This is a genomic window from Pseudomonas sp. RW409, from assembly GCF_003184125.1.
In the GTDB taxonomy this organism is placed as follows: domain Bacteria; phylum Pseudomonadota; class Gammaproteobacteria; order Pseudomonadales; family Pseudomonadaceae; genus Aquipseudomonas; species Aquipseudomonas chlororaphis_I.
Window position 1 is genome coordinate 268,162 of record NZ_QHHP01000002.1, and the last position, 57,671, is coordinate 325,832.

Genomic DNA, 57,671 nt, shown 5'->3' on the forward strand with positions numbered 1-57,671 from the left:
TGCCCTGGTTGCCCGGGCGCCAGACCACCTGATCGCCGGTCACCAGCGCCGGCAGGTTGGCGCGCAAGTGGCAGCGGAACACCTGGCCGGCCAGTTCGCCCTCGCGCGCCTCGACCTCGACCTGCACCCCGAAGTGGGCGATCACCAGGCCGGTCTGTTCGGGGCCGAGGTCGCCGCCTTCCAGTGCTTCCACGGCAGAGGATTCACGTTTGGCGGCGCGGGCGGCGCGTTCGCCTTGAATCTTTTCGATGCGCCAGTTTTGGCGACGATTGAGCTGGCGTTTGGCCATTGGTGTTCCGTGTCGAGAATGCGGCGGTTAGATAAAACGGCCGCGAGTTTAGCACGCCAGCAGGTCCCTCTAGGCTAAACTGCGCAGCTACGCCGAGGAGCCCACACATGCAAAACCCGCAGAATCTGATCTGGATCGACCTGGAAATGACCGGTCTGAACCCTGATACCGACGTCATCATCGAGATGGCGACCATCGTCACCGATAGCAATCTCAATACCTTGGCTGAAGGTCCGGTCATCGCCATCCACCAGAGCGATGAAATTCTCGCCGGCATGGATGAGTGGAACACCCGCCAGCACGGCGGCTCTGGGCTGACCCAGCGCGTGCGTGAAAGCCGCATCAGCATGGCTGAAGCGGAAGCGCAGACCATCGCCTTCCTGGAGCAGTGGGTGCCCAAGGGCAAGTCGCCGATCTGTGGCAACAGCATCTGCCAGGACCGGCGTTTCCTGTATCGCCATATGAAGGCGCTGGAAAGCTACTTCCATTACCGCAACCTTGACGTTTCCACCCTCAAGGAACTGGCGGCCCGCTGGGCGCCGGACGTGCGCGACAGCTTCAAGAAAGGCAGCACCCACCTGGCGCTGGACGACATCCGCGAGTCGATCGCCGAGCTGCAGCATTACCGCAAGCACTTCATCAAGCTCTGATGATTCGATGGCGCCGGTTCTGATGTCATCGCGGGCAAGCCTCGCTCCTACAGGTTTGCATAAGGCTTGCCCGCGTTCGCTCGCCGGGGTCCCCAGCAATTCCAGCCGGCGCCCCCTTTTGGTGCCAGCAGCAACTGAGTAGACTGCGCGCCTTCCTGTAAGGACCGCCATCATGCTGCTGATGCTTTACCTGATTGCCATTACCGCCGAAGCCATGACTGGCGCCTTGTCCGCCGGCCGTCGCGGCATGGACTGGTTCGGGGTGGTGTTGATCGCTTGCGTCACGGCCCTGGGCGGCGGTTCGGTGCGTGACGTGCTGCTGGGGCATTACCCGCTGACCTGGGTCAAACACCCGGAATACCTGGTGCTGACCTCGGTCGCGGCCCTGGTGACCATCTTTATCGCGCCCTTGATGCGCCACCTGCGCTCGCTGTTTCTGGTGCTCGACGCCGTGGGGCTGGTGGCGTTCACCCTGATCGGTTGCATGACCGCGCTGGAAATGGGCCACGGCATGGTGGTGGCATCGGTCAGCGGGGTGATTACCGGGGTATTCGGCGGCATCCTGCGCGACATCTTCTGCAACGATATTCCGCTGATCTTCCGTCGCGAGCTGTATGCCAGCGTCTCGTTCGCCGCGGCCTGGTGCTACATGCTCTGCATCTACCTGCAATTGCCCGGCGAGCAGTCGATCCTCATCACCCTGTTCGGCGGTTTCCTACTGCGCCTGCTGGCGATCCGTTTTCACTGGGAAATGCCCAAGTTCGTCTACAACGATGAGCAGTGACGGCTGGCGTGTTGCTTCAGCGCCCATTCCACGTGTTCGCGCACCAGCTCTGACGGGTAGTCCCGACGGGCCTTGAGGGCTTCCAGCACCGGAATGCTCGACGGCGCGTTGCCCAGCCCTACCGCCAGGTTGCGCAGCCAGCGTTCGTAGCCGGCGCGGCGTAGCGGCGAGCCTTCGGTGCTGCTGAGGAACTTGTCCTCGTCCCACATGAACAGCTCGGCCAGCTCGGCATTGTCGAGGTTGTGGCGTGGCTTGAAGTCGCCTTCGCCGGAAGGGCGGGCGAAGCGGTTCCACGGGCAGACGATCTGGCAGTCGTCGCAGCCGAACACCCGATTGCCGATCAGCGGGCGCAGGTCTTCGGGAATGGCGTTTTTAAGTTCGATGGTCAGGTACGAAATGCAGCGCCGGGCGTCCAGTACATAAGGGCCGACGAAGGCCTTGGTCGGGCAGATGTCCAGGCACGCGGTGCAGCGGCCGCAGTGCTCGGTGGCGTGGGGCTCGTCCACCGGCAATGGCAGGTCGACGAACAGTTCGCTGAGGAAGAAGTAGCTGCCGGCCTTGCGGTTGAGTACCAGGGTGTTCTTGCCGATCCAGCCGAGCCCGGCCTGTTCGGCGATGGCTTTTTCCAGCACCGGGGCGCTGTCGACGAAGGCGCGATAGCCGAACGGGCCGATTTCCTTCTGGATGCGCTCGGCCAGTTGCTGCACGCGCTTGCGGATCAGCTTGTGATAGTCGCGGCCCAGGGCGTAGCGCGAGACGTAGGCTTTTTCCGGTTGGGCCAGGCGCTGCGCCATCTGGGTGTCGCCGGGCAGGTAATCCATGCGCAGGGACACCACGCGCAGGGTGCCGGGCACCAGTTCGTCCGGGTGGGAGCGTTTGCTGCCGTGGGCGCCCATGTAGTCCATTTCGCCGTGGTAGCCCGCCTCGAGCCAGCGCTCCAGGTGCTGTTCATGCTCGGCCAGGTCCAGGCCGCTGATGCCGACTTGCTGAAAGCCCAGCTCGCGGCCCCAATCCTTGATCGATTGGGCGAGGGCGGGCAGATCGGTGGTAATGGCAGGCATGAGGCGAGAGAAACCGGGGCTGAGGTGCGTATAATTCTGCCAGACATCGGAGCCCGAAGACGCATGCCGCAGACAAAACACCCTTTACCCGACATTCAGCTGCTGACGCCCGGCACATTGCCGCGGCTGGCTGCCCGTGCGCCAAGCGCCCATAAAGGCCAGTTCGGGCACCTGTTGCTGATCGGTGGCGATCGCGGTTTTGGCGGTGCGGCGCTGCTCTGCGCCGAGAGCGCCTTGCGCGGCGGTGCCGGGATGGTGTCTCTGGCGACGCGCAGCGAGCACGTTGCGGCCGCTCTGGCGCGGGTTCCGGAGGTCATGGCCCTGGGCACAGACTCGGCCAACCAGTTGATGGGCTTGCTGGAGCAGGCCTCGATCATCGTGGCGGGCCCTGGTCTGGGGCAGGCGGCCTGGGGGCGCAGCCTTTTATCTGCCGCCGCCAATGCGCCACGGCCCCAGGTCTGGGACGCCGATGCGCTCAATCTGCTGGCCAAAGGCGGTTTGACCTTGCCGTCGGGCAGCGTGATCACCCCGCATCCGGGGGAAGCCGCGCGGCTGCTGGGGATTTCCACTGCGCAGGTGCAGGCGGATCGTCCGGCCGCCGCTCAAGCGCTGAGCAAAAAATACACAGCTGTGGCCATCCTGAAGGGCGCCGGAAGTCTGGTCGCCAGCCCTGATGGCCGCTTGGGTCGCTGCGACCGCGGGCATCCGGCCATGGCCACGGCGGGGCTGGGGGATGTGTTGGCTGGCCTGGTCGGGGCGCTGCTGGCCCAGGGGGTGCCGGCGTTCGATAGCGCTTGCCTGGCGGTCTGGCTACATGCCGTCGCGGGCGAGCATCAAGGTAAATTGGGCCGGGGGCTGGCGGCCAGCGATCTGATTCCGGTCATTCGTCAGTTGCTGGAGGAGCAATCACCGTGTCTGAAATAACCCTGTATCTGGCAGACGAAGACGCCATGATCGCCTTTGGCGCGCGCCTGGCGCAGGTCACTCAAGGGGTGGGTGTGATCTTTCTGGAAGGCGATCTGGGGGCGGGGAAAACCACGCTGTCCCGGGGCCTCATCCGTGGCCTGGGACATGCCGGTGCAGTGAAAAGCCCGACCTTTACCCTGGTTGAGCCCTACGAGATCGGCGATGTGCGGGCCTTTCACTTCGATCTTTATCGCCTGGTCGATCCTGAGGAGCTGGAGTTTCTCGGCATCCGCGATTACCTGGAGGGTGATGCACTGTGTCTGATCGAGTGGCCCCAGCGTGGTGCGGGCTTTTTGCCAAAGCCGGACCTGACCATTACCATTAGCCCGCATAACAGCGGGCGTTCCCTGCATTTGTTGTCGCAAGGCTCGCGTGGCGAGGCCTGGTGTGCCGCTTTGGCGTTGGAATTCAAATAATTGATGGGGTTAGGTATGCGCATTCGCGCGTTGGTTGCTGTCGTAGGACTGTTGCTTACGGCATTGGCCGTCGACGCTCTGGCCGCTACACAGGTCCGCAGCGTTCGCCTGTGGCGGGCACCGGATAACACTCGACTGGTATTTGACCTGTCCGGTCCGGTCCAGCACAGCGTCTTCACCCTGACGGCCCCTGATCGTCTGGTGATCGATATCAACGGTGCGACCCTCGGCGGGCCGCTGAATGTCTCCACGGCGAATACGCCGATTACCGCCATGCGTTCGGCCCAGCGCACCCCCACCGACTTGCGGGTGGTCGTCGACCTGAAAAAGGCCGTCACCCCCAAGAGTTTTACCCTGACGCCCAATGCCCAATACGGCAATCGCCTGGTGGTCGACTTGTTCGATAACCCGGCGGACGCCGCGCCGACGCCGCCACCGGCACCGAATGTCGCGACCGTGCCGGCAGTCCCGGTAACGCCGACCAAGCCTGAGATCAAGCTGCCACCGGCCCCGGCCGGCAAACGCGATATCGTCGTGGTCATCGATGCCGGTCACGGTGGCGAGGACCCGGGTGCCTCCGGCTCTCGCGGCCAGCATGAGAAAGACGTGGTACTGGCCATCGCCCGCGAGCTGCAGCGCCAGATCAATGGCCTCAAGGGCTTCCGCGCCGAGCTGACCCGTACCGGCGACTACTTCATTCCGTTGCGCGGTCGTACCGAGATCGCCCGCAAGAAAGGCGCCGACCTGTTCGTCTCGATCCACGCCGACGCGGCACCGTCCCGCGCGGCCTTCGGGGCCTCGGTATTCGCGCTCTCCGACCGCGGCGCCACGTCCGAGACAGCCCGTTGGCTGGCGGACAGTGAAAACCGTTCCGACCTGATCGGCGGGGCCGGCAACGTCAGCCTCGATGACAAGGACCGGATGCTTGCTGGCGTATTGCTGGACCTGTCCATGACGGCCTCGCTGACTTCCAGCCTGAACGTCGGCCAGAAAGTGCTCAGCAACATCGGCCGGGTCACCCCGCTGCACAAGCAGCGCGTCGAGCAGGCCGGGTTCATGGTGCTCAAGTCTCCGGACATTCCGTCGATCCTGGTGGAAACCGGCTTTATCTCCAACGCCAACGAAGCCTCCAAGCTGGCCACCGTCAGCCACCAGCAAGCACTGGCGCGTTCCATCAGCAGCGGCGTGCGGCAGTTCTTCCAGCAGAACCCGCCGCCGGGCACCTACATCGCCTGGCTGCGTGATTCCGGGAAGATTGCCCAGGGGCCGCGCGACCACCGCGTGAGCCCGGGCGAAACCCTGGCGATGATCGCCGTGCGTTATCAGGTTTCCGCCGCCACCCTGCGCAGCGCCAACAACCTGAGCAGCGATGAGCTGAAAATCGGTCAGACCCTCACCATCCCGGGTACAGAACTGGCGGCCAAGGAATGAATGACGCAGTCATCAGCAGCGCCCGCATCGAGCTGCTCAGCCCGCGACTGGCGAACCAGATTGCCGCCGGTGAGGTGGTCGAGCGTCCGGCATCGGTGATCAAGGAGTTGCTGGAGAACAGCCTGGACTCCGGCGCCAAGCGCATCGATGTGGACGTCGAGCAGGCGGGCGTCAAACTGCTGCGGGTGCGCGACGACGGCAGCGGCATCTCCGCGGATGATCTGCCGCTGGCCCTGGCGCGCCACGCCACCAGCAAGATCCGCAACCTCGAGGATCTGGAACAGGTCATGAGCCTGGGCTTTCGGGGTGAGGCGCTGGCATCCATCAGCTCGGTCGCCCGCTTGACCCTGACTTCCCGCACCCGCGAGGCCGATCAGGCCTGGCAGGTGGAAACCGAAGGCCGCGACATGGCGCCGCGCGTGCAGCCGGCGGCCCACCCGGTCGGTACCTCGGTGGAAGTCCGCGACTTGTTCTTCAACACCCCGGCTCGGCGCAAGTTTCTCAAAGCCGAGAAAACCGAGTTCGATCACCTGCAGGAAGTGATCAAGCGCCTGGCGCTGGCGCGTTTCGATGTCGCGTTTCACCTGCGTCACAACGGTAAAAGCGTCCTCAGCCTGCATGAAGCCAACGATGACGTGGCGCGCGCGCGGCGGGTGGCAGCGGTGTGCGGTTCGGGCTTTCTCGAGCAGGCGCTGCCGATCGAGGTTGAGCGTAACGGCCTGCATCTGTGGGGCTGGGTAGGCTTGCCGACTTTTTCCCGCAGCCAGGCGGATCTGCAGTATTTCTACGTCAATGGTCGCGCGGTGCGCGACAAGCTGGTGGCCCATGCGGTGCGCCAGGCTTACCGCGATGTACTGTTCAACGGTCGGCACCCGACCTTTGTGCTGTTCTTCGAAGTCGACCCGGCGGTGGTCGACGTCAACGTGCACCCGACCAAACACGAAGTGCGCTTCCGTGACGGGCGCATGGTCCACGACTTCCTGTACGGCACCCTGCACCGCGCCCTCGGCGATGTCCGGCCGGAAGACCATCTGGCGGCGCCGGCAGCGGTCGCCGGCATCGTGCGGCCGAGCGGGATCGAGGCTGGCGAGTTCGGCCCCCAGGGTGAAATGCGCCTGGCGGCGAACATGACGCTGGAACAGCCGCAGGCCCAACCGGCCTTCAATCCGCCAGGGGCCGGTTCGGGCGCGGGTTATCAGTACCAGTACACGCCGCGTCCGCAGCCAATGCTGCCGGCGGCCGAGGCGCAAAGCGCCTATCGCGAGTTCTTTGCGCCCTTGCCTGAGTCCGGGGCGACGGCCTTGCCGGATGCTCAGGGCGATATCCCGCCGCTGGGCTATGCGCTGGCGCAGCTCAAAGGCATCTATATCCTCGCGGAAAACGCCCAGGGCCTGGTGCTGGTGGACATGCACGCGGCCCACGAGCGGATCATGTATGAGCGCCTGAAGGTGGCGATGGCCAGCGAAGGCCTGAGCGGCCAGCCGCTGCTGGTGCCGGAGTCGATCGCGGTCAGCCAGCGCGAAGCCGACTGTGCCGAGGAGCACGTCAGCTGGTTCCAGCGCCTGGGATTCGAGTTGCAGCGCCTGGGCCCTGAGTCGCTGGCGATCCGGCAGATTCCGGCCCTGCTCAAGCAGGCGGAAGCCAACCGCCTGGTGCATGACGTCCTGGCCGACCTGATGGAGTACGGCACCAGCGACCGTATCCAGGCGCACCTCAACGAGTTGCTGGGCACCATGGCCTGCCACGGGGCGATCCGGGCCAATCGCCGCCTGGCCCTGCCGGAAATGAACGGCTTGTTGCGCGACATGGAAAACACCGAGCGCAGCGGTCAATGCAACCATGGCCGACCGACCTGGACCCAGTTGGGCCTGGACGATCTGGACAAACTCTTCTTGCGCGGTCGTTGATGAGCCAGCTTCCCCCAGCGATCTTCCTGATGGGCCCGACTGCCGCTGGCAAGACTGACCTGGCCATCGAACTCACCAAGGTTTTGCCTTGCGAGCTGATCAGCGTCGATTCGGCGCTGGTCTACCGTGGCATGGACATAGGCACCGCCAAGCCGTCCAAGGAAATCCTGGCCGAATTTCCGCACCGCCTGATCGACATTCTCGACCCTGCCGAGAGTTATTCGGCGGCGGATTTCCGTACCGATGCGCTGGCGGCCATGGCCGATATCACCGCGCGCGGCAAGATTCCGCTGCTGGTGGGCGGCACGATGCTCTATTACAAGGCTTTGCTCGAAGGCTTGGCGGACATGCCGCCGGCCGACCCACAGGTCCGCGCCGAGCTGGAAGAAGAAGCGGCACGCCTTGGCTGGCAGGCCCTGCACGACCAATTGGCGGCCATCGACCCCGAGTCGGCGGCGCGGATTCACCCCAATGATCCCCAGCGCCTGACCCGGGCGCTGGAAGTCTATCGGGTCAGTGGCCTGAGCATGACCGCCCACAGACTGCGACAATCTGCGCAAAGTACTGAAGCAGCCGCTTCGGGACGGGGACAATTGCCCTATACTGTCGCGAACTTGGCCATTGCCCCGGCAAACCGTCAGGTACTGCATGAGCGCATTGCACAAAGATTCACAATTATGTTGGAACAGGGATTCGTCGACGAGGTCGTAGCTCTGCGTTCTAGAAGTGACCTGCATGCCGGGTTGCCGTCTATACGTGCTGTAGGCTACCGACAGGTCTGGGATCATCTGGATGGCAAGCTGACATTCGCCGAGATGCAGGAACGCGGCATCATTGCCACGCGCCAATTGGCGAAGCGCCAGTTCACCTGGTTGCGTAGCTGGGCTGATTTACACTGGCTGGACAGCCTTGATTGCGACAATCTGCCACGCGCCTTGAAATACCTGGGAACGGTCTCCATATTGAGCTGAGTCCTTGCAATTGCCGTCTATCCTTGGGGGTGGGGCGGTTTTAGCCATCTGTTTTCTGATTTTTTATTATTGATCCTTAAAGGAGTGCGGCACATGTCAAAAGGGCATTCGCTACAAGACCCTTACTTGAATACTTTACGTAAAGAGAAAGTTGGGGTTTCCATCTATCTGGTCAACGGGATCAAACTGCAAGGTACGATCGAGTCTTTCGACCAGTTCGTCATCCTGCTGAAGAACACCGTCAGCCAAATGGTTTACAAGCACGCTATCTCGACAGTGGTACCGGTTCGTCCAATTCGCCTGCCTAGCGCATCCGAATCCGAACAGGGTGACGCTGAGCCAGGTAACGCCTGATAGGAGTCTCCTTTGTTCTTTGAGCGCCACGGTGGTGGTGAGCGTGCAATTCTCGTTCACTTGGATGGTCAGGACCCTGAGGCGCGCGAAGATCCGCAGGAGTTTCAGGAGTTGGCAATATCGGCCGGCGCCGAGACCGTCGCGTTTGTTAACGTGCCGCGTCATCGGCCAACCGCCAAGTACCTGGTTGGCAGCGGCAAGGTCGAAGAATTACGCGACCTGGTCAAAGCCGAACAGGTCGACCTGGTGATTTTCAATCACATCCTCACACCCAGTCAGGAACGTAACCTCGAACGTGCTTTCGAGTGTCGCGTGATTGACCGCACGGGTCTGATTCTCGATATTTTCGCCCAACGTGCCCGCACTCACGAAGGCAAGCTCCAGGTAGAACTGGCCCAGCTTGAATATATGAGTACGCGTCTGGTTCGTGGCTGGACTCACCTTGAGCGGCAGAAAGGCGGTATCGGTCTGCGTGGTCCGGGTGAAACCCAGCTCGAGACCGACCGGCGTCTTCTGCGGGTTCGCCTGCGGCAGATCAAGGCCCGGCTGGAGAAGGTCCGCAGCCAGCGCGAACAGGCCCGTCGTGGGCGCAAGCGTGCCGATATTCCTTCGGTATCGTTGGTGGGCTACACCAACGCCGGCAAATCCACCTTGTTCAACTCCGTGACCGAGTCCGATGTATTCGCGGCCAACCAGCTGTTCGCCACCCTCGATCCGACCTTGCGCCGGCTCGAGCTGGACGATCTGGGTCCGGTCGTGCTGGCCGACACTGTGGGGTTCATTCGTCACCTGCCGCACAAACTGGTCGAGGCGTTTCGGGCTACGCTCGAAGAGTCGAGCAACTCCGACCTGCTGTTGCATGTGATCGATGCCCATGAGCCCGAGCGCATGGCCCAGATCGAGCAGGTCATGGTGGTGCTCGGCGAGATCGGAGCCCAGGACTTGCCGATACTGGAGGTCTATAACAAACTCGATTTGCTCGAGGGGGTAGATCCGCAGATCCAGCGCGATGCCGACGGCAAGCCGCAGCGGGTCTGGTTGTCGGCTCGTGAGGGGCAGGGGCTGGACTTGCTCAAGCAGGCCATTGCCGAGCTGCTGGGCGAGGATTTGTTTGTAGGCACCTTGCGCTTGCCGCAGCGTTTTGCTCGACTGCGAGCGCAGTTCTTCGAGTTGGGCGCAGTGCAGAAAGAAGATCACGACGAGGAAGGTGTCAGCCTGCTGGCTGTCCGCTTGCCGCGAGTCGAGCTGAATCGACTGGTAAGCCGCGAAGGCATGCAACCGCTGGAGTTCATCGAGCAACACACTTTGCAATAAAAGCCTGAGAAAGCGGTTGTGCCGCTGTAGCAGGCATTCTGTAGCATTGGTCGGCGCGCCGTGGGTGCGTCTTTGCTTTATCAGATGGAGAGCGCTATGGCTTGGAATGAGCCGGGTGGCAACTCGAATAATCAGGATCCTTGGGGTGGTAAGCGCCGCAACAATGGCGACCGCAAGGGGCCACCGGATCTCGACGAGGCCTTCCGCAAGCTGCAGGAAAGCCTGAATGGGTTGTTCGGTGGTGGTAAGAAACGTGGTGACGACGGTGGCAGTTCCGGTAAGGGCGGCGGTCTCGGCCTGCTCGGTATCGGTCTGGTCGTGCTGGCGGCCGTGTGGCTGTACAGCGCGGTGTATGTCGTGGACGAGCAGGAGCAGGCCGTGGTGCTGCGCTTCGGCAAGTACTACGAGACCGTCGGCCCGGGCCTGAACATCTACTTCCCGCCGATCGATCGCAAGTACATGGAAAACGTCACGCGTGAGCGTGCCTATACCAAGCAGGGTCAAATGCTGACTGAAGACGAAAACATCGTCGAAGTGCCGCTGACCGTGCAGTACAAGATCAGCAACCTGCAGGACTTCGTGCTGAACGTCGATCAGCCGGAAATCAGCCTGCAGCACGCCACCGACAGTGCACTGCGCCACGTAGTGGGTTCCACCGCGATGGACCAGGTGCTGACCGAAGGCCGTGAATTGATGGCCAGCGAGATCAAGGAGCGTCTGCAACGTTTCCTCGACACCTATCGCACCGGTATCACCGTTACCCAGGTGAACGTACAGAGCGCAGCGGCACCGCGTGAAGTACAGGAAGCCTTCGATGACGTGATCCGCGCCCGTGAAGACGAGCAGCGTTCGCGCAACCAGGCTGAAACCTATGCCAACGGCGTCGTGCCGGAAGCCCGTGGTCAGGCCCAGCGCATCATCGAGGATGCCAACGGTTATCGCGATGAAGTGGTCTCCCGCGCCAAGGGTGAGGCCGATCGCTTCACCAAGCTGGTGGCCGAGTACCGCAAGGCGCCTGAAGTTACCCGTGAGCGTCTGTACCTGGACACCATGCAGGAAGTCTTTAGCAATACCAGCAAGGTTCTCGTGACCGGCAACAAGAACGGCCAGAGCAATCTGCTGTACCTGCCGCTGGACAAAATGGTCGAGAGTGGCCGCAGCACCAGTGCTCCGGTGACTGGCGCAGCAGCCAGCAGCAACGAAGCGAATGCGCGTGCGGCAGCTGACCTGCAGCAACAGCAAGCGCGTACCAGGGAGAGTCGCTGATGAGCAATAAATCGCTGATCGCCCTTATTGTCGGCGTCGTCGTGGCGATCGCTGCCTGGAACTGCTTCTACATCGTCGCTCAGACTGAGCGCGCGGTGTTGCTGCAGTTCGGTCGTGTGGTCCAGGCTGACGTTCAGCCGGGTCTGCATGTGAAAGTGCCCTATGTGAACCAGGTGCGTAAGTTCGACGCCCGCCTGATGACCCTGGATGCACCGACCCAGCGTTTCCTGACGCTGGAAAAGAAAGCCGTGATGGTCGATGCCTATGCCAAATGGCGCGTGAAGGATGCGGAGCGTTTCTACACCGCGACTTCCGGCCTCAAGCAGATCGCCGACGAGCGTCTTTCCCGTCGTCTGGAGTCGGGCCTGCGTGACCAGTTCGGTAAGCGCACCCTGCACGAAGTGGTGTCCGGTGAACGTGATGCGCTGATGGCGGATATCACGGCTTCGCTCAACAAGATGGCCGAGAAAGAGCTGGGCATCGAAGTGGTCGATGTCCGGGTCAAGACCATCGACTTGCCGAAGGAAGTGAACCGCAGCGTCTTCGAGCGCATGAGCACCGAGCGTGAGCGTGAAGCTCGCGAGCACCGCGCCAAGGGTAACGAGCTGGCGGAAGGTATTCGTGCCGACGCCGATCGTCAGCGCCGCGTACTGCTGGCCGAAGCCTATCGTGAGTCGGAAGAGATTCGCGGTGACGGCGACGCCAAGGCCGCAGCCATCTACTCCAAGGCCTACGGTCAGGACCAGGAGTTCTACGGTTTCTACCGTAGCCTGCGTGCCTATCGTGAAAGCTTCGCGAACAAATCCGACGTCATGGTCCTGGATCCAAGCAGCGACTTTTTCCGTTACCTGGAAAAGGCCAAGCCTTGATGCGACGTTGACCTGAATCGCCCCGCCCGGCGGCTAAAGTGTCTGGCGGGGTGATCCTTTGGGAAAACGAGTGTATGATGCGGCAGCCGGGAAATTCCCGGCTTTTTTGCGTCTGCACGTTTGATTGTGGTTGTTGGTGCAAGACGGCGAGTTGAACGACTCGACAGGTTTTTTCGAGGAAAGTGAGTGGCGAAGCCGGTTTCAGGCTTTTCGCCCCGTCGCCCATGCGCGTGGTTTGCGCATGAGCCGATCATTTTCTGCTTCACTCAAGGCCCGCCCATAGGCTGGCCGCCTGGATCACAGGGGAATGGCGTAATGGCAACGGTAGACCGCTGGCTGCTGCCAGATGGCATCGAAGAAGTACTGCCACCTGAGGCGGCGCGCATTGAAGTTGCGCGTCGTCAGGTGTTGGATCTGTTCCAGAGCTGGGGTTACGAGTTCGTCGTGACCCCTCATATCGAGTACCTGGAATCCTTGCTGACCGGCGCGGGCCAGGACCTCGACCTGCGTACCTTCAAGGTCATCGACCCGCAATCGGGTCGGCAGATGGGTTTCCGCGCCGACATTACGCCGCAGGTGGCCCGCATCGATGCGCATACCCTGCGTCGCGAAGGCCCGAGCCGCCTGTGCTATGCCGGTAGCGTGCTGCATGCGCAGCCGCGTGCCTTGTCGTCCTCGCGCAGCCCGATCCAGCTGGGCGCCGAGTTGTACGGCGATGCGAGTCCGAGCAGCGACGTGGAAGTCATCAGCCTGATGCTGGCGATGCTGCAACTGGCCGATGTGCCGGATGTGCACATGGACCTGGGGCATGTCGGTATCTACCGTGGCCTGGCCCGTGCGGCCGGCCTCTCCGGCGAAGTGGAACAGCAACTGTTCGATGCCCTGCAACGCAAGGCCATCGACGAGGTCATTACCTTGACCGAAGGCCTGCCGGCCGATCTGTCCGGCATGCTGCGAGCGCTGGTCGATCTGTGCGGCGGCCGTGAAGTGCTGGCTGCGGCCCGCGAGCGCCTGGCCAATGCACCGGCGCCGGTGCTGGCGGCCCTGGACGACCTGCTGGCGATTGCCGAGCGTCTTTCCGTGCGTTTCCCTGAATTACCGCTGTACTTCGACCTGGGCGAGCTGCGCGGTTACCACTACCACACCGGTGTGGTGTTCGCGGTGTTCGTGCCGGGCGTTGGCCAGTCCATTGCCCAGGGCGGTCGTTACGACGACATCGGCGCCGACTTCGGTCGTGCCCGCCCGGCAACCGGCTTCTCTACCGATTTGAAAACCCTGGTGACCCTGGGGCGTGCTGAGATCGAGCTACCGTCTGGCGGTATCTGGATGCCGGACAGTACGGATGCAGCCCTCTGGCAGCAGGTTTGCCAGTTGCGCAGTGAGGGTCAGCGCGTGGTTCAGGCCTTGCCTGGACAACCATTGGCCGCCGCCCGTGAAGCGGACTGCGACCGGCAATTGATTCAGCAGAACGGGCTTTGGCAAGTATTGCCGCTGGCTTCTTGAGTTTTCCCGCCGGCCGTTGCCGGCACCAAGTTTGCGCGAATGAGGACAAGTGTTATGGGTAAGAATGTCGTAGTCCTGGGCACCCAGTGGGGTGATGAGGGCAAAGGCAAGATCGTTGATCTGCTGACCGAACATGCTGCCGCCGTAGTGCGCTACCAAGGTGGCCACAACGCTGGCCACACCCTGGTGATCGATGGCGAAAAAACCGTCTTGCACCTGATCCCTTCGGGTGTGCTGCGCGAAGGCGTTCAGTGCCTGATCGGCAACGGTGTGGTGGTTGCGCCGGACGCCTTGCTGCGTGAGATCGTCAAGCTGGAAGAGAAAGGCGTACCGGTGCGCGAGCGCCTGCGTATCAGCCCATCCTGCCCGTTGATCCTGTCCTACCACGTAGCGCTGGACCAGGCGCGTGAAAAAGCCCGTGGCGAGCAGAAGATCGGTACCACCGGTCGCGGCATCGGCCCTGCTTACGAAGACAAGGTCGCTCGTCGCGGCCTGCGTATCGGCGACCTGTTCCACCGCGAGCGTTTCGCCGCGAAGCTGGGCGAGTTGCTGGACTACCACAACTTCGTACTGGTCAATTACTACAAAGAGCCGGCCATCGACTTCCAGAAGACGCTCGACGAGTGCATGGAATACGCCGAACTGCTCAAGCCGATGATGCTGGACGTGACCGCCGAGCTGCACCAACTGCGTCGCGCGGGCAAGGACATCATGTTCGAAGGCGCCCAGGGCTCGCTGCTGGACATCGACCACGGTACCTATCCGTACGTCACCAGCTCCAACACCACTGCCGGCGGCATCGCCACTGGCTCGGGTGTGGGCCCGATGTACCTGGACTACATCCTCGGTATCACCAAGGCTTACACCACTCGCGTGGGTTCGGGTCCGTTCCCGACCGAACTGTTCGACGACGTCGGCGCTTTCCTGGCCAAGCGTGGCCATGAGTTCGGTGCAACCACCGGCCGTGCCCGCCGTTGCGGCTGGTTCGACGCCGTCATCCTGCGTCGCGCCATCGACGTCAACAGCATCTCGGGCCTGTGCCTGACCAAGCTGGACGTGCTGGACGGCCTGGAAACCATCAACATCTGCGTGGGCTACAAGAACCAGGATGGTGCAGTCATCGACGCGCCAACCGACGCCGACAGCTACATCGGCCTGGAGCCGGTGTACGAGCAGATGCCAGGCTGGAGCGAGTCGACCCTGGGTGCCAAGACCCTGGAAGAGCTGCCGGCCGCTGCCCGTGCCTACATCAAGCGTATCGAAGAGCTGGTCGGCGCGCCGATCGACATTATTTCGACAGGCCCGGACCGCAACGAGACCATCGTTCTGCGTCACCCGTTTGCTTGATAAGTCGTTGATGTAAAAAACAAAGGCCCCTCTCCAGGGGCCTTTGTCGTTTCTGCCTGCCGGGCGGCACGACCCTTGCTGTGATTTCCCCTTCCAGAGTGCCATCAATTTGATGGCGTTGAAGTAGAGGGATTTCCTGTGTCGGCCGTTCTCTCACTGTTACAAAGCCGTTTGTTGCGGCCTGTGTTCGTTACTCTTGGTATCGCCCTTTTGGTGCAGGTGCTGGTTGCCGTTGCCCTGACCCGGAGCACGGTGACGGCGCTGGAGGCTGATCTGGCCGCTCGTCTGGGCGTCGACAGCCAGAAGCTCTCCGGCGAGTTGGAGCAGGCGGCTCGCGAAGTCACCTCGAGCCTGGAAAGCCTTTCCAGCAGTACTCGGCAACGATTGACCGCTGGGCTGTCCTCACGCCTGGAGGAAGAGCAGGCGCAATTGCGGGCGACGCTGGAGAAGGATCTCAAGGATTCGGCCAACGATATGGCCCAGTTGCTCGCTTCGGTGGCGCCGCGGGCCATGTGGGACAGCGACGTCCCGACCCTTTCCGAGTTCGCTCGGCGCGCCCAGCGCAATCCCAACGTGCTGTTCGTGGTGTACGACGACGCCAATGGCGAGCACCTGACCCGTTACCTGAACCGGGAGAACCCGATCAACAAGGCGCTGCTGGAAAAGGGCAAGGGCGACCGCGCCCTGGACAAGGTGCTGGACGCAGCCAAGAACGATCCATCGGTCTATTACCTGGAGGCCTCCATCAGTCCTAACGGCGTGGAAATCGGCAAGGTGCTGATGGGGGTTTCAACGGCGTCGGTCGAGGCGGACGTGGTGGCGCTGGACAAGCGCTTCGCAGCCTTGATCGCCAGCAGCGATCAGTTGGTGGGCGATAGTCTCAAGGGCGCTTCGGCGGACAGTTCGGCGGCCATGGGCGCGCGCCTGCAGTCGGCGCAGACCACCGCTTCGGACATGCAGGCCAACACCGCCGGTACCGTGCAGGACGCGGCGGCCACTCTGCGTTGGCGCATCGGCATGGGCCTGGCGCTGGTCGGCTGCGGGGTCTTGCTGTTGCTGGCGGTGGTGCTGGGGCGGCGGGTGGTCAGCAAGCTGCATCTGCTGATCGCTGCGCTGAACGATCTGGCGGCCGGTGAGGGCGACCTGACCAAGCGGGTCCAGCTCAGCAGCAATGACGAGATCGGCGACATGGCGTCGGCGGTCAACCGCTTTGTCGACAAGTTGCAGCCGATCGTGCGCGAGGCGGGCGATGTGGCGCAGCGCACCGGTGTCGAAATCGGTGCGATGAGCCTGCGTAATGCCGGGGCCGATGCTGCAGCCGAGGCTCAGCGCGACGAGGTGGCGGAGAGCTTGCGGGCGCTGTCGCAGATGGCTGACGAAGCCCAGGCGGAAAGCCAGGCGATGCAAGCGGCCTTGCAGCAGGTGGTGGAGATCCGCCAGGCAACCGACGAAAACACCCGGACCTCGGCCCAGGTAGGCGGCCTGATCGAGGCGCTGGCGGGGCAGGTCGACACGGGGGCCAAGGTCATCGAGCGCCTGGCGCAGCAGAGCGAGCAGATCGAGGTGGTGTTGACGGTGATTCACGGCATCGCCGAACAGACCAACCTGCTGGCCTTGAATGCGGCCATCGAGGCGGCGCGGGCCGGGGAAACCGGGCGCGGCTTTGCGGTGGTGGCCGACGAGGTCAGGGCGCTGGCGAGCAAGACGCAAAGTTCTACCGGGGATATCCAGGCGCACATTGGAGCTCTGCAGCAGGGCGCGCGCGAGGCGGTGGCGGCGATCGGCCAAGCCGGAAGGCAGGCCAGCGAAGGTCTGCTGGTGTTGCGTGACAGTGCGCGGTTGCAGCAGTCGGTGCAGTCGTCGGTGGAGCAGGTGCACGCGGCGATTGGCCTGGCGACCCAGGCGGCGGCCCATCAGGCTCAGGGTGCGCAAGCGGTGCGCAGCCGGGTCGAAAACATCCATGCCCAGGCCGAGCGTGCGGCTCAGGCGGTGGTGGAAACCACGGCCAGCGGCAAGGTGCTGGATGGCCTAGCGGCACAATTGAAGGCCAGCCTGGGGCAATTCCGGGCTTGAGTTTCCACAAGGCTTGAATGCTGGGGGTGGGGCTCCTACAGAAGGCTTTCTGTAGGAGCGGGCTCAACGGCTCAGATACATCCGTGTCGTCAGCAGATAGACCGGCAATCCCGATACCAGAATCAACAGCGCCGCATAAGGCGCTGCGGCTGCAAACTCCACATTCGCCGTGTGCGCCCAGACTTCCGTCGCCAGCGTATTCAGCCCGGTCGGGCTGAGCAGCAGGGTGGCCGTCAGTTCCTTCATGGCATCCAGGAATACCAGGGCGAAGGCGGCTCCCAACGCGGGGAAAATGATCGGCAGGGTCACACGGCAGAATGCCGTGAATGAGGAGGCGCCGAGAGTGCGGGCAGCTTCCTCGAGTTGCGGCGCCGCCTTGTTCAGGGCAGTGCGGATCGGCGCCTGCGCCAGGGGCAGGAATAGCAGGGCGTAGGCGATCAGCAGCAGGGTCGAGGTCTGATACAGCGCCGGCACGTAGTGCAGGGCAAAGAACACCAGTGTCAGGGCAATCACCAGGCCGGGCAGGGCGTGCAGCAAGTAGGGCAGGCGTTCGGCCCAGAGGGCCAGGCGACCCTTGTGACGTACCACCAGCAGCCCGACCGGTACCGCCAGCGCCAGGCACAGTGCCGCGCCACCCAGCGACAGTGCCAGGGAGGAAAGCAGGGCTTCGCCGATGGCGGCTACCGGGAAGGCGGCCGATGAGCCAACGGCCAGCCAGTACGCCAGCATACCCAGCGGAATGCCGCTGCCGATCAGGGTCAGCAGCGCGCAGTACAGTTGCCCACCAATCGCCCACTTGCCCAGGCGTACCTGCTCGGCATGTCGCGCCGCGCCCTGGCCGGTCCGCACATGGCGGCCTTTGCCGCGAACCCGCAACTCCAGCCACAGCAGGGCCAGGCACAGCGCCAGCAACACGGCAGAAAGCATCGCCGCGTTGGCGTTGCTGAACTCCAACTCGAACTGCTGATAGATCGCGGTAGTGAAGGTTTGCAGGCCGATGATCGACAGCGCGCCGAACTCCACCAGCATGTGCAGGGCGATCAGCAATGAACCGGCCAGCAGCGACGGCCAGAGCAGGGGCAGGGTGATCCGGAAGAACACGCCCCAGCGATGCTGCCCAAGGGTGCGGGCCGACTCCTCCAGAGAGGGGTCGAGGTTGCGCAGGGTGGCCGCGACAGGCAGGAACACCAGTGGGTACTTGGACAGGCTCATGACCAGGATCGCCCCGCCCAGGCCTTCGAAGCTGGCACTGAGGGAGACCCAGGTGAAACTGCTGACAAAGGCCGGTACGGCAAAGGGCAGGCACAGGATCACGCCCCAGAGGCGCCGCCCCGGCAAGTCGCTACGCTCCAGCAGCCAGGCCAGGGAGAGGCCGACGATGGCGCAGGTGACGGTCACACCTGTGAGCAGCAGCAAGGTATTGCGCAGCAGGCCAAATACATAGGGGCGCCACAACAGATGCAGGGCTTCGGCCCAGCCGGCCTGCCAAGCCTTGAGCCCGACATAGAGCAATGGCAGCAGGCTGAGTCCGACCAGCAGCAGGACTGGTAGCAGTAGCCAGATCGATGGCCCCTTGCGCCTCGGTATGTAGGTTGTGCGCGAGGCGGGGGCGGGCAGCGATGCGCTCATCAGTTCAGGCCGACTTCGCGTTCCAGTTCCAGGGCTTCTTCGGCATTGCCAAGGTCGGCCGGGGTGACTTTTGGCGCTTGCAGCTCGCTGAACGGCTTAAGGCCGCGATCCGACTCCAGGCCTTTGCGCAGCGGGTATTCGGCGGTGGTCTGGGTGATCACGCGCTGGCCTTCTTCGCTGGCCATATAGGCGAGGAATTGCTGAGCTTCCTTGGGGTGCTTGCTGGACTTGAGTACTGCGGCACTGGATACGGTGATCAGCCCGCCGGCATCGCCGCCGGTGAAATAGTGCAGCTTCGAGTCCAGCTGGCCTTTTTCGCGTTGCAGGGCGAACCAGTAATAGTTGTTCACCAGCACGGTGGCGACTTCGCCGTTTTCCACGGCCTTCAAGGCCACCATGTTATTGCTGTAGGTCTTGCCGAAGGCGCGCAGGCCGGTCAGCCATTCCTCGGCGGCGTCCATTCCGTGCAGCTTGATGATTGCCACGGCCTGTTCCTGGAACGCGCCGCTGGTAGGAACGAAGCCTACCTTGCCTTGCCATTGTGGTTGGGAGAACTCCATTACCGATGTCGGCAGGTCCTTTTCGTCGATCAGCTTCGGGTTGAACGCCACCACGCGGACGCGGGCGGTGATACCGATCCAGGTGCCGTTGCCGGCGACGTAATCCTTGGGTAGGACTTCAAGGGTCGCGGCATCGGTCTTGGCCAGCAGGCCTTGCTCGCCGAGTTTGTTCAGGGGCGGCGATTCTTCGGTGTAAATCACGTCGGCGGGAGAGCGCTCGCCTTCTTCCACGACCTGGCTGGCAAGCTGGTTGCTGCTGCCTTTGCGCACATTGACGTGAATGCCGGTCTTGGCCTCGAAGGCCTTGGCGATGGCGTCGCCGACTTCCTTGTGCTGGCCGTTGTAGAGGGTCAGGGAAACCGGGTCGGCTGCTTGAGTGAGTGGAGATGCCAGGGCCAGGCCCAGCAAAGTGATGGTCAAGCCACGCAGAAGGGATGTTGGAAGGGCGGTGTTTCTAAACATCATTCGCAGGGTTCCTCACTGTGGTGCCGCAAAAACTTGTAACAATCATAAACGATATTGTTTCTCATGTGCGGCTTGACGGGCTGGATAGCCCTGAGAGGAGGGGGGGGCGCTTTGGAGGAAGAAATGATTGTTATGGGCCAGAAACGCAAAAACCCGCTTTCGCGGGTTTTTGTGAGACTTCACAGCTATGCTGTGAAGCTTGAATATGGTGCCCAGAAGAAGACTCGAACTTCCACGGCCTTGCGGCCACCAGCACCTGAAGCTGGCGTGTCTACCAATTTCACCATCTGGGCAGTATCAGCAACGTTGCCGCTGTTGATGGGGCGAACTATACGGAGCGCCTTTGAATCTGTAAAGCCCTGTTTTGACTTAGATTCAATAAATCAAACACTTAGAATGCAAAAACCCGCTTTCGCGGGTTTTTGGAGGAGCCTGAAGATTCAAATGATCTGCAGCTCTGAATTGGTGCCCAGAAGAAGACTCGAACTTCCACGGCCTTGCGGCCACCAGCACCTGAAGCTGGCGTGTCTACCAATTTCACCATCTGGGCAGTATCGGCAACGTCTCCGTCGTCGATGGCGCGCACTATACGGACCACCTTTTGAGCTGTAAACCCCTGATCTTGAAAATATTGAAAAAAATTCACCGACGGCTTTTACAGGATGCTTCTGAAGCCTTGAAAGGACTTTTCGGAGCCTGTCTTAGCCTGAAATTTCCCGTTTCAATACGCGTATGCCAAACTAACCCGCATATAGACAAGGTGAAATTTATCTAATGGCCGATTGGCAGTCCCTCGATCCCGAGGCCGCTCGTGAAGCGGAAAAATATGAAAACCCTATCCCTAGCCGCGAACTGATCCTTCAGCACCTTGCTGATCGGGGTTCGCCTGCTAATCGCGAACAGCTGGTCGAAGAGTTTGGTCTGACCACAGAAGACCAGATCGAAGCCCTGCGTCGCCGCCTGCGCGCCATGGAGCGCGATGCCCAACTGATCTACACCCGTCGCGGCACTTATGCGCCGGTGGACAAGCTCGACCTGATCCTCGGCCGCATCAGCGGTCACCGTGATGGCTTCGGCTTCCTGGTGCCCGATGACGGCAGCGACGACCTGTTCATGAGCCCGGCGCAGATGCGCCTGGTGTTCGATGGCGACCGCGCGCTGGCCCGGGTTTCCGGTCTGGATCGCCGTGGTCGCCGCGAAGGCATGATCGTTGAAGTGGTGTCCCGTGCTCACGAGAGCATTGTCGGCCGTTACTTCGAAGAGGGCGGCATTGGTTTTGTGGTGGCGGACAACCCGAAGATCCAGCAGGAAGTGCTGGTGACCCCGGGCCGCAACGCCGGCGCCAAGATTGGCCAGTTCGTCGAGGTGAAGATCACCCACTGGCCGACTCCGCGCTTCCAGCCGCAAGGCGACGTGGTCGAGGTCGTGGGCAACTACATGGCCCCGGGCATGGAAATCGATGTTGCCTTGCGCACCTACGATATTCCTCACGTCTGGCCTGAAGCGGTACTGAAGGAAGCCGGCAAGCTCAAGCCGGAAGTCGAAGATAAGGACAAAGAGAAACGCATCGACCTGCGCGATCTGCCGTTCGTCACCATCGACGGTGAAGACGCTCGCGACTTCGACGATGCGGTCTATTGCGAAGCCAAGCCTGGCAAGCTGCGCCTGTTCGGCGGTGGCTGGAAGCTGTACGTGGCGATTGCCGACGTTTCCAGCTACGTGAAGATCGGTTCGGCGCTGGATGCCGAGGCTCAGGTACGCGGCAACTCGGTGTACTTCCCCGAGCGCGTGGTGCCGATGCTACCGGAGCAGTTGTCCAACGGCCTGTGCTCGCTGAACCCGAAAGTCGATCGTCTGGCCATGGTGTGCGAGATGACCATCTCCAAATCCGGCGAGATGACCGACTACCAGTTCTACGAAGCGGTGATCCACTCCAAGGCGCGCCTGACCTACAACAAGGTCAGTACTATCCTCGAGCAGCCGAAAACCAGCGAGGCCAAGCAACTGCGCGGCGAATACGCCGATGTTGTGCCGCACCTCAAGCAGCTTTATGCGCTGTACAAGGTGCTGCTCGGTGCTCGTCATACCCGTGGTGCCATCGATTTCGAGACCCAGGAAACCCGGATCATCTTCGGTTCCGAGCGCAAGATCGCCGAAATTCGCCCGACTACCCGCAACGATGCGCACAAGCTGATCGAGGAATGCATGCTGGCGGCCAACGTGGCCACCGCCGAATTCCTCAAGAAGCACGAAATTCCTGCGCTCTATCGCGTCCACGACGGCCCGCCGCCAGAGCGCCTGGAAAAACTGCGCGCCTTCCTCGGCGAGCTCGGCCTGTCCCTGCATAAAGGCAAGGACGGCCCGACGCCGAAGGACTACCAGGCACTGCTGGAAAGCATCAAGGATCGCCCGGATTTCCACCTGATCCAGACCGTGATGCTGCGCTCGTTGAGCCAGGCGGTGTACAGCGCTGACAATCAGGGCCACTTCGGCCTGAACTACGAAGCCTATACCCACTTCACCTCGCCGATTCGCCGTTACCCGGACCTGCTGACGCACCGGGCGATTCGCAGTGTCATCCACTCCAAGCAGAACACCCCTCACGTGCGTCGTGCCGGTGCGATGACCATTCCGAAGGCGCGCATCTATCCGTATGACGAGGCGGTTCTCGAGCAGCTTGGCGAGCAGTGCTCGATGAGTGAGCGGCGTGCCGACGAAGCGACCCGCGACGTGGTGAACTGGCTCAAGTGCGAGTACATGAAGGATCGCGTGGGCGAGTCGTTCCCTGGTGTGATCACCGCGGTGACCGGTTTTGGCCTGTTCGTCGAGCTGACCGATATCTATGTCGAAGGTCTGGTGCATGTCACGGCGCTGCCGGGCGATTACTACCACTTCGATCCTGTGCATCACCGCCTGGCCGGCGAGCGTACCGGCCGCAGCTTCCGCCTGGGTGACAGCGTGGAAGTGCGGGTTATGCGCGTCGACCTGGACGAGCGCAAGATCGACTTCGAGATGGCGGAAAAAACCATCAGCGCGCCGATCGGTCGCAAGAAACGCGGCGCTGTCGACGTGCCTCCGGCCAAGACTGCTGCCGAGCCAGCTCCAGCCAAGGCCGGGCGCCGTGGTCCGGCCAAGGAGAAGCCGGTCGAGGCCTACCGCTCCAGCGATGCCGCGGCGAAAAACGCCGAAGTGCGCAAGAGCCGGGAAATGAAGCAGGCGTTGCTGGCCGAAGCCAAAAGCGGTGGTAAAGCGGCGTCTGGGGGAAAGTCCGGAAAGCCGGCGTCCAGCAAACCGAGCAAGCATCGTAAAGGTCCGCCGAAAGCGGGCGCAGGCCCTGCGGCGAAAAGCGGCGGGGCACGTAAACCCAAGGCCAAGTCATGAGTCAGTTGGAAAAGATCTACGGCGTGCACGCTGTGGAAGCATTGCTGCGTCACCACCCCAAGCGCGTCAAGCAGATCTGGCTGGCCGAAGGCCGCAGCGATCCGCGCGTGCAGGTGCTGGTGGACCTAGCTGGGCAGAATCGCGTGGCGGTCGGCCAGGCCGAGCGTCGTGAAATGGATGCTTGGGTCGAGGGCGTTCACCAGGGTGTCGTGGCTGAAGTGAGCCCAAGCCAGGTCTGGGGCGAGGCGATGCTCGATGAGCTGCTCGACCGCACCGAGGGCGCGCCGCTGCTGCTCGTGCTGGACGGTGTGACCGATCCGCACAACCTCGGCGCCTGCCTGCGTACCGCCGATGCGGCTGGCGTGCTGGCGGTGCTGGTGCCGAAAGACAAATCGGCGACCCTGACCCCGACCGTGCGTAAAGTGGCGTGCGGCGCTGCGGAAGTGATTCCGCTGGTGGCCGTGACCAACCTCGCGCGCACCTTGGAAAAGCTCCAGCAGCGCGGCCTGTGGGTTGTTGGCACGGCTGGCGAAGCTGAGCAGGAACTGTATGACCAGGACCTGACCGGGCCGACCATCCTGATCATGGGCGCCGAAGGCAAGGGTATGCGTCGCCTCACCCGCGAGCATTGCGATTTCCTGGTGCGCCTGCCGATGGCCGGTAGCGTCAGCAGTCTCAACGTTTCCGTGGCTACCGGCGTGTGCCTGTTCGAGGCCACGCGCCAGCGTGCGGCCAAGGCCAAGAGCACAGCCAAGAAGGTCTGAGTTTCCTCCCTCCATGCAGGTGCGCGCTTGCTTGCGATAGCGGCCCGACTGAGGTGCTGCAGTCGTGAGCAGGCCCGTCCGGCAGGTTTGGCGTGCCCTGACGGCCAATTGTTCAAATAATCACCAATTGCCTTGCGCCGCTGTTGCCCCTTCTCTACAATTGCGCCCCTTGCCGTTGCGGCAGGCGCATATGTGCCTATCTCTGGCAAGACACACAAGTGTCATTCACTCCTTGTCTGACCGCTTTTGAGCGGCAGGCTACAACCCGTAAGGAGCATTCATGCGTCATTACGAAATCATCTTTCTGGTCCACCCTGACCAGAGCGAGCAAGTCGGCGGCATGGTTGAGCGTTACACCAAGCTGATCGAAGAAGACGGCGGCAAAATCCACCGTCTGGAAGACTGGGGCCGTCGTCAACTGGCCTACGCAATCAACAATGTTCACAAGGCTCACTACGTGATGCTGAACGTTGAGTGCACCGGTAAAGCCCTGGCTGAGCTGGAAGACAACTTCCGTTACAACGATGCTGTGATCCGTAACCTGGTCATCCGTCGCGAAGAAGCCATCACTGGCCAATCCGAGATGCTCAAGGCTGAAGAGAACCGCAGTGAGCGCCGTGAGCGTCGTGACCGTCCTGAGCATTCTGACAGCGCCGATGGCGATGACAGCGATAACAGCGACGCCAGCGATAACGCTGACGAGTAATCCACGGACCTTTTGAGGAGCCAATTACATGGCACGTTTCTTCCGTCGTCGTAAATTCTGCCGCTTCACCGCTGAAGACGTGAAAGAGATCGATTACAAAGATCTCAACACCCTGAAAGCCTACGTATCCGAGACCGGCAAAATCGTTCCAAGCCGTATCACCGGTACCAAAGCTCGTTATCAGCGTCAGCTGGCCACCGCTATCAAGCGCGCCCGCTTCCTGGCCCTGCTGGCCTACACCGACAGCCACGGCCGCTGAGACCGGGCAGTCGACAAGTAGTAAGGGATTGAATGCATGCGCGCCTTAGCTGAGTTCATCATGCGCGGCCGTATGCAGGCCACTCTGGTAGTGGCCGGATGTGCGGCATTGCCGTTGTTGTATTGGTTGGGTGCTGCTGCGGGAAGCCTGGTGCTCCTGCGGCGCGGTTTGAGCGACGCCCTTGGTGTCCTCGCCCTGGGATTGCTGCCGGCACTGTTCTGGTGGCTGTATTCCGGCGATCCACGCGCACTCATGGTGCTGCTGGGGTCTTCGGGCCTTGCGTTGGTTTTGCGCGCAAGCGAATCCTGGAACCGTGTGCTGCTGGTCAGCATAGCGCTGGGCCTGGTGTTTGCTGGAGTGCTGGGTGTGGCTTACCGCCCCCAGATCGAGATGCTCTCGCAGGAGTTGGTAAAAATCCTGCCGCTGGCCCTCGGTGATCTCTACCAGCAGTTGTCGGTTGAAGAGCAGGCTCGTCTTGCCTCACTGATTGCACCGGTCCTGACCGGCCTGATAGCGGCTTTGTTGCAGGTTGTCAGTGTGCTGAGCCTGATTGTCGGGCGCTACTGGCAGGCGTTGTTGTACAACCCGGGTGGTTTTGGGCGCGAGTTTCGCGCTATCAAGCTCCCGCTGGGACTGGCGATGTTGCTGCTGGCCTGCATGCTGCTGGGACCGAATCTCGGTCCACAGATGGCAATGCTGACGCCGTTGTGCAGCGTACCGCTGGTGTTCGCCGGGCTGGCCCTGATTCACGGGCTGGTGGCGCAAGGGCGACTGGCCAGGTTCTGGCTGGTGGGGTTGTACGTAACGCTGTTGCTGTTTATGCAGCTGATCTATCCGTTGCTCGTGGTGTTGGCCATAGTCGACAGCCTGATTGATTTTCGCGGTCGTTCGGCGCCGAAAGACGCTGATAACGGCTCTGCGAACGGTGAAGGTTAAAAGTTAAGAGGTTATTACCAAATGGAACTGATCCTGCTGGAAAAAATCGCCAACCTGGGCAACCTGGGCGATAAGGTAAACGTTAAGGCTGGTTACGGCCGTAACTACCTGCTGCCTTTCGGCAAAGCCACCGCTGCTACCGCTGCCAACCTGGCTGCGTTCGAAGCGCGTCGTGCCGAGCTGGAAAAACTGGCTGCAGAGAAAAAGGCTTCTGCCGAAACTCGCGCTGCCCAACTGGCTGAGCTGGAAGTGACTATCACTGCCACCGCTGGTGACGAAGGCAAGCTGTTCGGTTCGATCGGCACCCACGACATCGCTGATGCACTGACCGCCTCCGGCGTTGAAGTGGCAAAAAGCGAAGTTCGTCTGCCGAACGGCACCATCCGCAACGTAGGTGAATTCGACGTAGCCGTGCACCTGCACGCCGAAGTTGAAGCCACCGTGCGCGTTGTCGTGGTAGCAGCTTAAGCAGTACTTGTCGGCTGGCACCCTCGGGAGCTAGCCGGTAACATCGGGCACGATCCTGTTTACAGGTCGTGCCCTTTGTCTTTCTGTACCCTCAGTTTTTCAAACCCCTGCTTTTCCTAAAAAACCAAGTGGCCATGAACGATATCTCCGCTCCCGAGCAATACGATCTGCAAACCGCTGCCCTGAAGGTGCCGCCACATTCCATCGAGGCCGAACAGGCCGTGCTCGGTGGTCTGATGCTGGACAACAACGCCTGGGAGCGGGTGCTCGATCAAGTCTCCGACGGCGACTTCTATCGGCATGACCACCGTTTGATTTTCCGCGCGATCGCCAAACTGGCCGATCAGAACATGCCGATCGACGTCGTGACCCTGTCCGAACAGCTGGACAAGGAAGGCCAGACGTCCCAGGTCGGCGGCCTGGGGTACCTGGGCGAACTGGCGAAGAACACGCCGTCGGTGGCCAACATCAAGGCCTATGCGCAGATCGTTCGCCAGCGCGCCACCCTGCGCCAGCTGATCGGCATCAGCACCGAGATCGCCGACAGCGCCTTCAACCCCGAAGGCCGCACCGCCGAAGAGATCCTCGACGAAGCCGAACGGCAGATCTTCCAGATCGCCGAGGCGCGTCCGAAGACCGGCGGCCCGGTGGGCGTCAACGAGTTGCTGACCAAGGCCATCGACCGCATCGACACCTTGTTCAACACCGACAACGCCATCACCGGCCTTTCCACCGGCTACACCGACCTTGACGAGAAGACCAGCGGCCTGCAGCCAGCCGACCTGATCATCGTCGCCGGCCGTCCGTCCATGGGTAAGACCACCTTTGCCATGAACCTGGTGGAAAACGCCGTGCTGCGCAGCGACAAGGCGGTGCTGGTGTACTCCCTCGAGATGCCAGGCGAATCGCTGATCATGCGTATGCTGTCGTCCCTTGGCCGCATCGACCAGACCAAGGTGCGTTCCGGCCAGCTGGAAGACGACGACTGGCCGCGCCTGACCTCGGCGGTCAACCTGCTCAACGACCGCAAGCTGTTCATCGATGACACCGCCGGTATCAGCCCCTCGGAAATGCGCGCGCGAACCCGCCGCCTGGTGCGTGAGCACGGCGACATCGCCCTGATCATGATCGACTACCTGCAGCTGATGCAGATCCCGGGTTCCAGTGGCGACAACCGGACCAACGAGATTTCCGAGATCTCCCGTTCCCTCAAGGCCCTGGCCAAGGAATTCAACTGCCCGGTAGTGGCCCTGTCCCAGCTCAACCGCTCCCTCGAGCAGCGTCCGAACAAGCGCCCGGTGAACTCCGACTTGCGGGAATCCGGAGCGATCGAGCAGGACGCCGACGTCATCATGTTCGTGTACCGGGACGAGGTGTATCACCCCGAGACCGAGCACAAGGGCATTGCCGAGATCATCATCGGCAAGCAGCGGAACGGCCCGATCGGCTTTATCCGCCTGGCGTTCATCGGCAAGTACACCCGCTTCGAGAACCTCGCGCCGGGCAGCTACAACTTCGACGACGACGAGTAAGGCCCGGCCTCTCGAGCGCAGGCAAGCCTCCAAGGTCATCGTATTCCTGGGAGCGAGGTTTGCCCGCGATAAACGCCCCACCGATTTCCGACCATGGTCGTCGGAATTGGTCATTTTTTGTGCTATATTCCGCGCCCGCGAATTTCTCTGTAAATAAACGCGCCCTTATCTACACCTATACCGGTCATCGACATGCAAGCAGCCAAGCCGTTATTTGACTATCCCAAGTACTGGGCCGAATGTTTCGGACCGGCACCGTTCCTGCCGATGAGCAGGGCGGAGATGGATCAGCTCGGCTGGGATTCCTGCGACATCATCATCGTCACCGGTGATGCCTACGTCGATCACCCGTCGTTCGGCATGGCGATCATCGGCCGGCTGCTGGAGTCCCAGGGCTTCCGCGTCGGGATCATCGCCCAGCCGAACTGGCAGTCCAAAGACGACTTCATGAAGCTCGGCGAGCCGAACCTGTTCTTCGGCGTCGCGGCCGGCAACATGGATTCGATGATCAACCGCTACACCGCGGACAAGAAAATCCGTTCCGACGACGCCTACACCCCCGGTGGCCTGGCGGGCAAGCGTCCGGACCGCGCCAGCCTGGTCTACAGCCAGCGCTGCAAGGAAGCCTACAAGCACGTGCCGATCGTCCTGGGCGGCATCGAAGCCTCCCTGCGCCGCATCGCCCACTACGACTACTGGCAGGACCGGGTGCGCAACTCGATCCTGATCGACGCCAGCGCCGACATCCTGCTCTACGGCAACGCCGAGCGGGCAATTGTCGAAGTCGCCCAGCGCCTGTCCTACGGGCACAAGATCGAAGACATCACCGACGTGCGCGGCACCGCGTTCATTCGCCGTGACACGCCCCAGGGCTGGTACGAAGTGGACTCCACGCGTATCGACCGTCCGGGCAAGATCGACAAGATTATCAACCCCTACGTCAACACCCAGGACACCGCCGCCTGCGCCATCGAGCAAGAGAAGGGGCCGGTGGAAGACCCTCAGGAAGCCAAGGTCGTGCAGATCCTGGCCAGCCCGAAGATGACCCGGGACAAGACCGTGATCCGCCTGCCGTCGATGGAAAAGGTGCGTAACGATCCGGTGCTCTACGCCCATGCCAACCGCGTGCTGCACCTGGAAACCAACCCGGGCAACGCCCGTGCGCTGGTGCAGAAGCATGGCGAGATCGACGTCTGGTTCAACCCTCCACCCATCCCGATGACCACCGAAGAGATGGACTACGTGTTCGGCATGCCGTATCAGCGCATCCCGCACCCGGCGTACGGCAAGGAGAAGATCCCGGCCTACGACATGATCCGTTTCTCGGTGAACATCATGCGGGGCTGCTTTGGCGGCTGCACCTTCTGCTCGATCACCGAGCACGAAGGGCGGATCATCCAGAACCGTTCCGAAGAATCGATCATTCGCGAGATCGAAGAGATTCGCGACAAGGTTCCAGGTTTTACCGGGGTCATCTCCGACCTCGGCGGCCCGACCGCGAACATGTACCGCATCGCCTGCAAGAGCCCGGAAATCGAATCCGCGTGCCGCAAGCCGTCCTGCGTGTTCCCTGGCATCTGCCCGAACCTGAACACCGATCACTCGTCGCTGATCCAGCTGTATCGCAGCGCCCGCGCCTTGCCGGGGGTGAAGAAGATCCTGATCGCTTCCGGCCTGCGCTACGACCTCGCGGTCGAGTCGCCGGAGTACGTCAAGGAACTGGTGACCCACCACGTCGGTGGCTACCTGAAGATCGCCCCGGAACACACCGAGGAAGGTCCGCTCAACCAGATGATGAAACCGGGTATCGGTACCTACGACCGGTTCAAGCGGATGTTCGAGAAGTACTCCAAGGAAGCAGGCAAGGAGCAGTACCTGATTCCTTACTTCATCGCCGCGCACCCGGGCACCACCGACGAAGACATGATGAACCTGGCCCTGTGGCTCAAGGGCAACGGTTTCCGCGCCGACCAGGTGCAGGCGTTCTACCCGTCGCCGATGGCCACCGCCACCGCCATGTACCACTCGGGCAAGAACCCGCTGCGCAAGGTCACCTACAAGAGCGACGGGGTGACCATCGTCAAAAGCGAGGAGCAGCGGCGCCTGCACAAGGCGTTCCTGCGTTACCACGACCCGAAAGGCTGGCCGATGCTGCGTGAAGCACTGACCCGCATGGGCCGCGCCGATCTGATCGGGCCGGGCAAGCACCAGTTGATTCCGCTGCATCAACCGGCTACCGACAGCTACCAGAGCGCCCGTCGCAAGAACTCGACGCCGGCTGGCAGCCACAAAGTGGCCAAGGAAACCACCCGGATCCTTACCCAGCACACCGGCCTGCCACCGCGCGGCAGCGACGGCGGCAACCCGTGGGACAAACGCGAACAGGCCAAGGCCGCCGCGATGGCCCGCAACAAACAGGCCGCCAAGGAGCGCACGGACGCAGCCAAGGGCAAAGGCAAGAAGCCGACTCGTAAACCGGTCGTGCCCCGCTAAGGCAGCTGCTGTACAGACACAACGCCAACCTCAGGGTTGGCGTTGTGCATTTCGCGATTCGGGTTTGTTAAGGTGCGCCCCAGGATTGGCATCGACTCAAGGAAGAGCAGCGTGTTACGTCGCAGGAAAACCCCGCAACAACAGCAGATCGAAGACAAGCTGCTGCGCCTCAAGATCGCCGAGTGGCTCGCCTGGCAGCCCTATGTGCGGCGCTTCGGGGTGATTCATATCGCGGTGATGATGACGACGATCTTCAGCGTCTCGCTGACCGCCGCGCAGGTGCCCCATCTGTATTTCCCCCGGGACTTCCAGGTCGCCAACTACGCCGCGATGGCCATGCTGGGCGTTGGCCTGCTGATGAGCCTGTGTTTCCTGTTGGTGATCCGCGGCTACCCGCGTGGCGCCTGGGCCTTGTTCGGTGCATTGGTGTTCTGCCTGGCGTGCGCGCTGCTGGTCCTGCTGGATTCCCGCCAGCGCCTCTTTCCGGCCTTTGTCCTGTGCATCCCCCTGACCGGCCTGTACCTGATGAGCACCCGGCGCTACCAGCGCGGGCTCAAGGTGCTGCAAGTGGCAGCGCGCAAACGCCGGCGTTTGCAGCAACTGGAAGCCGGCCTGAAGCGGGTGCGCTGACCGCCGGTTACATCCTGTCGCCACATTTATGTGCAACCCTGCGCACGCCAAAGCACGCGCCGCTCGCTTTTGGTGCTGTACTGCCCACAGCAGTTGGGGAAAGCGCCGGGACTGGTGCCCTGGCATAAGTCTTGCGCGCTCTCGTGTACGTCCAGGTCCGCAGGAGGCACGCCGTGTCGATCCATGTCGCATTGCACCATGTCACGCATTACCGCTACGACCGCGCGGTCGAACTCGGCCCACAGATTGTTCGCCTGCGTCCGGCGGCCCATAGCCGCACGCGGATTCTCTCCTATGCGCTGAAGGTCCAGCCCGAGCAGCACTTCATCAATTGGCAGCAGGATCCCCAGGGCAACTACCTGGCGCGCCTGGTCTTCCCGGAAAAGACCGACGAGCTGCGCATCGAAGTCGATCTGCTGGCGGAGATGGCGGTGTTCAATCCGTTCGACTTCTTCCTCGAACCCTATGCGGAGAAGATTCCCTTCGCCTACGCCGCCGATGAGCAGCGGGAACTGGCGCCTTACCTGGAAACCCTGCCGCTGACACCGAAGTTCAAGGCTTACCTTGAGGGCATCGACCGCACGCCGATGCCGGCGGTGGATTTCCTGGTGGGCCTGAACCAGCGTCTGAGCGAAGACATCGGCTACCTGATCCGCATGGAGCCGGGCGTGCAGACGCCCGAGCAGACCCTGGACAAGGCTTCCGGCTCCTGCCGCGACTCCGCCTGGCTGTTGGTGCAGCTGCTACGCAACCTGGGGCTGGCGGCGCGGTTTGTTTCCGGCTACCTGATCCAGCTGACCGCCGACGTCAAATCCCTCGACGGCCCGTCCGGCACCGAGGTGGATTTCACCGACCTGCATGCCTGGTGCGAGGTGTACCTGCCCGGCGCCGGCTGGATCGGCCTGGACGCCACCTCCGGGCTGTTTGCCGGGGAAGGCCATATCCCGTTGGCCTGCAGCCCCGATCCGTCCTCGGCGGCGCCGATCAGCGGCCTGGTGGAGCCTTGCGAATGCGAGTTCAGCCACCAGATGTCGGTGGAGCGGGTCTGGGAAGCGCCGCGGGTCACCAAGCCCTACACCGAAGAGCAATGGCTGGCGATCCAGGCCCTGGGCCGACAGATCGATGCCGATCTGTTGGAAGGCGACGTGCGCCTGACCATGGGCGGCGAACCGACCTTCGTTTCGATCGACGACCCGGATGGCGCCGAATGGAACACCGCGGCCCTCGGGCCGAACAAGCGCCGGCTGTCCGCCGAGCTGTTCCAGCGCATGCGCAACCACTACGCGCCCAAGGGCCTGGTGCATTTCGGCCAGGGCAAGTGGTACCCGGGCGAGCAACTGCCGCGCTGGTCGCTGAACTGCTACTGGCGCCGCGATGGTGTGCCGATCTGGCATAACGCCGCGCTGATTGCCGACGAACACGAAGACTACGGCGCCGACAGCGAACTGGCCGGGCGTTTCCTGGCCAGTGTCGCCGAACGCCTGAAGCTGCCGCCGCGCTTCGTGTTCCCGGCCTATGAAGACAATTTCTATTACCTGTGGCGCGAGGGCACCTTGCCGCAAAACGTCAGCGCCGAGGATTCGCGGCTGGCGGACGAACTGGAGCGGGCGCGCCTGCGCAAGGTCTTCAGCCAGGGCCTGGACAAGGTCATCGGCCAGGTCCTGCCGCTGGCCCGCACGGCCAAGGGCGACCAGTGGCAGAGCGGCCGTTGGTACCTGCGCGACAGCCATTGCCGGCTGGTGCCGGGGGATTCGCCCCTGGGGTATCGCCTGCCGCTGGCGTCCCAGCCCTGGGTGACGGCGGCGGAATACCCCTATGTGCACCCCACTGATCCGAACCAGGACCTGCCCGAGCTGCCGGACAGCGCGCAACTGCGTGAACATGGCGAGGCGGCCGAGGCCGATGAGCGGGTGCCGCAGATCGACCAGTCCGCCGACTGGCTGACCCGCACCGCGTTCTGTGCCGAGGCGCGGGGTGGGCGGTTGTACCTGTTCATGCCGCCCCTGGAGCGCCTGGAGGATTACCTGGAGCTGGTCAGCGCCATCGAGGCCACCGCCGAGGAGCTGCATTGCCCGGTGCTGCTGGAGGGCTACGAGCCGCCGAGCGATCCGCGCCTGAGCAACTTCCGCGTCACCCCCGATCCGGGCGTGATCGAGGTCAACGTGCAGCCGTCCGCCAGTTGGGACGAGCTGGTGGAGCGCACCGAATTCCTCTACGAGGAAGCCCGGCAGACCCGCCTGACCACCGAGAAATTCATGATCGACGGGCGCCACACCGGCACCGGCGGCGGCAACCACTTCGTGCTGGGCGGCGCGACGCCGGCGGATTCGCCCTTCCTGCGCCGGCCGGATCTGTTGCGCAGCCTGATCAGCTATTGGCACAACCATCCGTCGTTGTCCTATCTGTTCTCCGGGCTGTTCATCGGCCCGACCTCCCAGGCGCCGCGGGTCGACGAGGCACGCAACGATGCCTTGTACGAGCTGGAAATCGCCTTCGCGCAGATGCCCGAACCGGGCGAGGAGTGCCCGCCGTGGCTGGTCGACCGGTTGCTGCGCAACCTGCTGATCGATGTCACCGGCAACACCCACCGCGCCGAGTTCTGCATCGACAAGCTGTACTCGCCGGACGGCGCCACCGGGCGCCTGGGCCTGCTGGAACTGCGCGCCTTTGAAATGCCGCCCCATGCGCGCATGAGCCTGGCCCAGCAACTGTTGCTGCGGGCCTTGGTCGCGCGCTTCTGGCGCGAGCCCTATGCGCCAGCCAAGCTGGCGCGCTGGGGTACCGAGCTGCACGACCGCTTCCTGTTGCCGCACTTTATCGAGCAGGACTTCGCCGACGTCATAGTCGAGCTCAACGCCGCCGGCTATCCGCTGCGCGCCGAGTGGTTCGCCGCGCACCTGGAGTTTCGTTTCCCCAAGGTCGGCGATTACGCGGTCGGCGGGGTCGAACTGGAGCTGCGCCAGGCCCTGGAGCCTTGGCATGTGCTGGGGGAGGAGGGCTCCGCTGGCGGCACGGTGCGTTATGTCGACTCATCGCTGGAGCGTCTGCAGGTCAAGCTCACCGGGTTGGCGCCGCAGCGCTACCTGCTGACCTGCAACGGCGTCGCGGTGCCGCTGCAGCCTACCGGGCGGGTCGGGGAGTTTGTCGCTGGGGTGCGCTATCGGGCCTGGCAGCCCTTCAACTGCCTGCAACCGACCATCCCGGTGCATGCGCCCCTGGTGTTCGACCTGCTCGACACCTGGATGCAGCGCTCCCTGGGCGGTTGCCAGTACCACGTAGCCCACCCGGGCGGACGCAACTACGACAGCCTGCCGGTGAATGCCAACGAAGCCGAAAGCCGTCGCATGGCGCGCTTCTTCCGCCTGGGGCATAGCCCCGGCACCTTGTCGGTGCCGAGCCTGACGATCAACGACGAGTTGCCGATGACACTCGATTTGCGACGTTTCTAAAGCAGACGCGACGCCCGGATGTTTCGCATATCCGGGCGTCATGTGTCTGCGTTAATCTGACTTACCTTGCCGTCTGCCGAGTTCTCCATGCCTGACCTGCTTGACCACTACCCGCTGACGGCGGGTACCTACCACGAACTGCTCGACGCCAGCGGCGCGGTACGCCCGCACTGGCGCCGGCTGTTCGACCAGTTGCAGCGCAGCACGCCGGCGCAGTTGATGCAGCGCCAGGCCCTGCTGACCCGACAGATCCAGGAAAACGGCGTCACCTACAACGTTTATGCCGACCCCAAGGGCGCCGACCGGCCGTGGGAACTGGACCTGTTGCCCCATGTGATCGCCGCCGATGAATGGCAGCAGCTGTCCGCCGGGATCGCCCAGCGGGCGCGTTTGCTCAATGCGGTACTGGCCGACCTGTATGGCCCCCAGCGGCTGATCAGCGAAGGTCTGCTGCCGGCCGAACTGGTGTTTGGCCATAACAATTTTCTCTGGCCGTGCCAGGGCATCCAGCCGCCGGACGGCGCTTTCCTGCACCTGTACGCGGTGGACCTGGCGCGCACCCCGGACGGGCGCTGGTGGGTCACCGCCGACCGTACCCAGGCGCCCTCCGGTGCCGGCTACGCCCTGGAAAACCGCATGATCGTGTCCCGGGCCTTTCCGGACCTGTACCGCGACCTGCAGGTACAGCACCTGGCCGGCTTCTTCCGCACCCTGCAGGAAACCCTGGCCCGCCAGGCGCCCCGGGACGACGAAGCGCCACTGATCGTGCTGCTGACCCCGGGACGTTTCAACGAAAGCTATTTCGAGCACCTGTACCTGGCGCGCCAGCTTGGTTATCCGCTGGTGGAGGGCGGCGACCTGACGGTGCGCGACGCCACGGTCTACCTCAAGACCCTGAGCGGCCTGCGGCGGGTGCACGCGATCATGCGCCGGCTCGACGACGACTTCTGCGACCCGCTGGAACTGCGCACCGACTCGGCCCTTGGTGTGCCGGGGCTGCTGGAGGCGGTGCGGCGGGGCCGGGTGCTGGTGGCCAATGCCCTGGGCAGCGGCGTGCTGGAGTCGCCAGGCCTGCTGGGTTTCCTGCCGAAGATCAGCGAGCACCTGTTTGGCGAAGAGCTGATTCTGCCGTCCGTCGCCACCTGGTGGTGCGGCGAGGCGCCGGTGCTGGCCCAGGCCCTGGAAAAACTCCCGGAGCTGCTGATCAAGCCGGCGTTCCCGTCCCAGAGCTTTGCCCCCTTGTTCGGCCGCGACCTCTGCGAGAAAGAGCGCCAGGCCCTGGCCGAGCGCATGCGGGCGCGGCCGTATGCCTATGTCGCCCAGGAACTGGCGCAGCTGTCCCAGGCGCCGGTCTGGCAGGCCGAGGATGGCCAGCTGCAACCGCGGGCCATCGGCATGCGGGTGTATGCCGTGGCCAGCCGCGATGGTTACCGGGTGCTGCCGGGCGGCTTGACCCGGGTGGCCGCCGAGGCCGATGCCGAAGTGGTATCGATGCAGCGCGGCGGCGCCAGCAAGGACACCTGGGTGCTGGGCGAGCGTGCGCCCAGCGGCGAACAGTGGAAGGGCCAGCGGACCATCGGCGTGCATGAGCTGGTGCGGCGCGATCCGTACCTGCCGTCGCGGGTGGTGGAAAACCTGTTCTGGTTCGGCCGTTACTGCGAGCGTTGCGATGGCAGCGCGCGGTTGTTGCGGATCATGCTCGCGCGTTATATCGACGGCGATGACCCGCAGGCCTTGCAGGCGGCGGTCGACCTGGGCGAAAGCCTGATGTTGCTGCCGGACGAGGGGGAACTGCCCGAGCGGCTGTTGGCGGCCCTGCAGGGCGACGACTGGGCCTTCAGCCTGCGCTCCAACCTGCAGCGCCTGCAGTGGGCGGCGTCCCAGGTGCGCGGCAAGCTCTCGCGGGAAAACTGGCAGGCGCTGGTGGAGTTGCAGCGCGAAGCTCTGGCGCTGGAGGCCCGGGAGCCGGACTTCGGCGAATTGCTGGACTTCCTCAATCGCCTGGTGATGTCCCTGGCGGCGCTGTCGGGTTTTGCCCTGGACGACATGACCCGCGACGAAGGCTGGCGTTTTTTGATGATCGGCCGGCGTATCGAGCGCCTGCAGTTCCTCAGCAGCAGCCTGGCGGCCTTCCTGCGCAGCGCCACCACGTTCGACCAGGCCGGGCTGGAGTGGCTGCTGGAGCTGGGCAACAGCAGCATCACCTACCGTTCCCGCTACCTGGCGGTGGCGCAGTTGATCCCGGTGCTCGACCTGTTGCTGCTCGATGAGCAGAACCCCCACGCGGTGCTGTTCCAGCTGAAGCTGGTGACCCGGACCCTCAATCGCTTGAACGACGAGTTCGGTGTGCCGCGCGAGGCCGGCTTGCCCAAGCTGGTGGGGCGCTTGTCGCGCTTCGACCTGGGTTGCCTGGAAAACCCGCTGTTCGGCGAAGCCAGCGTGCGTGCGGCGCTTGAAGGCCTGGCCGACCTGTTGCAGGAAATCGCCGATGCCAGCGGGCAGGTCTCCGACCGCCTGGCGCTGCGGCATTTCGCCCATGTCGACGATGTCAGCCAACAAACGGTGTCCGTCTGATGAGCGCTCATTACCAGATCTTCCACGATACCCATTACCACTACGACAGCCCGGTTTCCCTGGCCCAGCAGCTGGCGCACCTGTGGCCGCGGGCCTGCGCCTGGCAGCATTGCAGCCAGCAGGAACTGCTGATCAGCCCCGACCCCACCACCCGCCGCGACGAGCTGGATGTGTTCGGCAACCCGCTGACCCGGCTGGCGTTCGAGCGCCCCCATGACGAACTGCTGGTCAATGCGCAACTGACGGTGGAGGTGCTGGCCCGGCCTGCGCTGGATTTCACCCGCTCATTGCCCTGGGACGCCACCCGCAGTGCGCTGACCTACAGCAGCCGGCCGTTGTCCGCGGCCTTGATGGAGGCGTGTCGTTACCGCTTCGAGTCGCCCTATGTGCACTTGAAGAAGAGCTTCGTCGATTTTTCCGAAAGCTGTTTCCCTGCCGGGCGCCCGTTGTTGCTCGGGGTACAGGCGTTGATGGAGAAGATCTTCAGCGAGTTCACCTTCGATGCCGAAGCCACTCAGGTGGCGACGCCGCTGGTGGAGGTGCTGGAGCGGCGGCGCGGGGTCTGCCAGGACTTCGCCCACCTGATGCTGGCGTGTTTGCGCTCTCGCGGTTTGGCGGCGCGTTATGTCAGCGGCTACCTGCTGACCCAACCGCCACCGGGGCAGCCACGCCTGATCGGCGCGGACGCCTCCCATGCCTGGGTTTCGGTGTTCTGCCCGGTACTCGGCTGGGTCGATTTCGACCCGACCAACAACGTGCAGCCGGCACTGGAACACATCACCCTGGCCTGGGGCCGGGACTTTTCCGACGTCTCGCCGCTGCGCGGGGTGATTCTCGGCGGCGGCAGCCACGACCCGGAAGTGCGGGTGACGGTGATGCCACTGAATGAACGGATCTCTCTGTAGCCGCTGCCGCAGGCTGCGATAAGGTTCGCAGAATCGTCCTGCGGCCTCAAAAACACGGCCGCTACGCACCCGGGCGCAGCCTTCGGCAGCGGCTACAGGTTTTACAGGAGTGGCTTATGTTCCCGGTATCGATCAAGGGTGTGCTGCAATCCCCCGAAGGATTGGTGGTGCTGATGCTCAACGAGCGTGACGAGTGGGAGCTGCCCGGCGGGCGGATCGAGCTGGGGGAGACGGCGCCGCAATGCCTGGCGCGGGAGATCGAGGAAGAGCTGGACGTGCAGGTGGCGGTGGCGGAGCCGCTGGATTCGTACCTGTTCGAGGTCATCCCCGGCAAGCATGTCTTTATCTCGACCTATCGCTGCCGGCTCCTGGGCGGTTTTGTGCCGACCATCAGCCACGAGCACAAGGAAATCGGTCTGTTCGCAGCCGACCAGCTACCGGCCAACCTGCCACAGGGTTATCGCGATTCGATTGTCAAAGCGTTGGGTATCCGAGGGTCGGTAATGGATAGCCGACCCCAGATCCCGAGGGCCTGACAGGAGTATCAGGCCTGGCGGGTCTCAGGCTTTGGGGGCCTGATCGTCTACTGCATTGGCGTCGTCGACGGCCACTTCGTCTTCTGTATCCGGGCTCGGTGCGCCGGCTTCTTCAGCGGCCGCTTTCTTGCGTTGCAGCTTTTCCTCTTTCTTCTGCTCCTTTGCCAGGTCTCGCTGACGTTTGGCGAAGGAGTAATTGGGTTTAGCCATGGGCGATCCTCTGGGGTCGAAGGTGAGGTTGAGCGGCGCGTATTCTGCCTTGTATCGGGGGCCGGCGGTTAATCGGGTTTTTGCTCGGCCCATTTGGGGGCGACCGTGGGTTGCCAGGCCTCCAGCGCATCCAGCAGTTTGCGCGGCGAATCGCTCACTTGCAGCATGTCACGGTGCGGGGCGCGAACGAAGCCTTCGCCGACGATGTGATCGAGAAAACCCGTGAGTTTCTCGTAGAAGCCATTCACTTCCAGCAACCCCAGGGGCTTGGCGTGATAGCCCAGCTGGCCCCAGGTCCAGACCTCGAACAACTCTTCCAGGGTGCCCAGGCCACCCGGCAGCGCGATAAAGGCATCGCTCAGCTCGGCCATGCGTGCCTTGCGGGCGTGCATGCCGTCGACCACCTCCAGGCGCGTCAGGCCCGGATGGCCGATTTCCTTGTCCTTGAGGCTCTGGGGAATGATGCCGATGACTTCACCTCCGGCCGCCAGGGCCGCGTCGGCGACTAGGCCCATCAGGCCGACAGCGCCACCGCCATAGACCAGGGTCAGTTTGCGTTCGGCCAGATGGCGCCCGAGGGCTTCGGCGGCCTCGCGGTAGGCCGGGTTGGTGCCGGTGCTGGCACCGCAGAACACGCATACAGACGTTAAAGACATGCCTTACTCCATGGTCGGTGAGGGCCACAGAGTAATGGCTGGTCGGCCGCGCTCCAAGGGTCAATCCTCGCGGCGGGGGCTTTCATAGGTGCCGCTGGCGCCACAGGCGTAGGCGGCGAGCAGGCTGCGGAACAGGCTGTTGAGGTGCATGGCAGACACTCCGATAGTGATGTGCGCCGAGCATAGATCCGCGGCCGTTGGCTGGCTGTTTGATTCTCTCGATCAAGCCGATAGCGCAAAGTTGTATACAATTTCTTGATTTGAATCATAGGAACTTGTGAAAAATTCAGGCAGTCTTCACCCTCATGGATTCAGATGGATTTTGTTAACCCTGCCTTGGAGATTCACCATGTTTGCCAAACTCGTTGCGGTATCCCTGTTGACACTGGCCAGCAGCCAGCTGATGGCCGCCGAATGCAAGGTCGATGTCGACTCTACCGACCAGATGTCCTTCAACACGAAGGAAATCACCATCGACAAGAGCTGCAAGACCTTCACCGTGAACCTGACCCATTCCGGCAGCCTGCCGAAGAACGTCATGGGCCATAACTGGGTGCTGAGCAAAAGCGCGGACATGGCCGGCATCGCGACCGACGGCATGGCTGCCGGCATCGACAAGGACTACCTGAAGCCAGGCGACAGCCGCGTCATCGCCCACACCAAGATCATCGGCTCTGGCGAAAAAGACTCGGTGACTTTCGACGTGTCGAAGCTGACCGCGGGCGAAAGCTACGAGTTCTTCTGCTCGTTCCCGGGCCACAACTCGATGATGAAAGGCGCCGTGGTGCTGAAGTGATCGGTTGATTCCGAGTGAAAAAAAGCGCCCTTCGGGGCGCTTTTTTGTGGGCGGGCGGTTGCGGGCAAGCCTGGCTCCCACAAGCTTTTGCAGGAGCGAAGCTTGCTCGCGATAACGCCAGCCCGGCCAACACACAACAAAAAGCCCGCCGAGGATTTCCCGCGGCGGGCTTTTGCGTCACCTCATCACCTCAAGGCGCGAACGGCATCACACGTTTGTGATGGGTCTTGTTGTAAGTGTTGCAGATGATCTTGAACGCTTCCTCGCGTACCGGCTGGCCGTGGAGGAAGGCGTCGATCTCGGCGTAGGTCACGCCGTGGGAGGCTTCATCCGGCTTGCCGGGAGACAGGTCTTCGAGGTCGGCGGTAGGGATCTTCTCCACCAGCGACTCCGGCGCGCCGAAATGCCGGGCAACGGCGCGCACCTGGTTCTTCACCAGCCCGCTCAGCGGCGCCAGGTCGCAGGCGCCGTCGCCGAACTTGGTGAAGAAGCCCATCACCGCTTCGGCGGCGTGGTCGGTGCCGATCACCAGGCCGTGGGCGGCACCGGCGATGGTGTACTGCGCGACCATGCGCATGCGCGCCTTGGTATTGCCGAGCACGAAGTCCCGGGTTACCGCCTGATGGCCTTCGAAGGCCGCCACTTCATTGGCCAGGGACTTGACCGCCGGCCCGATGTTCACAGTGTGGCGCTCGTCGGGTTCGATGAAGTCCACCGAGGCCTGGGCATCGTGCTCGTCGAACTGCACGTCGTACGGCAGGCGCACGGCGATGAAACGATAGCCCTGGTCGCCGCTGCTGGCGCGCAGTTCGCGCACCGCCCGCTGGGCCAGCAGGCCCGCGGTCAGGGAGTCGACGCCACCGCTGATGCCCAGTACCAGGGTCTTGAGCCCGGAATTGAGCAGGCATTGCTGGATGAACGCGACCCGCCGGGCGACTTCTGCCTCGAGATCGGCCTGGTCCTTGAAAGGGGGTTGGACCTTGAGCTGTTCAGCAATCTCACGCTGTACGGCTTGCATGATTCACTCCTTGCTTGATGTGCCAGAAAGGGCGGCAGGTACTTGGAAAACGTGGCGCAGATAAGCGACGAAGTTGGGATCCTTGCAATGGGTCTTGCCCGCTTCGTCGGATATCTTGGCGACGGGCTGGCCATTGCAGGCGGCCATTTTAAGCACGATGCTCATCGGCTCGACACCGGGAATATCGCACGTCAGGTTGGTGCCGATACCGAAGCTGACATTGATCCGACCACGCAGCGCGCGAAAAATCTCCAGGGACTTGGGCAGCGTCAGACTGTCGGAGAACACCAGGGTCTTGCTCATCGGCTCGATGCCCAGTTTCAGGTAATGGGCGATAGCCTTTTCCGCCCAGACGATCGGATCGCCCGAGTCGTGGCGCAAACCGTCGAACAGCTTGGCGAAATACAGATCGAAATCGTTGAGGAAGGCGTCGGTGGTGATGCAGTCGGTCAGGGCGATCCCCAGCAGGCCACGGTATTCGCGGACCCAGCAGTCGAGGGCGGCGATCTGGCTGTCGATCAGCCGCGGCCCCAGTTGCTGGTGGGCCATGATCCACTCATGGGCCATGGTGCCCAGGGGTTTCATGTCCAGCTCGCGGGACAGGTGCACGTTGCTGGTGCCGACGAAACGCCCGGGGAAGTCGTGCTTGAGCACGTTCACCACTTCTTCCTGGACCCGGTACGAGAAGCGCCGACGGGTGCCGAAGTCGGCCACTTGCAGGTGCGACAATTCGTCGGCGCTGGCGTTGGCGCTCAGCCAGTCGAACTTGCGATACAACTGTTCGCGGGCCTGTTCCAGGACGACTTCGCGGTAGCGATAGCGGTTACGCACCTCGCTGACGATCGCCAGCATCGGCACTTCGAACAGGATCACGTGCAGCCAGGGCCCACGCAGGCGGATGAACAGCTCGCCGTTCTCGATACCGGTATGCACATAGCGCAGGTTGAAGCGGAACAGCCCGAGAAAGCGCAGGAAGTCCGGTTTCAGGAAGCTGATGCGCTCCAGAAAGCTCAACTGGTCGGCGCTCAGGCTCAGGTCGGCCAGGCGCTCGAACTGATAGCGGATCTCCGCCAGATAAGGGCGCAGGTCCTCGCTGTTGCGGCAGCGGAATTCCCATTCGACTTCCACATTGGGGTAGTTGTGCAGCACCGCCTGCATCATGGTTAGTTTGTAGAAGTCGGTGTCGAGCAGGTTCTGCACGATGCGATCGGCAAACACACTCTCGCTCATAACGGGAATCTCCATGCTGGCCACGATGAAGGACGTGGCTTTCCAGCTTGTTCAATGAAGGCAGTAGTGGCGCATATCCGCTGTGGGTTTTGCCAGCGTTTTTTGCTTGGGGACGATGTCGAGGCTGATGGTCTCATCGCGGGCAAGCCTCGCTCCTACAGATACGGCGTTGCTGGGTAGGAGCGAGGCTTGCCCGCGATAGCGCCCGTGCGGCCTGCATCCGTCCCGGATCAGGTCGGCGTCGGGCTGTCGATCTGCTCCAGCATCCAGCGTACGAACTCCCGTACCTTGGGCACTTCGGCCGCATGTTCAGGGTAGGCCAGGTAGTAGGCATCGTGGCTGGGCATCGCGTAGTCCCAGGCCAGCACCAGCTTGCCCTCGGCCAGCTCTTCCTCCACCAGGAACCGCGGCAGCAGGGCGACGCCGCAGCCGACCTGGGCGGCCCGGATGCACATGTAGAAGGTTTCGAAGCGCGGACCATGATAGCTGTGCTCGGTGTGGTAACCCTGGCTGTCGAACCAGTCATGCCAGGCCTGCGGCCGCGAGGCCAGTTGCAGCAGCACCAGTTCGGCCAGTTGCGTCGGGTCGGTGAACGGCTTGTCCGGCAGGCTACCGGGCGCGCAGACCGCCACCAGCTCTTCGCCGAACAACTTCAGGCACTCGGTGCCGGGGCGCGAGCCCTGGCCGAAATAGAACGCCATGTCGCTGCGGCCTTGCAGCAGGTCGTCGGCTTCCTGTTCGTTGCACAGGTCCAGGTGGATCTGCGGATGGCGCAGGCGCCAGCCCTTGAGACGCGGCACCAGCCAGCGCGCGCCGAAGGTCGACGGGGTGGACACCCGCAGGACTTCGGTTTCGCCACCGTAGGAACGCAGGTAATGGGTCGACATCTCGATCTGCGAGAGGATCTTGCGCACCTCCACCAGGTACAGATCGCCGGCCGGGGTCAGTTGCAGGCGCCGGCGTACCCGGCGAAACAGCAGGTGCTGCAGGAGTTCTTCCAGCTGCGCGACCTGCTTGCTGACCGCGCTCTGGGTCAGGTTCAGTTCCTCGGCGGCGCGGGTGAAGCTCAGGTGCCGGGTGACGGCCTCGAAACACTGCAGGGCGGTGATCGAGGGCAGGTAGCGTTTGTTCAGCATCGAGGGTTCCTTGTTCTTGTCTCGGCTGCGCAGCATGAATAAACGGAATGATATCTCGCCTAATCGTCGTTTGTTGGCAAGTCTCGGGCCGGCTACAACTACAGATCTGAATAGCCGTGTCAGCGGCTGCGATTTTTTGCTTTCCATCTGTAAGGAGTGACCCATGGTTGCCGCATTGCTTGATCGTCTTGGTGTGAACCCGGCCCTGTATCAATCGGGCAAGCAGCCCGTGCATTCGCCGATCGACGGCAGCCGCATCGCCTCCGTGAACTGGCAGGGCGCGGCCGAGGTGGAACAGCAGGTCAGTCGCGCGGAGCATGCATTCGAGCTGTGGCGCAAGGTGCCGGCACCGCGTCGCGGCGAGCTGGTGCGCCAGTTCGGCGAAGTGCTGCGCGAATACAAGGCCGACCTTGGTGAGCTGGTGTCCTGGGAAGCCGGCAAGATCACCCAGGAAGGCCTGGGCGAAGTGCAGGAAATGATCGACATCTGCGACTTCGCGGTCGGCCTGTCGCGCCAGCTGTACGGCCTGACCATCGCCTCCGAGCGCCCAGGCCATCACATGCGCGAAACCTGGCACCCGCTGGGCATCGTCGGGGTGATCAGCGCGTTCAACTTCCCGGTCGCGGTCTGGGCCTGGAACACCACCCTGGCGCTGGTCTGCGGCAACCCGGTGATCTGGAAACCCTCGGAAAAGACCCCGCTGACCGCCCTGGCCTGCCAGGCGTTGTTCGAGCGCGTGCTGAAGAACTTCAGCGATGCCCCCGAATACCTGAGCCAGGTGATCATCGGTGGGCGCGACGCCGGCGAAGCGCTGGTGGACGACCCGCGCGTGGCCCTGATCAGTGCCACCGGCAGCACCCGCATGGGCCGCGAAGTGGCGCCGAAAGTCGCCGCGCGTTTCGCCCGCAGCATCCTCGAACTGGGCGGCAACAACGCGATGATCCTGGGACCGAGCGCCGATCTGGACATGGCCGTGCGCGCCATCCTGTTCAGCGCCGTCGGTACCGCCGGCCAGCGTTGCACGACATTGCGCCGGCTGATTGCCCATGAATCGGTGAAGGAAGAAATCGTCACCCGCCTCAAGGCCGCCTATTCCAAGGTGCGCATCGGCCATCCGCTGCAAGGCAACCTGGTCGGCCCGCTGATCGACAAGCACAGCTTCGACAACATGCAGGATGCGCTGGAGCAGGCCCTGAGCGAGGGCGGCCGGGTGTTCGGCGGCAAGCGCCAGCTGGAAGACCAGTTCCCCAACGCTTATTACGTGTCGCCGGCGATCGTCGAGATGCCGGAGCAGAGCGACGTGGTGTGCAGCGAGACCTTCGCGCCGATTCTCTACGTGGTGGGCTACAGCGATTTCGCCGAGGCGCTGCGCCTGAACAATGCCGTGCCGCAAGGCCTGTCGTCCTGCATCTTCACCACCGATGTGCGTGAGGCCGAGCAGTTCATGTCGGCGGTGGGCAGCGACTGCGGCATCGCCAACGTCAACATCGGCCCCAGCGGCGCGGAAATCGGCGGCGCCTTCGGTGGCGAGAAAGAAACCGGCGGCGGCCGCGAATCCGGTTCCGATGCCTGGCGCGCCTATATGCGCCGGCAGACCAACACCGTGAACTACTCGCTGGAGTTGCCATTGGCCCAAGGCATCAGTTTTGAGTAGCAGCGGCAAGCTGCAAGCCACAAGCTGCAAGTGAGATTGCTTGCAGCTTGTGGCTTGTAGCTGACCGCTGCTCCGCAAGGAGCTCCTATGTCGTTACGCGAAGAATGCCTGTGGGAAAAACTGACGCCGCAAAGGCCTGACAATGCCCCGCTCAAGGGCGAGGTCACGGTGGATGTCTGCGTGATCGGCGCGGGCTTTACCGGCCTGTCGGCCGCCGTGCACCTGCTGGAGCAGGGCAAGAGAGTCTGTGTACTGGAAGCCCATCGCACCGGTCACGGTGGTTCGGGGCGCAATGTGGGGCTGGTGAACGCGGGGATGTGGATCCCACCGGACGAGATCGAAGCCGGTTTCGGCGAGGCGGTCGGCAGCCAGCTCAACCGCATGCTGGGGGCGGCGCCGGCCCTGGTGTTCAGCTTGATCGACAAATACCGCATCGATTGCCAGCTGCGCCGCGAAGGCACCTTGCACATGGCGCACAACGCCCGGGGCGAGGCCGACCTGCGCAGCCGGGAAGCCCAGTGGAAGCGCCGGGGCGCGCCGGTCGAGCTGTTGACCGGGGCGGCCTGTGAAACCGCCACCGGCACCCGGAAGATCGCCGCCGCCTTGCTCGATCGCCGGGCCGGCACGGTCAATCCGATGGCCTATGTCAGTGGCCTGGCCAAGGCCACGGTCGACCTGGGGGGCCAGATGTTCGACCACTCGCCGGTGACCCGTCTCGAACGCCAGGGCCGGCGCTGGTCGGTGCAGACCGCGCAGGGCTCGATGCTGGCCGAGCAAGTGGTGATTGCCTCCAATGCCTACACCGAGGGCGACTGGACCGAGTTGCGGCGCAATTTTTTCCCCGGTTACTACTACCAGGTCGCCTCCAGGCCGCTGACCGAGGACGCCGCGCAGCGGATCCTGCCGGGTGGCCAGGGCTCCTGGGACACCCGCCAGGTGCTCAGCAGCATTCGCCGGGACGCCGACGGTCGCCTGCTGCTGGGCAGCCTGGGCAATGGCAACCAGAAGCCGGCCTGGTTCCTCAAGGCCTGGGCCGACCGGGTGCAGCAGCATTATTTCCCCTACCTGAAAACGGTGGAGTGGGAGTGCACCTGGACCGGTTGCATCGCCTTTACCCCCGATCACCTGATGCGCCTGTTCGAGCCGGCGCCCGGTCTGGTGGCCGTCACTGGCTACAACGGCCGGGGCGTGACCACCGGCACCGTGGTCGGCAAGGCGTTCGCCGATTACCTGTGTAACGGAAATCCTCAGGCCTTGCCGATTCCCTTCGCCCCGATGCAGCCCCTGGCCGGCGTGGGCTTGCGCAGTTGCCTGTACGAGGCCGGGTTCTCGCTGTATCACGCGGGCCAGTGCCTGCGCATCGTTATCTGACGGAGGAAATATGTTGCACGGTGCGGCGCTTTTCGGCGCAGCGACTAGCCTGTAGTGGTGCGGGGCGTAGCAGTCTCGCACCAGTAGTGTGCAGTTCGGTTACGTAGGCTGTTACAGGCTGGTTGCACGTTGATTTGCGCCGCGGTTGCAATGATGGCGCAGGCGGGTTGCGCCTGATGTTTTGTAGGGTTTCACCTTCCGCGGTTTAGACGGTTGCACGCCCAATAAAAAAGGGCTCGAAACAGTCGAAATAACAATAAAAGAGCGACTTTTTTCAGAATAAAAAACCAATGGCACGGCCCTTGCTCTGAGCATTCGGTGAAGTCGCAGTGCCAACTAAAAAAACCTTGGAGCACCACCTCATGTCCCAGACGTTTTACAAGAAAGGCTTTCTGGCCCTCGCAGTGGCAGCTGCGTTGGGCGTTTCTGCGTTTGCTCAGGCCGACCTCAAGATCGGCGTAGCGGGTCCCATGACAGGCGCCAACGCGGCATTTGGCGAGCAGTACATGAAGGGTGCACAGGCAGCGGCTGACGAAATCAACGCCAAGGGCGGCGTCAACGGCGAGAAGATCGTCCTGGTCAAGGGCGACGATGCCTGCGAACCGAAACAGGCTGTGGCCGTAGCCAACCGCCTGGTCGACCAGGACAAGGTGATCGGCGTGGTCGGGCACTTCTGCTCCTCCAACACCATTCCCGCTTCCGAGGTGTACGACGAAGCTGGCGTGATCGCCATCACCCCGGGCTCCACCAACCCGCAGGTCACCGAGCGTGGCCTCTCCGCCATGTTCCGCATGTGCGGGCGTGACGACCAGCAGGGCATCGTCGCCGGCGACTACATCGTCGACGTGCTCAAGGGCAAGAAAGTCGTGGTGCTGCACGACAAGGACACCTACGGCCAGGGCCTGGCGGACGCCACCAAGGCACAGCTGAGCAAGCGCGGCGTGACGCCGGTGCTGTACGAAGGCCTGACCCGTGGCGAAAAAGACTTCAGCGCCGTGGTCACCAAGATCCGCGCCGCCGGTGCCGATGTCGTCTACTTCGGCGGCCTGCACCCGGAAGCCGGCCCGCTGGTCCGCCAACTGCGCGAGCAGGGCCTGAAAGACGTCAAGTTCATGTCCGACGACGGTATCGTCACCGACGAACTGGTGACTACCGCTGGCGGCCCGCAGTACGTCGACGGTGTGTACATGACCTTCGGCGCCGACCCACGCCTGCTGCCGGACAGCAAGACCGTGGTCGACGCTTTCCGCAAGGCCGGCACCGAGCCTGAAGGCTACACCCTGTATGCCTACGCGTCGGTCCAGGCCCTGGCTGCCGGCTTCAACGGCGCCAAATCCAACAAGGGCGAAGACGCCGCCAAGTGGCTCAAGGCCAACCCGGTGAAAACCGTGATGGGCGAGAAGACCTGGGACGCCAAGGGCGACCTGAAAGTCTCCGACTACGTGGTTTACCAGTGGGACAAGGACGGCAAATACCACCAGCTGGAAAAACAGAAGTGACATGAGCGTCCGGGCAGGCCGGCTCATCCTCCAGGGGAGGGCGCAGGCCTGCCGCATGCGTGTCCGTGCAGTACCTGTCTTTTCTCGTAGAGCTGCACAACTGTCGTGTTGCGCGGGTGGTTGAACCCCAGGCCGTCGTATCCGCTGTGTGCAGTCTCTCAAATGCGTGAGATTGCGTTATGGATGGTATTTTCCTGCAGCAACTGATCAATGGACTGACCCTCGGGTCTGTCTATGGTCTGATCGCCATCGGCTACACAATGGTCTATGGCATCATTGGCATGATCAACTTCGCCCACGGCGAGGTTTACATGATTTCCGCTTACCTCGCGGCAATCAGTCTGGCTCTGCTGGCCTACTTCGGCATCGAATCCTTCCCGCTGCTCATTCTCGGTACCCTGGTCTTCACCGTCGTCGTGACGGGGATCTACGGCTGGGTCATCGAGCGCGTCGCCTATAAACCCCTGCGCAACTCCACCCGCCTGGCGCCGCTGATCAGCGCCATCGGGATCTCGCTGATCCTGCAGAACTACGCGCAGATCAGCCAGGGCGCCAAGCAACAAGGTGTACCGACGCTGCTGGCCGGCGCCTGGAAGGTCGAGATCGGCACCGGTTTCGTCCAGCTCACCTACACCAAGATCTTCATCCTGGTGGCAGCATTCGCCGGCATGGCGTTGCTCACCTACATCATCAAGTACACCAAGCTCGGCCGCATGTGCCGCGCCACCCAGCAAGACCGCAAGATGGCCTCGATCCTCGGGATCAACACCGACCGGGTGATTTCCTACGTGTTCATCATCGGCGCCGCCATGGCTGCGCTGGCGGGTGTACTGATCACCATGAACTACGGCACGTTCGACTTCTATGCCGGCTTTGTCATCGGCATCAAGGCGTTCACCGCGGCGGTCCTCGGCGGCATCGGGTCGCTGCCGGGCGCGATGCTCGGCGGGATCATCCTCGGGATCTCCGAGTCGCTGTTCTCCGGTCTGATCAACTCCGACTACAAAGACGTGTTCAGTTTCTCGCTGCTGGTGCTGATTCTGATCTTCCGTCCCCAAGGCCTGCTGGGTCGCCCACTCGTGGCGAAGGTATAAGTATGTCTGCTGCCAATAAACCGATTGATATCAAAAAGAGCGTCATCGACGCCGTGCTGGCCGGGCTGATCTCGCTGATCGTGTTCGGTCCTATCGTGGGTGTGGTACTCGAGGGCTACAGCTTCAACCTGCAACCGGCCCGCGTCGGCTGGCTGGTGGCGATCGTGATGATCGGCCGCTTTGCCTTGAGCCTGTTCCTGCAGACGCCCAAGGGCCTGAGGATCCTCCAGGGTTTCGAAAGCAGCAGCTCCGGTGTGCATGTGCGGGCGCCGGACTACAAGTCGCGGCTGCGCTGGATCATCCCGGCGCTGATCGTGATCGCCATCGTCTTCCCATTCTTCGCCAACAAGTACCTGCTGACCGTGGTCATCCTCGGCCTGATCTACGTGCTGCTGGGCCTGGGGCTGAACATCGTGGTTGGCCTGGCCGGGCTGCTCGACCTGGGGTACGTGGCGTTCTACGCCATCGGTGCCTACGGCCTGGCGCTGGGTTACCAGTACCTGGGCCTGGGCTTCTGGACCGTGCTGCCCCTGGCCGCCCTCGCCGCGGCGCTGGCGGGGTGCATACTCGGCTTCCCGGTGTTGCGCATGCACGGTGACTACCTGGCCATCGTGACCCTGGGCTTCGGCGAGATCATCCGCCTGATCCTCAACAACTGGCTGTCCTTCACCGGCGGCCCGAACGGCATGCCGGTGCCGTCGCCGACCATCTTCGGCCTGGAGTTCGGACGGCGGGCGAAGGATGGCGGGGTGCCGTTCCACGAGTTCTTCGGCCTGGAATACAACCCCAACCTGAAATTCCTGTTCATCTACATCGTGCTGTTCATCGTGGTGCTGCTGGTGCTCTACATCAAGCACCGGCTGACCCGCATGCCGGTCGGCCGGGCCTGGGAAGCCCTGCGCGAAGACGAGATCGCCTGCCGCGCCATGGGCCTGAACCATGTGCTGGTGAAACTCTCGGCCTTCACCATCGGCGCCTCGACCGCCGGCCTGGCCGGGGTGTTCTTCGCCAGCTACCAGGGCTTCGTGAACCCCTCGTCCTTCACCTTCTTCGAGTCGGCGCTGATCCTGGCCATCGTGGTCCTGGGCGGCATGGGTTCGACCGTCGGCGTGGTGATCGCGGCGTTCGTGCTGACCGTGGCGCCGGAGCTGCTGCGCAGTTTCTCCGAGTACCGGGTGCTGCTGTTCGGCATCCTCATGGTGTTGATGATGATCTGGCGACCCCGGGGCCTGATTCGTATCAGCCGCACCGGCGTGACCCCGCGCAAGGGTGCCCTGACCGAGAGGAGCGCATCATGAGCGATGAAGTGATCCTGAAGGTCGAGAACCTGATGATGCACTTCGGTGGCATCAAGGCCCTGAGCGACGTCAGCCTGGAGGTCAAGCGCAACTCCATCTTCGCCCTGATCGGCCCCAACGGTGCCGGCAAGACCACGGTGTTCAACTGCCTGACCGGTTTCTACAAGGCCACGGGCGGGCATATTGCCCTGAATACCCGGGGCACACCGACCAATGTCATCAAGCTGCTGGGCGAGCCGTTCCGGGTGACCGACTTCGTGTCGCCCAAGCGCTTTGCCAGCCGGCTGTTCTACAAGATGTTCGGCGGTACCCACCTGGTGAACCGGGCGGGCCTGGCGCGGACCTTCCAGAACATTCGCCTGTTCAGGGAAATGTCGGTGCTGGAGAACCTGCTGGTGGCCCAGCACATGTGGGTCAACCGCAACCTGCTGTCCGGCATCCTCAATACCAAGAGTTACCAGAAGGCCGAAAGCGATGCGCTGGACCACGCCTTCTACTGGCTGGAAGTGGTGGACCTGGTGGACTGCGCCAACCGCTTGGCCGGCGAGTTGTCCTACGGCCAGCAACGCCGCCTGGAAATCGCCCGCGCCATGTGCACCCGGCCGCAGATCATCTGCCTCGACGAACCGGCCGCCGGCCTCAACCCCCAGGAAACCGAAGCGCTCAGCGCGATGATCCGGCTGCTGCGCGACGAGCATGACCTGACCGTGGTGCTGATTGAACATGACATGGGCATGGTGATGAGTATTTCCGACCATATCGTAGTGCTCGACCACGGCAACGTGATCGCCGAGGGCGGGCCCGAAGCGATCCGCAACGACCCGAAAGTGATTGCCGCCTACCTGGGTGCGGACGAAGAGGAGCTGGTATGACGACTGCACCTATCCTCGAACTCAAGGACCTGGACGTGTACTACGGGCCGATCCAGGCCCTGAAGAAAGTCTCGCTGCACATCAACGAAGGTGAAACCGTGAGCCTGATCGGCTCCAACGGTGCCGGCAAGTCCACGCTGCTGATGTCGATTTTCGGCCAGCCGCGGGCCGAGTCCGGGCAGATCATCTATCGCGGTGTGGACATCACCCACAAGTCCTCGCACTACATTGCCTCCAACGGCATCGCCCAGTCGCCGGAAGGGCGCCGGGTGTTTCCGGACATGACGGTGGAAGAGAACCTGCTGATGGGCACCATCCCCATCGGCGACAAGTACGCCACCGAAGACATGCAGCGCATGTTCGAACTGTTCCCGCGGCTCAAGGAACGTCGGACCCAGCGGGCCATGACCATGTCCGGCGGCGAGCAGCAGATGCTCGCCATCGCCCGCGCGCTGATGAGCCGTCCCAAGCTGCTGTTGCTGGACGAACCGAGCCTGGGGCTGGCGCCGATCGTGGTGAAGCAGATCTTCGCCACCCTGCGCGAGCTGGCCTCCACCGGCATGACCATCTTCCTGGTCGAGCAGAACGCCAACCACGCGCTGAAGCTGTCGGACCGGGCCTATGTGATGGTCAACGGCGAGATCCGCCTGAGCGGTACCGGCAAGGAACTGCTGGTCAACGAGGAGGTGCGTAACGCGTATCTGGGCGGGCACTGAGCCTGCGTACTGTGGATAAGACCTGCCCCGCCGGTTCGCGCCGCCGGGGCATTTTTTATCCACATCCTGTCCTTGTAGGAGCGAGGCTTGCCCGCGATGAACGATAACGCGGTGTACCGAACTCATGCGGTGAGCCGATCGCGGGCAATCGAGCGTCGACCGGCTGCTCCTACAGGAGCTGGCAGCGGATGACCTTGTCCACAGCCGAAACCGAAAATTGTGGAAAACATTCTGCGCAAGCTGGCAAAGCGCGGCATAAAGACGCTGCAAATAGTTGTTTTGCCACGGTTTTGACTTGTCCCCGTTTGCTGTGGAACTGGCTGTGGGTAACGTGGGAGTAGCTGGCTGTACGCCTTGATCGGCGTGGCCTGCAGGCGGTTGATTGTTTTTTGATCAGGCTTTTTTGCCGGACCTCGAGCAGCCGTTGTCAACCTTTTTATTGTCGCAGGCAAAGGGCGAAAACACCCTGGACAAGCCTGTGGATAAGTCTGTGACTAAACTCTGGAAAGACTCGCCAAGGCAGCGTCGTTACTGGCTTGAAGCCATCCCCTGCCTGACCGCCCGGCCGCCTTCGTCGGCCGGGGCTGCATGGACACCATGCCCGGGTCAAGCAAAAAACTTTCTAAAACCGCCTGCAGCCCCTGTGGATAGCGGCTTGCAGACTTTTGCACTTGCCCCCAAAGACTGTGGAGCGTCCTGTGGATAAGGTGCGTGCATATGGCTGCGGGCCAGGAAAGCCGGGGCTTTGCTGGTGTTGGTCGTTTTCTGTACAGTTGCGTCCCTGTAGCCGCTGCCGAAGGCTGCGATAAGGCCCGGAGGGCCTTTCAACGATCTTGAAGAGCACGCCCTCTTCGAGGTCGATCGCAGCCTTCGGCAGCGGCTACAGGGGAAGCTGATAGCCTGGCTCGCACAACCTCCGGTTGCCGCTGCGATTCAGGCCGGGCATGCTGCGAAACGATTTTTCATTTCCACGGCGGTTCGACGCCCCAGCAAGGAGAACACCATGACTTCCACCCTGTTTATTACCGGCGCGACCTCCGGTTTTGGCGAAGCCTGTGCCCGTCGTTTTGCCGAGGCCGGCTGGTCGCTGGTGCTGACCGGGCGCCGCGAAGAGCGTCTCAACGCCCTGTGCGCCGAACTGTCGAAGCAGACCGAAGTGCACGGCCTGGTGCTCGATGTGCGGGACCGCAAGGCCATGGAAGAAGCGATCGCCAACCTGCCGCCGTCCTTTGCCAAGCTGCGCGGGCTGATCAACAACGCCGGCCTGGCCCTGGGGGTCGACCCGGCGCCCAAGTGCGACCTGGACGACTGGGACACCATGGTCGACACCAACATCAAGGGCCTGATGTACAGCACCCGCCTGCTGCTGCCCCGCCTGATCGCCCATGGCCGCGGCGCCGGTATCGTCAACCTCGGCTCCATCGCCGGCAACTACCCGTATCCGGGCAGCCACGTGTATGGCGCGAGCAAGGCGTTCGTCAAACAGTTCTCCCTGAACCTGCGTTGCGACCTGCAAGGCACCGGTGTGCGGGTGACCAACATCGAGCCGGGCCTGTGCGAAAGCGAGTTCTCCCTGGTGCGCTTCAAAGGCGACCAGGAGCGTTACAACGCCACCTACGCCGGTGCCGAGCCGATCCAGCCGCAGGACATCGCCGACACCATCTTCTGGGTGCTCAACACGCCGGCCCACGTCAATATCAACAGCCTGGAGCTGATGCCGGTAAGCCAGACCTGGGCCGGCTTCGCCATCGAGCGCAACGCCAAGGGCTGAATGCTCCGCCTGTAGCCGCTGCCGATGCGTTTGGCAACACAACCGTTCAGGCCTGAATCAGCCCGCACAAGGTAGACTCCCGCTCCGCAACCCACCGCGGCCTTGCATCAAGGCTGCGATTTCAAAGGTTCTCGAGGAGGAAATGTGAGTAACCGAGGTGAGCAGGTACTGCTCAAACAATCGACCATCCTGATGTTCGCCGTGGCGATCGCCGCGATCGTCACGGGTTTTTTTTCCGGTTCCCAATCGATTCTGTTCGATGGTTTTTTTTCGCTGATCGCGACCGTCATCAAGGTCCTGATGCTGATCACCGCCAAGCTGATCGCCAAGGAAAGCAACCAGCGCTTTCAGTTCGGCTTCTGGCACCTGGAACCGATGGTGCTGCTGATCGAAGGCAGCTTTTTGTTGCTGATTGCGATCTACGCCTTTCTCAGCGGTATGTTCGGCATCATCAACGGTGGCCGCGAGATCGAACTGGGCCTGGTGATCCCTTTTGCGATGGTGCTTAGCGTCGTCTGCTTCGCCTATTTCTTCTACGTCCGTTATCGCAATCGCACGTTGAAATCCTCGTTGATCCAGTTCGACAACGTCAGCTGGCTGGTGGACGCGATGCTCTCGGTCGGCTTGCTGGTGAGCTTTCTCATCGCGTTGCTGCTCAAGACCCAGGGTTATGGCCAGTGGGCCGCCTACGTCGACCCGTCAATCCTGATCCTGCTGGCCCTGAGCATGCTTGCACCGGCCCTCAATATTCTCAAGCCAGCGTTACGCGATGTACTGGGAATTGTCCCGGACCAACTGGATGACAAGGTTCGCCAAGTGATGGACAAGGCGAAAGTCGAGCACGGCTTTGCCGACTACATCTCGTATGTGCAGAAGCATGGACGGGCGCGGTTCATCGAGATTCACATCGTGCTGCCGGCGGACTATCCGTTGCAGGGCGTGGCGACGCTGGACACGCTGCGCGAGGAGATATCCACACAGCTTGGCAAGGCGGATGCGGCGCGCTGGCTGACCATCAGCTTTACCGGCGATCGCAAGTGGATTGCCTGAGGCCTTCCTGAGTGCAGGTGCTCAACCGCGAGCAAGCTCGCTCCTACAAAGGACCACGCGATCCTGTAGGAGCGAAGCTTGCTCGCGATAGCGGTTGACGATCAGCCGAAGTATTCGGCCAGACCGAGATAACAGGTCGCCAGGTGATAAGGCGTGGTCGACGGCATGTCCCGGCGGCTGAGTACGCCATGGGCGTCCAGGCATTCGTTCCAGCCCTTGGCATGCAGGAAGTGTTTTTGCAGCGCCAGCAACTGACGCTGCAGGCGTTCGGCGCTGTCTTGGCGCAAGGTCAGGGCGCGCAGGTATTCGGCCTGGGCCCAGATGCGTTGGGTCGGGTCGAGTACATCGCCCTCGACACTCAGCATCCCGCTCACCGCACCGCTGTGGTTATCCACACCGACCTGCTCGGCATAGGCAAAGGCCCGTTCCAGCGAGGCGTGCAGCGGGCAGCCAAACAGCAGAGGCGAGGATTGCAACAGGAAGAACCATTCGAACTGATGCCCCGGCTCGAACCAGTTATCCACAGCCCCCAGCGGTTTCTCCATCATCAGCCCATGCTGTGGTTCGATGAAGCGTTGCTGCATGCCCTCGCACAAGGCCAGCAATGCGCCTTGCACGGCGGCGTCGTCACGCACGGCCAGAGTAGCGAGGAAGGCTTCGGCCAGGTGCATCAGCGGGTTCTGCAACGGACCGGAGGCCAGGGACGACCAGTCTTCGGCGAGGACCGCCTCGTACAGGCCATCGCCGCTGGCAAAGCGCTCGGCCACCACTTTCAGCGCGGCGTTGAGCACCGACTCCACCAGCGGCTCGCGGACCTTGGCCCAGTAATGGGCGCAGGCAAAGATGATGAAAGCGTGGGTGTAGAGGTCCTTGCGCCTGTCCAGCGGCGCGCCCTGGGCATCGATGCTGTAGAACCAGCCGCCGTGCTCGGCGTCGTGGAAGTGCCGTTGCAGGGAACGGAACAGTGCCGCGGCGCGCTCTTGGGCAAGCGGCGTACGGCCATCGCCGATCAGGCTGGAAAACAGGTACAGCTGCCGGGCGCAGGCCATGGCCCGATAACGTTGCGGCGGCAGCGGGGCATGCTCGGCGTCCAGCGCCTCGAAGGGCAACGCCAGCTCCGGATTCCAGCCCGGCCCCTGCCAGAGCGGCACGATCACGGTGTGGAAATGCTGCTGCACGGCCGTAAACAGGGCGGTCGATTCAGGCGGGGAAACGGGGCTGGAAACATCGGGCATTGGCTGGCGTCGTCACGGCAGGGTGGAATGCGCGACATGGTAGCAGAGAAGGCCCCGGGGAGCGGTGTCGGGCCGGCGCCCGTAATCGCGAGCAAGCTCGCTCCTACAGTGACGGCGCTGTTCCTGTAGGAGCGAGCTTGCTCGCGAAAAAATGCCTCAAACGACGCGCATCAGCCAGCCAGTAACCAGGCACCGGTCAGTGCCGAGGCCGCACCCGCCAGGCGTACCAGCGGCGCGGCGGCCTGTGGCAGGACCCGCACCACGGCGTAACCGGCCGCGTGCAGTGCCGCGGTGGCAGCGACGAAGCCTGCGGCATAGGCCCAGGGGCTGGACATGTCCGGCAGTTCCAGGCCGTGGGCCACACCGTGGAACAGGGCGAACAGCGCAGTGGCGGCCACCGCCAGGCTTAGCGGCGGACGCACCGCCAAAGCCACGGCCAGGCCGAGGGCCAGGACCGATGCGGCGATCCCGCTTTCCAGGGCCGGCAGGTTCAGCCCTTCAAAACCCAGCACGCCGCCGATCAGCATGGTGCCGACGAAGGTGCAGGGCAGTGCCCAGCGCGCCGCGCCTTGCTGCTGCGCGGCCCACAGGCCGACCGCAACCATCGCCAGCAGGTGGTCGAGGCCGCCGATCGGGTGGCTGATGCCGGCCATCAGGCCGTTGTCGCCGTGGCCCGGGTGAGCGAAGGCCAGGGCCGGTGTCAGCAGCAGGGCGAGGGTGCCGAGAATACGTTTGAGGGTCATGGACAGGCTTCCTTGTTGAGCTTTTGAAAATAACGATCAGGCCGCGGTCAGCAGTCCCTGGCGTTCGATAAAGGCGATGATTTCCTCCAGGCCCTGGCCGGTCTTCTGATTGCTGAAGACGAACGGTTTGCCGCTGCGCATGCGCCGGGTATCGCCGTCCATCATCTCCAGCGAAGCGCCGACCAGGGGCGCCAGGTCGATCTTGTTGATCACCAGCAGGTCGGACTTGCAGATGCCCGGGCCGCCCTTGCGCGGCAGCTTGTCGCCCGCCGACACGTCGATCACATAGATGGTCAGGTCGGACAGCTCGGGGCTGAAGGTCGCCGACAGGTTGTCGCCGCCGGACTCCACCAGAATCAGGTCGAGGCCGGGAAAGCGCCGGTTCAACTGGTCCACCGCTTCGAGGTTGATCGAGGCGTCTTCGCGAATCGCCGTGTGCGGGCAGCCGCCGGTTTCCACGCCGATGATGCGCTCGGGCGCCAGGGCCTCGTTGCGCACCAGGAAGTCGGCGTCTTCGCGGGTGTAGATATCGTTGGTCACCACCGCCAGGTTGTAGCGCTCGCGCAGGGCCAGGCACAGGGCCAGGGTCAGGGCGGTCTTGCCGGAGCCCACGGGGCCGCCGATGCCGACACGCAGAGGTTGTGTGTTCATGCGACTCTCCAAAATAAAAGACACCCAAGTAAAAGGCGCCGAAGTAAAAGGACTTATGAACGGAACAGGCGGCTGTACTGGCGCTCATGGGCCATGCACGCCAGGGACAGGCCGAAGGCGGCGCTGCCGTAATGTTCGGGGTCGAGGTTCGAGGCATTGCGCTGGGCCTGTTGCAACAGCGGC

50 protein-coding genes and 2 tRNA genes (2 of these 52 only partly in view) are annotated in these 57,671 nt (G+C 62.9%); 37 read left to right on the forward strand and 15 right to left on the reverse strand.

Going from position 1 to position 57,671, the window contains the following annotated elements; all coding sequences use genetic code 11:
* On the reverse strand, window positions 1–289 hold the 5' portion of the coding sequence (gene rsgA, locus DK261_RS01320) for a small ribosomal subunit biogenesis GTPase RsgA (protein ID WP_009046685.1). The gene continues 743 nt to the left of window position 1, outside the view; only the first 289 of its 1,032 coding nucleotides appear in the window; the start codon lies at window positions 287–289; its stop codon lies beyond the left edge, outside the window.
* Window positions 290–396: 107 nt separating this feature from the next.
* Here rsgA and orn point away from each other — a divergent pair, with 107 nt between their 5' ends.
* Both orn and DK261_RS01330 read left to right on the forward strand, forming a co-directional pair.
* Window positions 397–939, forward strand: a complete 543-nt coding sequence (orn, locus tag DK261_RS01325; RefSeq protein ID WP_007921399.1) for an oligoribonuclease — start codon at window positions 397–399, stop codon at window positions 937–939.
* Between the two features lie 169 nt (window positions 940–1,108).
* Complete coding sequence (locus DK261_RS01330) at window positions 1,109–1,723, forward strand: trimeric intracellular cation channel family protein (protein WP_169915460.1); 615 nt, start codon at window positions 1,109–1,111, stop codon at window positions 1,721–1,723.
* Here the strand turns inward: DK261_RS01330 and queG are convergent.
* Complete coding sequence (gene queG, locus DK261_RS01335) at window positions 1,705–2,784, reverse strand: tRNA epoxyqueuosine(34) reductase QueG (protein WP_007921396.1); 1,080 nt, start codon at window positions 2,782–2,784, stop codon at window positions 1,705–1,707. The two genes, DK261_RS01330 and queG, sit on opposite strands and share 19 nt — an antisense overlap.
* Window positions 2,785–2,847: 63 nt before the next feature.
* Between queG and DK261_RS01340 the strand changes: the two genes are divergently transcribed.
* The 12 genes from DK261_RS01340 to DK261_RS01395 all read left to right on the forward strand — a co-directional run bounded on the left by DK261_RS01340 (window position 2,848) and on the right by DK261_RS01395 (window position 17,201).
* Window positions 2,848–3,708 carry an NAD(P)H-hydrate dehydratase gene (locus DK261_RS01340; RefSeq protein ID WP_110175175.1) on the forward strand — a complete coding sequence of 287 codons (861 nt, stop codon included), beginning with the start codon at window positions 2,848–2,850 and terminating at the stop codon, window positions 3,706–3,708.
* Window positions 3,696–4,166, forward strand: a complete 471-nt coding sequence (tsaE, locus tag DK261_RS01345; RefSeq protein ID WP_009041903.1) for a tRNA (adenosine(37)-N6)-threonylcarbamoyltransferase complex ATPase subunit type 1 TsaE — start codon at window positions 3,696–3,698, stop codon at window positions 4,164–4,166. Before DK261_RS01340 ends, tsaE begins: the two co-directional genes overlap by 13 nt.
* A 3-nt stretch (window positions 4,167–4,169) precedes the next feature.
* A complete protein-coding gene (locus tag DK261_RS01350; RefSeq protein WP_196762704.1) occupies window positions 4,170–5,597 on the forward strand; it encodes an N-acetylmuramoyl-L-alanine amidase in 1,428 nt (475 codons plus the stop codon).
* Window positions 5,594–7,504: a DNA mismatch repair endonuclease MutL gene (gene mutL, locus DK261_RS01355; RefSeq protein ID WP_038630465.1), complete on the forward strand. Its 1,911-nt coding sequence runs from the start codon at window positions 5,594–5,596 to the stop codon at window positions 7,502–7,504. The genes DK261_RS01350 and mutL overlap by 4 nt, the downstream gene beginning before the upstream one ends.
* On the forward strand, window positions 7,504–8,475 hold the full coding sequence (gene miaA / locus DK261_RS01360; RefSeq protein ID WP_009046689.1) for a tRNA (adenosine(37)-N6)-dimethylallyltransferase MiaA: 972 nt from the start codon (window positions 7,504–7,506) through the stop codon (window positions 8,473–8,475). The genes mutL and miaA overlap by 1 nt, the downstream gene beginning before the upstream one ends.
* Window positions 8,476–8,568: 93 nt before the next feature.
* Entirely contained in the window at window positions 8,569–8,829 is a 261-nt protein-coding gene (hfq, locus tag DK261_RS01365; protein ID WP_007921378.1) for an RNA chaperone Hfq, read from the forward strand.
* Between the two features lie 12 nt (window positions 8,830–8,841).
* Window positions 8,842–10,143: a ribosome rescue GTPase HflX gene (gene hflX / locus DK261_RS01370; protein WP_007921372.1), complete on the forward strand. Its 1,302-nt coding sequence runs from the start codon at window positions 8,842–8,844 to the stop codon at window positions 10,141–10,143.
* A gap of 96 nt (window positions 10,144–10,239) precedes the next feature.
* Window positions 10,240–11,409, forward strand: coding sequence for an FtsH protease activity modulator HflK (gene hflK / locus DK261_RS01375; protein WP_009046690.1), 1,170 nt, complete (start codon window positions 10,240–10,242; stop codon window positions 11,407–11,409).
* Window positions 11,409–12,278, forward strand: a complete 870-nt coding sequence (hflC, locus tag DK261_RS01380) for a protease modulator HflC (RefSeq protein WP_009046691.1) — start codon at window positions 11,409–11,411, stop codon at window positions 12,276–12,278. The genes hflK and hflC overlap by 1 nt, the downstream gene beginning before the upstream one ends.
* Before the next feature lie 315 nt (window positions 12,279–12,593).
* Window positions 12,594–13,781 carry an ATP phosphoribosyltransferase regulatory subunit gene (locus tag DK261_RS01385; RefSeq protein WP_009046692.1) on the forward strand — a complete coding sequence of 396 codons (1,188 nt, stop codon included), beginning with the start codon at window positions 12,594–12,596 and terminating at the stop codon, window positions 13,779–13,781.
* Between the two features lie 54 nt (window positions 13,782–13,835).
* Window positions 13,836–15,128 (forward strand): adenylosuccinate synthase, encoded by a 1,293-nt coding sequence (locus DK261_RS01390; RefSeq protein ID WP_009041907.1) that lies wholly within the window; start codon window positions 13,836–13,838, stop codon window positions 15,126–15,128.
* A gap of 138 nt (window positions 15,129–15,266) precedes the next feature.
* Window positions 15,267–17,201, forward strand: coding sequence for a methyl-accepting chemotaxis protein (locus DK261_RS01395; protein ID WP_110175176.1), 1,935 nt, complete (start codon window positions 15,267–15,269; stop codon window positions 17,199–17,201).
* 63 nt (window positions 17,202–17,264) lie between these two features.
* On the opposite strand, the gene DK261_RS01400 is transcribed toward DK261_RS01395, so the two are convergent.
* The 4 genes from DK261_RS01400 to DK261_RS01415 all read right to left on the reverse strand — a co-directional run bounded on the left by DK261_RS01400 (window position 17,265) and on the right by DK261_RS01415 (window position 20,405).
* Window positions 17,265–18,830: an iron ABC transporter permease gene (locus DK261_RS01400; RefSeq protein ID WP_041985594.1), complete on the reverse strand. Its 1,566-nt coding sequence runs from the start codon at window positions 18,828–18,830 to the stop codon at window positions 17,265–17,267.
* Entirely contained in the window at window positions 18,830–19,855 is a 1,026-nt protein-coding gene (locus DK261_RS01405; protein ID WP_038630466.1) for an extracellular solute-binding protein, read from the reverse strand. The genes DK261_RS01400 and DK261_RS01405 overlap by 1 nt, the downstream gene beginning before the upstream one ends.
* 206 nt (window positions 19,856–20,061) lie before the next feature.
* Window positions 20,062–20,148 (reverse strand) — tRNA-Leu (locus tag DK261_RS01410).
* Window positions 20,149–20,318: 170 nt separating this feature from the next.
* A tRNA-Leu gene (locus DK261_RS01415) sits at window positions 20,319–20,405 on the reverse strand.
* 224 nt (window positions 20,406–20,629) lie between these two features.
* Between DK261_RS01415 and rnr the strand changes: the two genes are divergently transcribed.
* The 13 genes from rnr to DK261_RS01480 all read left to right on the forward strand — a co-directional run bounded on the left by rnr (window position 20,630) and on the right by DK261_RS01480 (window position 38,488).
* The gene (rnr, locus tag DK261_RS01420; protein ID WP_009046696.1) at window positions 20,630–23,236 is read left to right on the forward strand and encodes a ribonuclease R; all 2,607 of its coding nucleotides are present in this window, start codon (window positions 20,630–20,632) and stop codon (window positions 23,234–23,236) included.
* On the forward strand, window positions 23,233–24,000 hold the full coding sequence (gene rlmB / locus DK261_RS01425) for a 23S rRNA (guanosine(2251)-2'-O)-methyltransferase RlmB (RefSeq protein WP_038630467.1): 768 nt from the start codon (window positions 23,233–23,235) through the stop codon (window positions 23,998–24,000). Before rnr ends, rlmB begins: the two co-directional genes overlap by 4 nt.
* Window positions 24,001–24,280: 280 nt before the next feature.
* Window positions 24,281–24,706: a 30S ribosomal protein S6 gene (gene rpsF / locus DK261_RS01430; RefSeq protein ID WP_007921481.1), complete on the forward strand. Its 426-nt coding sequence runs from the start codon at window positions 24,281–24,283 to the stop codon at window positions 24,704–24,706.
* A gap of 28 nt (window positions 24,707–24,734) precedes the next feature.
* Entirely contained in the window at window positions 24,735–24,965 is a 231-nt protein-coding gene (gene rpsR / locus DK261_RS01435; RefSeq protein WP_002551829.1) for a 30S ribosomal protein S18, read from the forward strand.
* Window positions 24,966–25,001: 36 nt separating this feature from the next.
* Window positions 25,002–25,901: a hypothetical protein gene (locus DK261_RS01440; protein WP_009046698.1), complete on the forward strand. Its 900-nt coding sequence runs from the start codon at window positions 25,002–25,004 to the stop codon at window positions 25,899–25,901.
* Window positions 25,902–25,922: 21 nt separating this feature from the next.
* On the forward strand, window positions 25,923–26,369 hold the full coding sequence (rplI, locus tag DK261_RS01445) for a 50S ribosomal protein L9 (RefSeq protein WP_007921484.1): 447 nt from the start codon (window positions 25,923–25,925) through the stop codon (window positions 26,367–26,369).
* 134 nt (window positions 26,370–26,503) lie between these two features.
* Window positions 26,504–27,901: a replicative DNA helicase gene (dnaB, locus tag DK261_RS01450; protein ID WP_007921486.1), complete on the forward strand. Its 1,398-nt coding sequence runs from the start codon at window positions 26,504–26,506 to the stop codon at window positions 27,899–27,901.
* Between the two features lie 192 nt (window positions 27,902–28,093).
* Complete coding sequence (locus tag DK261_RS01455) at window positions 28,094–30,394, forward strand: YgiQ family radical SAM protein (protein WP_009046699.1); 2,301 nt, start codon at window positions 28,094–28,096, stop codon at window positions 30,392–30,394.
* Between the two features lie 111 nt (window positions 30,395–30,505).
* The gene (locus tag DK261_RS01460; RefSeq protein WP_028683732.1) at window positions 30,506–31,024 is read left to right on the forward strand and encodes a hypothetical protein; all 519 of its coding nucleotides are present in this window, start codon (window positions 30,506–30,508) and stop codon (window positions 31,022–31,024) included.
* Between the two features lie 173 nt (window positions 31,025–31,197).
* Window positions 31,198–34,473 carry a DUF2126 domain-containing protein gene (locus DK261_RS01465; RefSeq protein ID WP_016704519.1) on the forward strand — a complete coding sequence of 1,092 codons (3,276 nt, stop codon included), beginning with the start codon at window positions 31,198–31,200 and terminating at the stop codon, window positions 34,471–34,473.
* Window positions 34,474–34,560: 87 nt separating this feature from the next.
* A complete protein-coding gene (locus tag DK261_RS01470; protein WP_110175177.1) occupies window positions 34,561–37,047 on the forward strand; it encodes a circularly permuted type 2 ATP-grasp protein in 2,487 nt (828 codons plus the stop codon).
* Complete coding sequence (locus DK261_RS01475; protein ID WP_038630470.1) at window positions 37,047–37,952, forward strand: transglutaminase family protein; 906 nt, start codon at window positions 37,047–37,049, stop codon at window positions 37,950–37,952. The genes DK261_RS01470 and DK261_RS01475 overlap by 1 nt, the downstream gene beginning before the upstream one ends.
* Window positions 37,953–38,068: 116 nt before the next feature.
* Window positions 38,069–38,488: an NUDIX domain-containing protein gene (locus DK261_RS01480; protein WP_053268103.1), complete on the forward strand. Its 420-nt coding sequence runs from the start codon at window positions 38,069–38,071 to the stop codon at window positions 38,486–38,488.
* A gap of 24 nt (window positions 38,489–38,512) precedes the next feature.
* On the opposite strand, the gene DK261_RS01485 is transcribed toward DK261_RS01480, so the two are convergent.
* Window positions 38,513–38,698, reverse strand: a complete 186-nt coding sequence (locus DK261_RS01485; protein WP_009046705.1) for a hypothetical protein — start codon at window positions 38,696–38,698, stop codon at window positions 38,513–38,515.
* A 68-nt stretch (window positions 38,699–38,766) separates the two neighbouring features.
* Window positions 38,767–39,354 (reverse strand): TIGR00730 family Rossman fold protein, encoded by a 588-nt coding sequence (locus DK261_RS01490; protein WP_009046706.1) that lies wholly within the window; start codon window positions 39,352–39,354, stop codon window positions 38,767–38,769.
* Window positions 39,355–39,703: 349 nt separating this feature from the next.
* Here DK261_RS01490 and azu point away from each other — a divergent pair, with 349 nt between their 5' ends.
* Window positions 39,704–40,150, forward strand: a complete 447-nt coding sequence (gene azu / locus DK261_RS01495) for an azurin (protein WP_009046707.1) — start codon at window positions 39,704–39,706, stop codon at window positions 40,148–40,150.
* Between the two features lie 190 nt (window positions 40,151–40,340).
* Here azu and nadE read toward each other — a convergent pair whose 3' ends face one another.
* From nadE to DK261_RS01510, 3 genes are all read right to left on the reverse strand, one after another.
* Window positions 40,341–41,168, reverse strand: a complete 828-nt coding sequence (nadE, locus tag DK261_RS01500) for an ammonia-dependent NAD(+) synthetase (protein WP_016704116.1) — start codon at window positions 41,166–41,168, stop codon at window positions 40,341–40,343.
* Between the two features lie 3 nt (window positions 41,169–41,171).
* Window positions 41,172–42,398 (reverse strand): nicotinate phosphoribosyltransferase, encoded by a 1,227-nt coding sequence (pncB, locus tag DK261_RS01505; protein ID WP_009046709.1) that lies wholly within the window; start codon window positions 42,396–42,398, stop codon window positions 41,172–41,174.
* A 230-nt stretch (window positions 42,399–42,628) separates the two neighbouring features.
* On the reverse strand, window positions 42,629–43,534 hold the full coding sequence (locus tag DK261_RS01510) for a LysR family transcriptional regulator (RefSeq protein WP_081362828.1): 906 nt from the start codon (window positions 43,532–43,534) through the stop codon (window positions 42,629–42,631).
* Between the two features lie 163 nt (window positions 43,535–43,697).
* Between DK261_RS01510 and DK261_RS01515 the strand changes: the two genes are divergently transcribed.
* The 9 genes from DK261_RS01515 (at window position 43,698) to DK261_RS01560 (ending at window position 54,859) form a co-directional block, all read left to right on the forward strand.
* Window positions 43,698–45,188 carry an aldehyde dehydrogenase family protein gene (locus tag DK261_RS01515; protein ID WP_016704115.1) on the forward strand — a complete coding sequence of 497 codons (1,491 nt, stop codon included), beginning with the start codon at window positions 43,698–43,700 and terminating at the stop codon, window positions 45,186–45,188.
* 87 nt (window positions 45,189–45,275) lie between these two features.
* Window positions 45,276–46,559 (forward strand): FAD-binding oxidoreductase, encoded by a 1,284-nt coding sequence (locus tag DK261_RS01520; RefSeq protein ID WP_110175178.1) that lies wholly within the window; start codon window positions 45,276–45,278, stop codon window positions 46,557–46,559.
* Window positions 46,560–46,921: 362 nt separating this feature from the next.
* Complete coding sequence (locus DK261_RS01525; RefSeq protein ID WP_009046713.1) at window positions 46,922–48,058, forward strand: branched-chain amino acid ABC transporter substrate-binding protein; 1,137 nt, start codon at window positions 46,922–46,924, stop codon at window positions 48,056–48,058.
* A 179-nt stretch (window positions 48,059–48,237) separates the two neighbouring features.
* On the forward strand, window positions 48,238–49,152 hold the full coding sequence (locus DK261_RS01530; protein WP_009046714.1) for a branched-chain amino acid ABC transporter permease: 915 nt from the start codon (window positions 48,238–48,240) through the stop codon (window positions 49,150–49,152).
* Between the two features lie 2 nt (window positions 49,153–49,154).
* A complete protein-coding gene (gene livM / locus DK261_RS01535) occupies window positions 49,155–50,450 on the forward strand; it encodes a high-affinity branched-chain amino acid ABC transporter permease LivM (protein ID WP_009046715.1) in 1,296 nt (431 codons plus the stop codon).
* The gene (locus tag DK261_RS01540) at window positions 50,447–51,322 is read left to right on the forward strand and encodes an ABC transporter ATP-binding protein (protein ID WP_009046716.1); all 876 of its coding nucleotides are present in this window, start codon (window positions 50,447–50,449) and stop codon (window positions 51,320–51,322) included. The genes livM and DK261_RS01540 overlap by 4 nt, the downstream gene beginning before the upstream one ends.
* On the forward strand, window positions 51,319–52,038 hold the full coding sequence (locus DK261_RS01545; RefSeq protein WP_009046717.1) for an ABC transporter ATP-binding protein: 720 nt from the start codon (window positions 51,319–51,321) through the stop codon (window positions 52,036–52,038). Before DK261_RS01540 ends, DK261_RS01545 begins: the two co-directional genes overlap by 4 nt.
* Window positions 52,039–53,041: 1,003 nt before the next feature.
* Window positions 53,042–53,809: an SDR family oxidoreductase gene (locus DK261_RS01555; protein ID WP_009041929.1), complete on the forward strand. Its 768-nt coding sequence runs from the start codon at window positions 53,042–53,044 to the stop codon at window positions 53,807–53,809.
* Between the two features lie 144 nt (window positions 53,810–53,953).
* Complete coding sequence (locus tag DK261_RS01560) at window positions 53,954–54,859, forward strand: cation diffusion facilitator family transporter (RefSeq protein ID WP_009046718.1); 906 nt, start codon at window positions 53,954–53,956, stop codon at window positions 54,857–54,859.
* Window positions 54,860–54,960: 101 nt separating this feature from the next.
* On the opposite strand, the gene DK261_RS01565 is transcribed toward DK261_RS01560, so the two are convergent.
* From DK261_RS01565 to DK261_RS01580, 4 genes are all read right to left on the reverse strand, one after another.
* Entirely contained in the window at window positions 54,961–56,094 is a 1,134-nt protein-coding gene (locus DK261_RS01565) for an AGE family epimerase/isomerase (RefSeq protein WP_110175179.1), read from the reverse strand.
* Window positions 56,095–56,264: 170 nt separating this feature from the next.
* Window positions 56,265–56,837: a HupE/UreJ family protein gene (locus DK261_RS01570; protein ID WP_110175180.1), complete on the reverse strand. Its 573-nt coding sequence runs from the start codon at window positions 56,835–56,837 to the stop codon at window positions 56,265–56,267.
* Window positions 56,838–56,873: 36 nt separating this feature from the next.
* The gene (ureG, locus tag DK261_RS01575) at window positions 56,874–57,488 is read right to left on the reverse strand and encodes an urease accessory protein UreG (RefSeq protein ID WP_110175181.1); all 615 of its coding nucleotides are present in this window, start codon (window positions 57,486–57,488) and stop codon (window positions 56,874–56,876) included.
* Between the two features lie 53 nt (window positions 57,489–57,541).
* Window positions 57,542–57,671 carry the end of an urease accessory protein UreF gene (locus tag DK261_RS01580; protein WP_110175182.1) on the reverse strand. It continues 545 nt past the right edge of the window, so only the last 130 of its 675 coding nucleotides appear in the window; the start codon falls outside the window, past its right edge; its stop codon occupies window positions 57,542–57,544.

Bases quoted from the DNA above. Each gene is read 5' to 3' on its own strand.
- orn (WP_007921399.1), top strand. From the start codon at position 397: ATGCAAAACCCGCAGAATCTGATCTGGATCGACCTGGAAATGACCGGT.
- queG (WP_007921396.1), bottom strand. From the start codon at position 2,784: ATGCCTGCCATTACCACCGATCTGCCCGCCCTCGCCCAATCGATCAAG.
- DK261_RS01340 (WP_110175175.1), top strand. From the start codon at position 2,848: ATGCCGCAGACAAAACACCCTTTACCCGACATTCAGCTGCTGACGCCC.
- DK261_RS01350 (WP_196762704.1), top strand. From the start codon at position 4,170: ATGGGGTTAGGTATGCGCATTCGCGCGTTGGTTGCTGTCGTAGGACTG.
- mutL (WP_038630465.1), top strand. From the start codon at position 5,594: ATGAATGACGCAGTCATCAGCAGCGCCCGCATCGAGCTGCTCAGCCCG.
- miaA (WP_009046689.1), top strand. From the start codon at position 7,504: ATGAGCCAGCTTCCCCCAGCGATCTTCCTGATGGGCCCGACTGCCGCT.
- hfq (WP_007921378.1), top strand. From the start codon at position 8,569: ATGTCAAAAGGGCATTCGCTACAAGACCCTTACTTGAATACTTTACGT.
- hflK (WP_009046690.1), top strand. From the start codon at position 10,240: ATGGCTTGGAATGAGCCGGGTGGCAACTCGAATAATCAGGATCCTTGG.
- hflC (WP_009046691.1), top strand. From the start codon at position 11,409: ATGAGCAATAAATCGCTGATCGCCCTTATTGTCGGCGTCGTCGTGGCG.
- DK261_RS01385 (WP_009046692.1), top strand. From the start codon at position 12,594: ATGGCAACGGTAGACCGCTGGCTGCTGCCAGATGGCATCGAAGAAGTA.
- DK261_RS01390 (WP_009041907.1), top strand. From the start codon at position 13,836: ATGGGTAAGAATGTCGTAGTCCTGGGCACCCAGTGGGGTGATGAGGGC.
- DK261_RS01400 (WP_041985594.1), bottom strand. From the start codon at position 18,830: ATGAGCGCATCGCTGCCCGCCCCCGCCTCGCGCACAACCTACATACCG.
- DK261_RS01405 (WP_038630466.1), bottom strand. From the start codon at position 19,855: ATGATGTTTAGAAACACCGCCCTTCCAACATCCCTTCTGCGTGGCTTG.
- rnr (WP_009046696.1), top strand. From the start codon at position 20,630: ATGGCCGATTGGCAGTCCCTCGATCCCGAGGCCGCTCGTGAAGCGGAA.
- rlmB (WP_038630467.1), top strand. From the start codon at position 23,233: ATGAGTCAGTTGGAAAAGATCTACGGCGTGCACGCTGTGGAAGCATTG.
- rpsF (WP_007921481.1), top strand. From the start codon at position 24,281: ATGCGTCATTACGAAATCATCTTTCTGGTCCACCCTGACCAGAGCGAG.
- rpsR (WP_002551829.1), top strand. From the start codon at position 24,735: ATGGCACGTTTCTTCCGTCGTCGTAAATTCTGCCGCTTCACCGCTGAA.
- DK261_RS01440 (WP_009046698.1), top strand. From the start codon at position 25,002: ATGCGCGCCTTAGCTGAGTTCATCATGCGCGGCCGTATGCAGGCCACT.
- rplI (WP_007921484.1), top strand. From the start codon at position 25,923: ATGGAACTGATCCTGCTGGAAAAAATCGCCAACCTGGGCAACCTGGGC.
- dnaB (WP_007921486.1), top strand. From the start codon at position 26,504: ATGAACGATATCTCCGCTCCCGAGCAATACGATCTGCAAACCGCTGCC.
- DK261_RS01455 (WP_009046699.1), top strand. From the start codon at position 28,094: ATGCAAGCAGCCAAGCCGTTATTTGACTATCCCAAGTACTGGGCCGAA.
- DK261_RS01470 (WP_110175177.1), top strand. From the start codon at position 34,561: ATGCCTGACCTGCTTGACCACTACCCGCTGACGGCGGGTACCTACCAC.
- DK261_RS01475 (WP_038630470.1), top strand. From the start codon at position 37,047: ATGAGCGCTCATTACCAGATCTTCCACGATACCCATTACCACTACGAC.
- DK261_RS01480 (WP_053268103.1), top strand. From the start codon at position 38,069: ATGTTCCCGGTATCGATCAAGGGTGTGCTGCAATCCCCCGAAGGATTG.
- DK261_RS01485 (WP_009046705.1), bottom strand. From the start codon at position 38,698: ATGGCTAAACCCAATTACTCCTTCGCCAAACGTCAGCGAGACCTGGCA.
- DK261_RS01490 (WP_009046706.1), bottom strand. From the start codon at position 39,354: ATGTCTTTAACGTCTGTATGCGTGTTCTGCGGTGCCAGCACCGGCACC.
- azu (WP_009046707.1), top strand. From the start codon at position 39,704: ATGTTTGCCAAACTCGTTGCGGTATCCCTGTTGACACTGGCCAGCAGC.
- nadE (WP_016704116.1), bottom strand. From the start codon at position 41,168: ATGCAAGCCGTACAGCGTGAGATTGCTGAACAGCTCAAGGTCCAACCC.
- pncB (WP_009046709.1), bottom strand. From the start codon at position 42,398: ATGAGCGAGAGTGTGTTTGCCGATCGCATCGTGCAGAACCTGCTCGAC.
- DK261_RS01510 (WP_081362828.1), bottom strand. From the start codon at position 43,534: ATGCTGAACAAACGCTACCTGCCCTCGATCACCGCCCTGCAGTGTTTC.
- DK261_RS01515 (WP_016704115.1), top strand. From the start codon at position 43,698: ATGGTTGCCGCATTGCTTGATCGTCTTGGTGTGAACCCGGCCCTGTAT.
- DK261_RS01520 (WP_110175178.1), top strand. From the start codon at position 45,276: ATGTCGTTACGCGAAGAATGCCTGTGGGAAAAACTGACGCCGCAAAGG.
- DK261_RS01525 (WP_009046713.1), top strand. From the start codon at position 46,922: ATGTCCCAGACGTTTTACAAGAAAGGCTTTCTGGCCCTCGCAGTGGCA.
- DK261_RS01530 (WP_009046714.1), top strand. From the start codon at position 48,238: ATGGATGGTATTTTCCTGCAGCAACTGATCAATGGACTGACCCTCGGG.
- livM (WP_009046715.1), top strand. From the start codon at position 49,155: ATGTCTGCTGCCAATAAACCGATTGATATCAAAAAGAGCGTCATCGAC.
- DK261_RS01540 (WP_009046716.1), top strand. From the start codon at position 50,447: ATGAGCGATGAAGTGATCCTGAAGGTCGAGAACCTGATGATGCACTTC.
- DK261_RS01545 (WP_009046717.1), top strand. From the start codon at position 51,319: ATGACGACTGCACCTATCCTCGAACTCAAGGACCTGGACGTGTACTAC.
- DK261_RS01555 (WP_009041929.1), top strand. From the start codon at position 53,042: ATGACTTCCACCCTGTTTATTACCGGCGCGACCTCCGGTTTTGGCGAA.
- DK261_RS01565 (WP_110175179.1), bottom strand. From the start codon at position 56,094: ATGCCCGATGTTTCCAGCCCCGTTTCCCCGCCTGAATCGACCGCCCTG.
- DK261_RS01570 (WP_110175180.1), bottom strand. From the start codon at position 56,837: ATGACCCTCAAACGTATTCTCGGCACCCTCGCCCTGCTGCTGACACCG.
- ureG (WP_110175181.1), bottom strand. From the start codon at position 57,488: ATGAACACACAACCTCTGCGTGTCGGCATCGGCGGCCCCGTGGGCTCC.